At 66.8% G+C, this 54,970-nt stretch carries 60 protein-coding genes (2 of these 60 running past the window's edge); 36 read left to right on the top strand and 24 right to left on the bottom strand.

Features of this window, described 5'->3' with window-relative positions; genetic code table 11:
- From HBE64_RS19670 to rplO, 12 genes are all read left to right on the top strand, one after another.
- Positions 1 to 623, top strand: partial view of a hypothetical protein gene (locus HBE64_RS19670; protein WP_167105953.1) — the 3' portion only. The gene continues 85 nt to the left of window position 1, outside the view; 623 of the gene's 708 nt are visible here — the last part of the coding sequence; its start codon lies beyond the left edge, outside the window; its stop codon occupies positions 621 to 623.
- A 1-nt stretch (position 624) separates the two neighbouring features.
- On the top strand, positions 625 to 1,506 hold the full coding sequence (locus HBE64_RS19665; protein WP_371744016.1) for a formylglycine-generating enzyme family protein: 882 nt from the start codon (positions 625 to 627) through the stop codon (positions 1,504 to 1,506).
- A gap of 214 nt (positions 1,507 to 1,720) precedes the next feature.
- Positions 1,721 to 2,089: a 50S ribosomal protein L14 gene (gene rplN / locus HBE64_RS19660; RefSeq protein ID WP_029106885.1), complete on the top strand. Its 369-nt coding sequence runs from the start codon at positions 1,721 to 1,723 to the stop codon at positions 2,087 to 2,089.
- Positions 2,090 to 2,407: a 50S ribosomal protein L24 gene (gene rplX / locus HBE64_RS19655; protein WP_167105947.1), complete on the top strand. Its 318-nt coding sequence runs from the start codon at positions 2,090 to 2,092 to the stop codon at positions 2,405 to 2,407.
- A gap of 2 nt (positions 2,408 to 2,409) precedes the next feature.
- The gene (rplE, locus tag HBE64_RS19650; RefSeq protein WP_167105943.1) at positions 2,410 to 2,973 is read left to right on the top strand and encodes a 50S ribosomal protein L5; all 564 of its coding nucleotides are present in this window, start codon (positions 2,410 to 2,412) and stop codon (positions 2,971 to 2,973) included.
- Between the two features lie 4 nt (positions 2,974 to 2,977).
- A complete protein-coding gene (locus HBE64_RS19645) occupies positions 2,978 to 3,163 on the top strand; it encodes a type Z 30S ribosomal protein S14 (RefSeq protein ID WP_047329118.1) in 186 nt (61 codons plus the stop codon).
- 81 nt (positions 3,164 to 3,244) lie between these two features.
- A complete protein-coding gene (gene rpsH / locus HBE64_RS19640) occupies positions 3,245 to 3,643 on the top strand; it encodes a 30S ribosomal protein S8 (RefSeq protein ID WP_167105940.1) in 399 nt (132 codons plus the stop codon).
- Positions 3,644 to 3,664: 21 nt separating this feature from the next.
- Positions 3,665 to 4,204 (top strand): 50S ribosomal protein L6, encoded by a 540-nt coding sequence (gene rplF / locus HBE64_RS19635; protein WP_167105937.1) that lies wholly within the window; start codon positions 3,665 to 3,667, stop codon positions 4,202 to 4,204.
- A gap of 3 nt (positions 4,205 to 4,207) precedes the next feature.
- Complete coding sequence (rplR, locus tag HBE64_RS19630; RefSeq protein ID WP_167105934.1) at positions 4,208 to 4,615, top strand: 50S ribosomal protein L18; 408 nt, start codon at positions 4,208 to 4,210, stop codon at positions 4,613 to 4,615.
- 61 nt (positions 4,616 to 4,676) lie between these two features.
- Positions 4,677 to 5,390 carry a 30S ribosomal protein S5 gene (gene rpsE / locus HBE64_RS19625; protein WP_371744205.1) on the top strand — a complete coding sequence of 238 codons (714 nt, stop codon included), beginning with the start codon at positions 4,677 to 4,679 and terminating at the stop codon, positions 5,388 to 5,390.
- A 2-nt stretch (positions 5,391 to 5,392) separates the two neighbouring features.
- Positions 5,393 to 5,575, top strand: coding sequence for a 50S ribosomal protein L30 (rpmD, locus tag HBE64_RS19620; RefSeq protein ID WP_167105928.1), 183 nt, complete (start codon positions 5,393 to 5,395; stop codon positions 5,573 to 5,575).
- Complete coding sequence (rplO, locus tag HBE64_RS19615; RefSeq protein WP_167105925.1) at positions 5,572 to 6,015, top strand: 50S ribosomal protein L15; 444 nt, start codon at positions 5,572 to 5,574, stop codon at positions 6,013 to 6,015. Before rpmD ends, rplO begins: the two co-directional genes overlap by 4 nt.
- A 57-nt stretch (positions 6,016 to 6,072) precedes the next feature.
- Here the strand turns inward: rplO and HBE64_RS19610 are convergent, their stop codons facing one another.
- Entirely contained in the window at positions 6,073 to 7,728 is a 1,656-nt protein-coding gene (locus tag HBE64_RS19610) for a hypothetical protein (RefSeq protein ID WP_167105922.1), read from the bottom strand.
- Positions 7,729 to 8,341: 613 nt separating this feature from the next.
- Between HBE64_RS19610 and sppA the strand changes: the two genes are divergently transcribed.
- Both sppA and HBE64_RS19600 read left to right on the top strand, forming a co-directional pair.
- Positions 8,342 to 10,129 (top strand): signal peptide peptidase SppA, encoded by a 1,788-nt coding sequence (gene sppA / locus HBE64_RS19605; protein WP_167105919.1) that lies wholly within the window; start codon positions 8,342 to 8,344, stop codon positions 10,127 to 10,129.
- A 237-nt stretch (positions 10,130 to 10,366) separates the two neighbouring features.
- Positions 10,367 to 11,929 (top strand): LCP family protein, encoded by a 1,563-nt coding sequence (locus HBE64_RS19600; RefSeq protein ID WP_371744015.1) that lies wholly within the window; start codon positions 10,367 to 10,369, stop codon positions 11,927 to 11,929.
- Between the two features lie 26 nt (positions 11,930 to 11,955).
- Here the strand turns inward: HBE64_RS19600 and HBE64_RS19595 are convergent, their stop codons facing one another.
- From HBE64_RS19595 to HBE64_RS19585, 3 genes are read right to left on the bottom strand one after another with little or no spacing between them, the layout of a single operon-like run.
- Positions 11,956 to 12,867 (bottom strand): class I SAM-dependent methyltransferase, encoded by a 912-nt coding sequence (locus HBE64_RS19595; RefSeq protein ID WP_167105913.1) that lies wholly within the window; start codon positions 12,865 to 12,867, stop codon positions 11,956 to 11,958.
- Between the two features lie 6 nt (positions 12,868 to 12,873).
- Complete coding sequence (locus HBE64_RS19590) at positions 12,874 to 13,779, bottom strand: class I SAM-dependent methyltransferase (protein ID WP_167105910.1); 906 nt, start codon at positions 13,777 to 13,779, stop codon at positions 12,874 to 12,876.
- Positions 13,776 to 14,756 (bottom strand): class I SAM-dependent methyltransferase, encoded by a 981-nt coding sequence (locus HBE64_RS19585; RefSeq protein ID WP_167105907.1) that lies wholly within the window; start codon positions 14,754 to 14,756, stop codon positions 13,776 to 13,778. The genes HBE64_RS19590 and HBE64_RS19585 overlap by 4 nt, the downstream gene beginning before the upstream one ends.
- A gap of 294 nt (positions 14,757 to 15,050) precedes the next feature.
- Here HBE64_RS19585 and secY point away from each other — a divergent pair, with 294 nt between their 5' ends.
- The 6 genes from secY (at position 15,051) to HBE64_RS19555 (ending at position 19,543) form a co-directional block, all read left to right on the top strand.
- Positions 15,051 to 16,376, top strand: coding sequence for a preprotein translocase subunit SecY (secY, locus tag HBE64_RS19580; RefSeq protein WP_167105903.1), 1,326 nt, complete (start codon positions 15,051 to 15,053; stop codon positions 16,374 to 16,376).
- A complete protein-coding gene (locus tag HBE64_RS19575) occupies positions 16,373 to 16,918 on the top strand; it encodes an adenylate kinase (RefSeq protein WP_167105900.1) in 546 nt (181 codons plus the stop codon). Before secY ends, HBE64_RS19575 begins: the two co-directional genes overlap by 4 nt.
- Positions 16,919 to 16,924: 6 nt before the next feature.
- The gene (map, locus tag HBE64_RS19570; RefSeq protein WP_167105897.1) at positions 16,925 to 17,722 is read left to right on the top strand and encodes a type I methionyl aminopeptidase; all 798 of its coding nucleotides are present in this window, start codon (positions 16,925 to 16,927) and stop codon (positions 17,720 to 17,722) included.
- Positions 17,723 to 17,792: 70 nt separating this feature from the next.
- The gene (locus tag HBE64_RS19565; protein WP_167105894.1) at positions 17,793 to 18,308 is read left to right on the top strand and encodes a sigma-70 family RNA polymerase sigma factor; all 516 of its coding nucleotides are present in this window, start codon (positions 17,793 to 17,795) and stop codon (positions 18,306 to 18,308) included.
- Positions 18,305 to 19,018, top strand: coding sequence for an anti-sigma factor (locus HBE64_RS19560; protein ID WP_167105891.1), 714 nt, complete (start codon positions 18,305 to 18,307; stop codon positions 19,016 to 19,018). The genes HBE64_RS19565 and HBE64_RS19560 overlap by 4 nt, the downstream gene beginning before the upstream one ends.
- Positions 19,019 to 19,045: 27 nt before the next feature.
- Positions 19,046 to 19,543 carry a MarR family winged helix-turn-helix transcriptional regulator gene (locus tag HBE64_RS19555; protein WP_167105888.1) on the top strand — a complete coding sequence of 166 codons (498 nt, stop codon included), beginning with the start codon at positions 19,046 to 19,048 and terminating at the stop codon, positions 19,541 to 19,543.
- 9 nt (positions 19,544 to 19,552) lie between these two features.
- Here HBE64_RS19555 and mmsB read toward each other — a convergent pair whose 3' ends face one another.
- From mmsB to HBE64_RS19535, 4 genes are all read right to left on the bottom strand, one after another.
- Positions 19,553 to 20,443, bottom strand: coding sequence for a 3-hydroxyisobutyrate dehydrogenase (mmsB, locus tag HBE64_RS19550; protein ID WP_243841694.1), 891 nt, complete (start codon positions 20,441 to 20,443; stop codon positions 19,553 to 19,555).
- Entirely contained in the window at positions 20,440 to 21,606 is a 1,167-nt protein-coding gene (locus tag HBE64_RS19545; protein WP_167105882.1) for an acyl-CoA dehydrogenase family protein, read from the bottom strand. The genes mmsB and HBE64_RS19545 overlap by 4 nt, the downstream gene beginning before the upstream one ends.
- Positions 21,603 to 23,123, bottom strand: coding sequence for a CoA-acylating methylmalonate-semialdehyde dehydrogenase (locus HBE64_RS19540; RefSeq protein ID WP_167105879.1), 1,521 nt, complete (start codon positions 23,121 to 23,123; stop codon positions 21,603 to 21,605). The genes HBE64_RS19545 and HBE64_RS19540 overlap by 4 nt, the downstream gene beginning before the upstream one ends.
- An 80-nt stretch (positions 23,124 to 23,203) precedes the next feature.
- Positions 23,204 to 23,821, bottom strand: coding sequence for a TIGR03086 family metal-binding protein (locus HBE64_RS19535; protein ID WP_167105876.1), 618 nt, complete (start codon positions 23,819 to 23,821; stop codon positions 23,204 to 23,206).
- Between the two features lie 87 nt (positions 23,822 to 23,908).
- Between HBE64_RS19535 and HBE64_RS19530 the strand changes: the two genes are divergently transcribed.
- Entirely contained in the window at positions 23,909 to 24,298 is a 390-nt protein-coding gene (locus HBE64_RS19530; protein ID WP_167105873.1) for a MarR family winged helix-turn-helix transcriptional regulator, read from the top strand.
- Here HBE64_RS19530 and HBE64_RS19525 read toward each other — a convergent pair.
- Genes HBE64_RS19525 through HBE64_RS19510 form a run of 5 tightly spaced genes read right to left on the bottom strand, consistent with a single transcriptional unit; the run spans position 24,295 to position 29,372 of the window.
- Entirely contained in the window at positions 24,295 to 25,155 is an 861-nt protein-coding gene (locus HBE64_RS19525) for an LLM class F420-dependent oxidoreductase (protein ID WP_167105870.1), read from the bottom strand. The genes HBE64_RS19530 and HBE64_RS19525 overlap by 4 nt on opposite strands.
- 15 nt (positions 25,156 to 25,170) lie before the next feature.
- Positions 25,171 to 26,004, bottom strand: a complete 834-nt coding sequence (locus HBE64_RS19520) for an LLM class F420-dependent oxidoreductase (RefSeq protein ID WP_167105867.1) — start codon at positions 26,002 to 26,004, stop codon at positions 25,171 to 25,173.
- Complete coding sequence (locus HBE64_RS24870; RefSeq protein WP_256367289.1) at positions 26,001 to 26,129, bottom strand: hypothetical protein; 129 nt, start codon at positions 26,127 to 26,129, stop codon at positions 26,001 to 26,003. Before HBE64_RS24870 ends, HBE64_RS19520 begins: the two co-directional genes overlap by 4 nt.
- 29 nt (positions 26,130 to 26,158) lie before the next feature.
- The gene (locus HBE64_RS19515; protein ID WP_167105864.1) at positions 26,159 to 27,634 is read right to left on the bottom strand and encodes an ATP-binding protein; all 1,476 of its coding nucleotides are present in this window, start codon (positions 27,632 to 27,634) and stop codon (positions 26,159 to 26,161) included.
- A 37-nt stretch (positions 27,635 to 27,671) separates the two neighbouring features.
- Positions 27,672 to 29,372: an FAD-dependent oxidoreductase gene (locus HBE64_RS19510; RefSeq protein ID WP_167105861.1), complete on the bottom strand. Its 1,701-nt coding sequence runs from the start codon at positions 29,370 to 29,372 to the stop codon at positions 27,672 to 27,674.
- Positions 29,373 to 29,683: 311 nt separating this feature from the next.
- Here HBE64_RS19510 and infA point away from each other — a divergent pair, with 311 nt between their 5' ends.
- The 8 genes from infA to truA all read left to right on the top strand — a co-directional run bounded on the left by infA (position 29,684) and on the right by truA (position 34,498).
- On the top strand, positions 29,684 to 29,905 hold the full coding sequence (gene infA, locus HBE64_RS19505; protein ID WP_005140011.1) for a translation initiation factor IF-1: 222 nt from the start codon (positions 29,684 to 29,686) through the stop codon (positions 29,903 to 29,905).
- 95 nt (positions 29,906 to 30,000) lie between these two features.
- On the top strand, positions 30,001 to 30,114 hold the full coding sequence (gene rpmJ, locus HBE64_RS19500) for a 50S ribosomal protein L36 (protein ID WP_025737541.1): 114 nt from the start codon (positions 30,001 to 30,003) through the stop codon (positions 30,112 to 30,114).
- A gap of 201 nt (positions 30,115 to 30,315) precedes the next feature.
- Complete coding sequence (gene rpsM, locus HBE64_RS19495) at positions 30,316 to 30,693, top strand: 30S ribosomal protein S13 (RefSeq protein ID WP_167105858.1); 378 nt, start codon at positions 30,316 to 30,318, stop codon at positions 30,691 to 30,693.
- A gap of 6 nt (positions 30,694 to 30,699) precedes the next feature.
- Positions 30,700 to 31,116, top strand: coding sequence for a 30S ribosomal protein S11 (gene rpsK, locus HBE64_RS19490; protein ID WP_005140014.1), 417 nt, complete (start codon positions 30,700 to 30,702; stop codon positions 31,114 to 31,116).
- 14 nt (positions 31,117 to 31,130) lie between these two features.
- The gene (gene rpsD / locus HBE64_RS19485) at positions 31,131 to 31,736 is read left to right on the top strand and encodes a 30S ribosomal protein S4 (protein ID WP_167105855.1); all 606 of its coding nucleotides are present in this window, start codon (positions 31,131 to 31,133) and stop codon (positions 31,734 to 31,736) included.
- 77 nt (positions 31,737 to 31,813) lie between these two features.
- Positions 31,814 to 32,866: a DNA-directed RNA polymerase subunit alpha gene (locus HBE64_RS19480; protein ID WP_167105852.1), complete on the top strand. Its 1,053-nt coding sequence runs from the start codon at positions 31,814 to 31,816 to the stop codon at positions 32,864 to 32,866.
- Positions 32,867 to 32,955: 89 nt separating this feature from the next.
- Positions 32,956 to 33,561, top strand: a complete 606-nt coding sequence (gene rplQ, locus HBE64_RS19475; protein ID WP_167105849.1) for a 50S ribosomal protein L17 — start codon at positions 32,956 to 32,958, stop codon at positions 33,559 to 33,561.
- Between the two features lie 7 nt (positions 33,562 to 33,568).
- Positions 33,569 to 34,498 (top strand): tRNA pseudouridine(38-40) synthase TruA, encoded by a 930-nt coding sequence (truA, locus tag HBE64_RS19470; RefSeq protein WP_167105846.1) that lies wholly within the window; start codon positions 33,569 to 33,571, stop codon positions 34,496 to 34,498.
- On the opposite strand, the gene HBE64_RS19465 is transcribed toward truA, so the two are convergent.
- The 4 genes from HBE64_RS19465 to HBE64_RS19450 all read right to left on the bottom strand — a co-directional run bounded on the left by HBE64_RS19465 (position 34,499) and on the right by HBE64_RS19450 (position 37,653).
- Positions 34,499 to 35,188, bottom strand: a complete 690-nt coding sequence (locus HBE64_RS19465) for a cutinase family protein (protein WP_243841387.1) — start codon at positions 35,186 to 35,188, stop codon at positions 34,499 to 34,501. It abuts the gene before it with no gap.
- 52 nt (positions 35,189 to 35,240) lie between these two features.
- Positions 35,241 to 35,915: a cutinase family protein gene (locus HBE64_RS19460; RefSeq protein WP_167105843.1), complete on the bottom strand. Its 675-nt coding sequence runs from the start codon at positions 35,913 to 35,915 to the stop codon at positions 35,241 to 35,243.
- An 80-nt stretch (positions 35,916 to 35,995) separates the two neighbouring features.
- Positions 35,996 to 36,643 (bottom strand): cutinase family protein, encoded by a 648-nt coding sequence (locus HBE64_RS19455; RefSeq protein WP_167105840.1) that lies wholly within the window; start codon positions 36,641 to 36,643, stop codon positions 35,996 to 35,998.
- A 53-nt stretch (positions 36,644 to 36,696) separates the two neighbouring features.
- On the bottom strand, positions 36,697 to 37,653 hold the full coding sequence (locus tag HBE64_RS19450; RefSeq protein ID WP_371744014.1) for a DMT family transporter: 957 nt from the start codon (positions 37,651 to 37,653) through the stop codon (positions 36,697 to 36,699).
- 120 nt (positions 37,654 to 37,773) lie between these two features.
- Here HBE64_RS19450 and HBE64_RS19445 point away from each other — a divergent pair, with 120 nt between their 5' ends.
- On the top strand, positions 37,774 to 38,328 hold the full coding sequence (locus tag HBE64_RS19445) for a CGNR zinc finger domain-containing protein (protein ID WP_167105834.1): 555 nt from the start codon (positions 37,774 to 37,776) through the stop codon (positions 38,326 to 38,328).
- Here the strand turns inward: HBE64_RS19445 and HBE64_RS19440 are convergent.
- Genes HBE64_RS19440 through HBE64_RS19420 form a run of 5 tightly spaced genes read right to left on the bottom strand, consistent with a single transcriptional unit; the run spans position 38,325 to position 45,861 of the window.
- Positions 38,325 to 40,391 carry an FAD-dependent oxidoreductase gene (locus HBE64_RS19440; RefSeq protein ID WP_243841386.1) on the bottom strand — a complete coding sequence of 689 codons (2,067 nt, stop codon included), beginning with the start codon at positions 40,389 to 40,391 and terminating at the stop codon, positions 38,325 to 38,327. The genes HBE64_RS19445 and HBE64_RS19440 overlap by 4 nt on opposite strands.
- Positions 40,388 to 43,594: an adenylate/guanylate cyclase domain-containing protein gene (locus tag HBE64_RS19435; RefSeq protein WP_167105831.1), complete on the bottom strand. Its 3,207-nt coding sequence runs from the start codon at positions 43,592 to 43,594 to the stop codon at positions 40,388 to 40,390. Before HBE64_RS19435 ends, HBE64_RS19440 begins: the two co-directional genes overlap by 4 nt.
- Positions 43,591 to 44,361, bottom strand: a complete 771-nt coding sequence (locus HBE64_RS19430; RefSeq protein WP_167105828.1) for a hypothetical protein — start codon at positions 44,359 to 44,361, stop codon at positions 43,591 to 43,593. The genes HBE64_RS19435 and HBE64_RS19430 overlap by 4 nt, the downstream gene beginning before the upstream one ends.
- On the bottom strand, positions 44,358 to 44,591 hold the full coding sequence (locus HBE64_RS19425) for a hypothetical protein (RefSeq protein ID WP_167105825.1): 234 nt from the start codon (positions 44,589 to 44,591) through the stop codon (positions 44,358 to 44,360). Before HBE64_RS19425 ends, HBE64_RS19430 begins: the two co-directional genes overlap by 4 nt.
- A gap of 10 nt (positions 44,592 to 44,601) precedes the next feature.
- Positions 44,602 to 45,861, bottom strand: a complete 1,260-nt coding sequence (locus tag HBE64_RS19420) for a hypothetical protein (protein ID WP_167105823.1) — start codon at positions 45,859 to 45,861, stop codon at positions 44,602 to 44,604.
- Positions 45,862 to 45,939: 78 nt separating this feature from the next.
- On the opposite strand from HBE64_RS19420, the gene HBE64_RS19415 reads away from it, so the two are divergent.
- Genes HBE64_RS19415 through eccB form a run of 3 tightly spaced genes read left to right on the top strand, consistent with a single transcriptional unit; the run spans position 45,940 to position 49,086 of the window.
- Positions 45,940 to 46,629 (top strand): hypothetical protein, encoded by a 690-nt coding sequence (locus tag HBE64_RS19415; protein ID WP_167105821.1) that lies wholly within the window; start codon positions 45,940 to 45,942, stop codon positions 46,627 to 46,629.
- Positions 46,626 to 47,678, top strand: coding sequence for a polyprenyl synthetase family protein (locus tag HBE64_RS19410; RefSeq protein WP_167105819.1), 1,053 nt, complete (start codon positions 46,626 to 46,628; stop codon positions 47,676 to 47,678). The genes HBE64_RS19415 and HBE64_RS19410 overlap by 4 nt, the downstream gene beginning before the upstream one ends.
- Before the next feature lie 58 nt (positions 47,679 to 47,736).
- Positions 47,737 to 49,086: a type VII secretion protein EccB gene (eccB, locus tag HBE64_RS19405; RefSeq protein ID WP_167105817.1), complete on the top strand. Its 1,350-nt coding sequence runs from the start codon at positions 47,737 to 47,739 to the stop codon at positions 49,084 to 49,086.
- Here the strand turns inward: eccB and mycP are convergent.
- Positions 49,048 to 50,319: a type VII secretion-associated serine protease mycosin gene (gene mycP, locus HBE64_RS19400; protein WP_243841693.1), complete on the bottom strand. Its 1,272-nt coding sequence runs from the start codon at positions 50,317 to 50,319 to the stop codon at positions 49,048 to 49,050. The two genes, eccB and mycP, sit on opposite strands and share 39 nt — an antisense overlap.
- A 44-nt stretch (positions 50,320 to 50,363) precedes the next feature.
- Entirely contained in the window at positions 50,364 to 51,647 is a 1,284-nt protein-coding gene (gene eccD, locus HBE64_RS19395) for a type VII secretion integral membrane protein EccD (RefSeq protein ID WP_167105813.1), read from the bottom strand.
- Between the two features lie 90 nt (positions 51,648 to 51,737).
- Between eccD and HBE64_RS24800 the strand changes: the two genes are divergently transcribed.
- The 3 genes in view from HBE64_RS24800 to HBE64_RS19385 are tightly spaced (each overlapping or abutting the next) and all read left to right on the top strand, a layout consistent with a single transcriptional unit that may run on beyond the window.
- A complete protein-coding gene (locus HBE64_RS24800) occupies positions 51,738 to 53,501 on the top strand; it encodes an FtsK/SpoIIIE domain-containing protein (protein ID WP_243841385.1) in 1,764 nt (587 codons plus the stop codon).
- On the top strand, positions 53,474 to 54,937 hold the full coding sequence (eccCb, locus tag HBE64_RS24795) for a type VII secretion protein EccCb (RefSeq protein ID WP_371744204.1): 1,464 nt from the start codon (positions 53,474 to 53,476) through the stop codon (positions 54,935 to 54,937). The genes HBE64_RS24800 and eccCb overlap by 28 nt, the downstream gene beginning before the upstream one ends.
- Positions 54,934 to 54,970 carry the 5' end (the start) of a type VII secretion-associated protein gene (locus HBE64_RS19385; protein WP_167105811.1) on the top strand. The gene runs 1,121 nt beyond the window's last position, so only the first 37 of its 1,158 coding nucleotides appear in the window; the start codon lies at positions 54,934 to 54,936; the stop codon falls past the right edge of the window. The genes eccCb and HBE64_RS19385 overlap by 4 nt, the downstream gene beginning before the upstream one ends.

Genomic DNA, 54,970 nt, shown 5'->3' with positions numbered 1-54,970 from the left:
GCCCCATGCGCGGCGAGTCGTCCGTCTCCACCTCGGCCACGAGCACAACCACGACGACGTCGGCCTCGTCGACGCAAACCGATACCCCCGAGTCCTCTGAACCCGGGGTGCTGGAGACCAGCCGTACACAGGTCGCGCCCAATGTGACGGTCTGCCCGCAGTCACTTGCCGGGCCGACCGCGACGGCGGCGGTAGCCGATCCGGCTGCCCCCAAGATCACCGTCGCCGTTCCCGACGGGTGGACCACCAGTCCCGGCGCCGGCGACGTCGCGGCCCGGCTGGCCGGCCCGGACGAGATGCAGGCCGAGATCAGGATCAGCGCCACCCCGTTGGACCCCGCCGCCGCGTTCAGCCGGTACTCCGACGATCTGATGGCCAAGTACCCGATCAGCACGCTGAGCCTGCTGCCGGCCGACCTGTGCGGCTTCAGCGGTCAGAAGCTGATGGGTACCTGGGCTGACGATCCCGACGAGCAGATCCAGTACGAGGACCGGATCGTGCACGTCTGGACCAACTCGAAGAACTACCTGGTGGCCATCCATATCGAAGCCCCCTCGGGCGCAACAGGTTTCGATGCCGCAGCTGACAAACTGACCGGCGACTTCGGCATCGTCATACCCTGACATGGTGCGCACCGAGCTTGTCGAGTTGCCCGGCGGATCGTTCCGCATGGGTTCGGTCAGCTTCTATCCTGAAGAGGCGCCGATCCACACTGCGACCGTCGCGCCGTTCGCGATCGAACGACACCCGGTGACCAACGCCGCCTTCGCCGAGTTCGTCGCCGACACCGGTTACATCACCGTCGCCGAGCGGCCACTGGACCCGGCGCTCTACCCCGGTGTCGCCCAAGCCGACCTGCTGCCCGGTGCGCTGGTGTTCCGGCCCACAGCGGGCCCGGTCAACCTGCGGGACTGGCGGCAGTGGTGGGACTGGGCGCCGGGCGCGCACTGGCGCCGGCCGTTCGGAGCGGGCAGTGACATCACAGGTAAGGAGAGCCACCCGGTGGTGCAGGTGGCCTATCCCGACGCGGCGGCGTACGCGGCGTGGGCAGGCCGGCGGCTGCCGACCGAAGCCGAGTGGGAGTACGCGGCGCGCGCCGGAAGCGACACCACCTATGCCTGGGGTGAGGAGCCGACCGTCGACGGCGCCCTGATGGCCAACACCTGGCAGGGCCGCTTCCCGTACCGCAACGACGGCGCGCTGGGCTGGACGGGAACCTCCCCGGTGGGCAGCTTCGCGGCCAACGGGTTCGGCCTGCTCGACATGATCGGCAACGTCTGGGAGTGGACCACCACCAGATTCACCCCGCATCACCAGGGGCAACAGAATTCGTGCTGCCCGCCGCCGGTGGACCCGGATCCGAGCGTCAACCAGACATTGAAGGGCGGCTCGCACCTGTGCGCGCCCGAGTACTGCCACCGCTACCGGCCCGCCGCGCGCTCGCCGCAGTCCCAGGACAGTTCCACCACGCACATCGGTTTCCGCTGCGTGGTCGACCTCGCCTGACGTCGTGAACTGCGCTGATTTGGAGCTTCGCGGCCCGTCACCTAGTATTTAGGGGTTGCCTAGGGCAGACCTCGGCTGGCCGGATTCGATTTTCGCTCGATTCAGGTCGGCCCTGCGTGCCCCTTCGGTGACAAAGACCGCGCACGTCAAGTTCCTTGTGGCCTGTCCAGATGGGTTTTGCCGTGCACACAGTTACCAGATCCAAGGAGATCTAGTGATTCAGCAGGAATCGCGACTCAAGGTCGCCGACAACACGGGCGCCAAGGAGATCTTGTGCATCCGCGTGCTGGGTGGCTCGTCGCGGCGCTACGCCGGCATCGGCGACATCATCGTGGCGACCGTCAAGGACGCCATCCCCGGTGGCAACGTCAAGCGCGGTGACGTCGTCAAGGCCGTCGTGGTGCGCACCGTCAAGGAGCGTCGTCGCGCCGACGGCAGCTACATCAAGTTCGACGAGAACGCCGCGGTCATCATCAAGGCCGACAACGACCCGCGTGGCACCCGCATCTTCGGCCCGGTCGGGCGCGAGCTGCGTGAGAAGAAGTTCATGAAGATCGTGTCGCTGGCCCCGGAGGTGTTGTAAATGAAGGTCAAGAAGGGCGACACCGTCCTGGTCATCTCCGGCAAGGACAAGGGCGCCAAAGGCAAAGTGCTGCAGGCTTTCCCAACGCGTAACCGGGTGCTGGTCGAGGGCGTCAACCGGATCAAGAAGCACACCGCGCAGTCGGCCAACGAGCGTGGCGCGTCCTCGGGCGGCATCGTCACCCAGGAGGCGTCCATCCACGTTTCCAACGTGATGGTCGTCGACTCCGACGGCAAGCCGGCCCGCGTCGGCTACCGCCTCAACGAGGAAACCGGCAAGCGCGTTCGAGTTTCCAAGCGCAACGGCAAGGACATCTGACGATGACAACTGTGGAAAAAGTTCAGCCCCGGCTGAAGGCGCGCTACCGCGAGGAAATCAAGGACGCGCTCAACAAAGAGTTCAACTACGCCAACGTCATGCAGATCCCCGGCGTGGTCAAGGTCGTCGTCAACATGGGTGTCGGTGACGCCGCCCGCGACGCGAAGCTGATCAACGGCGCGGTCAACGACCTGGCGCTGATCACCGGCCAGAAGCCGGAGATCCGCAAGGCCCGCAAGTCCATCGCCCAGTTCAAGCTGCGCGAAGGTATGCCGATCGGTGCTCGGGTGACCCTGCGCGGCGACCGGATGTGGGAGTTCCTCGACCGCCTGGTGTCCATCGCCCTGCCGCGTATCCGCGACTTCCGCGGCCTGTCGCCCAAGCAGTTCGACGGCCACGGCAACTACACCTTCGGGCTCGCCGAGCAGTCGGTGTTCCACGAGATCGACGTGGACTCCATCGACCGCCCCCGGGGCATGGACATCACCGTCGTCACGTCGGCGACGAACGACGACGAAGGTCGGGCGCTGCTGCGGGCGCTGGGCTTCCCGTTCAAGGAGAACTGAGCAGATGGCAAAGAAGGCGCTGGTCAATAAGGCCAACAAGAAGCCGAAGTTCGCCGTGCGGGCCTACACCCGCTGCAACCGGTGCGGCCGTCCGCACGCCGTGTATCGCAAGTTCGGCCTGTGCCGGATCTGCCTGCGCGAGATGGCGCACGCCGGCGAACTGCCCGGTGTGCAGAAGTCCAGCTGGTAAAGACCCCCAGACCCATTTGAAGAACAGGTGCGCAGCAGGCCCGACCGGGAACCGCTGCGAGGAAGGTAGACAGGCCCAGTCATGACTATGACGGACCCGATCGCAGACTTCTTGACACGTCTGCGCAACGCCAATTCGGCGTATCACGACGAGGTGACCCTGCCGCACTCGAAGATCAAGGCGAACATCGCCGAGATCCTCAAGCGCGAGGGTTACATCAGCGACTTCCGCACCGAGGATGCCCGGGTCGGTAAGGCGCTGGTAGTCCAGCTCAAGTACGGCCCCAACCGGGAGCGAAGCCTCGCCGGTCTGCGCCGGGTGTCCAAGCCCGGCCTGCGGGTCTATGCGAAATCCACCAGTCTGCCGCGCGTGCTCGGCGGCCTGGGCGTGGCGATCATCTCCACGTCCTCGGGCCTGCTCACCGACCGCCAGGCAGCCCGTCAGGGCGTGGGCGGCGAAGTCCTCGCGTACGTCTGGTAGCGGGATAGGAGAAGTAGGACTATGTCGCGTATTGGAAAGCAGCCGGTGCCGGTTCCCTCCGGTGTCGATGTGACGATCGACGGGCAGAACCTGTCGGTCAAGGGCCCCAAGGGCACGCTCGCACTGGAGGTCGCCGAGCCGATCACGGTGTCGCGCAATGACGACGGTGCGATCGTGGTGGCCCGGCCCGACGACGAACGTCGTAGCCGCTCGCTCCACGGTCTGTCCCGCACGCTGGTCGCCAACCTGGTGACCGGAGTGACCGAGGGATACGTCACCAAGATGGAGATCTTCGGCGTCGGCTACCGCGTGCAGCTCAAGGGCAGCAACCTGGAGTTCGCGCTCGGATACAGCCACCCCGTGGTCATCGAGGCCCCGGAGGGCATCACCTTCGCGGTGGAGACCCCCACCAAGTTCTCGGTCTCGGGTATCGACAAGCAGAAGGTCGGCCAGATCTCGGCCAACATCCGTCGGCTGCGCCGCCCGGACCCGTATAAGGGCAAGGGCGTTCGCTACGAGGGTGAGCAGATCCGCCGCAAGGTCGGAAAGACAGGTAAGTAAGCCATGGCTCAAGCACAGAAAGCAGCCACCGATCGCACCCCGGTCGGCACGAGTGTCTCGGCCGCGCGCCGGGTTTCGCGCCTCCGGCGGCACAACCGGCTGCGTAAGAAGGTCGTCGGCACCGCCGCACGGCCGCGCCTCGTGGTCAACCGCTCCTCGCGGCATATCCACGTGCAGCTGGTCGACGACGGCACCGGCACCACGCTGGCCGCTGCGTCGTCCATCGAGGCCGACGTCCGCGCCGTCGAGGGCGACAAGAAGGCCCACAGCGTGCGCGTCGGACAGCTGATCGCCGAGCGTGCCAAGGCCGCCGGCATCGAAGCTGTCGTGTTCGACCGCGGTGGCAACACCTACGGCGGCCGCATCGCGGCGCTCGCCGATGCCGCCCGCGAGAGCGGACTCAAGTTCTAGCCGGCGGGCAGGAGCGAAGCGACATGGGAATTTATGTGACGACGTACAACGGAAGGACCGCATAATGGCGGACCAGACTTCTGAGGCCCCGGTCTCCAACACCGGCGGTCCCAGCGCGGGAACCCGCACCGACGAGCAGCGCGGTGGGCGTGACGACCGCGGTGGCCGCGGCCGCCGTGACGATCGTGGTGACCGCGGCGGACGCGGTGGACGCGACGGCGGTGAGAAGAGCAACTACATCGAGCGTGTGGTCACCATCAACCGCGTGTCCAAGGTGGTCAAGGGTGGTCGCCGGTTCAGCTTCACCGCGCTGGTCATCGTCGGCGACGGCCATGGCCTCGTCGGTGTCGGCTACGGCAAGGCCAAAGAGGTGCCCGCCGCGATCGCCAAGGGTGTCGAGGAAGCTCGTAAGAACTTCTTCCGCGTCCCGCTGATCGGCGGCACCGTCACACACCCGGTCCAGGGCGAAGCCGCTGCCGGTGTCGTGATGCTGCGTCCGGCCAGCCCGGGTACCGGCGTCATCGCCGGCGGTGCCTGCCGCGCGGTGCTGGAATGCGCCGGCGTGCATGACGTGCTGGCCAAGTCGCTGGGCAGCGATAACGCGATCAACGTGGTTCACGCCACCGTTGCCGCGCTGAAGCTGCTGCAGCGTCCCGAAGAGGTGGCCGCCCGGCGCGGTCTGCCCATCGAAGACGTCGCGCCGGCCGGCATGCTGCGCGCGCGTCGGGAAAGCGAAGCGCTGGCCGCTGCGGCAGCGCGTGAGGGAAGCGCATAACCATGGCAGAACTGAAGATCACCCAGGTGCGCGGCACCGTCGGCACACGCTGGAACCAGCGTGAGAGCCTGCGGTCGCTGGGCCTGAAGAAGATCCGGCAGTCGGTGGTCCGTGAGGACACCCCGCAGACACGCGGCCTGATCAAGGTTGTCCACCACCTCGTCGAGGTTGAGGAAGTCAAATGAGTGTCATCAAGCTGCACGACCTGAAGCCGGCCCCGGGGTCCAAGACCAAGAAGACCCGGGTCGGCCGCGGTGAGGCCTCCAAGGGCAAGACCGCCGGTCGCGGTACCAAGGGAACCAAGGCACGCAAGAACGTGCCGGTAACCTTCGAGGGCGGCCAGATGCCGATCCACATGCGGCTGCCGAAGCTCAAGGGCTTCCGCAACCGGTTCCGCACCGAGTACGCCGTGGTGAACCTCGGTGACCTCAGCCGGGTGTTCCCCGAGGGCGGCACAGTCGGCGTCGACGATCTGGTGGCCAAGGGCCTGGTTCGCAAGAACGTCCTGGTCAAGGTCCTCGGCGACGGCAAGCTCACCGCGAAGGTCGACGTGACCGCGCACAAGTTCAGCGGCAGTGCCCGCGAGGCCATCACCGCAGCGGGCGGCTCGGCCACCGAGCTCTGACCTAGGTTTCACGGAAAGGCCCCCGCCGCAAGGGCGGGGGCCTTTCCGTTGTCGGGCCTAGGTGCTGGCCTTCTCGGCGGTGATCAGCGAGTAGTTGCTGTACTGCCAGGCCTTCATGAATTCGTCGAGTGGCACGGGGAATCCTTGCCCGTTTCGCAGCGCGCTGTCGTTGATGTAGACCGCCTTCTTGGTCATGTCGACGCTGATCACCACGACGGCATGGTCGCTCTGCACGCCGTTGTCACCCGGCTGCACCCTGGTCTCGTTGAAGTACTTCCGTGTGTAGGCGTTCCAGATGACGTTGCTCGCGAGGGCGACGATCACACCCTGGTTCTGGTTGAGCGCGTTGGTCATAGTGTCCATCGCCACGTCGCCCTGGCTTTTGAGGTAGGTGGTCCAGTCGGCGTTGACACCGTTCATGTTCAGGAGCTTGACGGCGTCGGCGCTATTGGTGCCCCAGTGCAACCCGTTCTCCCCAGTGCCGGTGGGTTCGAAAATCATCTGGTTCGGATATACGCCGCTGGGGGTGGATGTCGCCTGGTCGAGGACCTGTTGACCCAGGTCGGCTGGCATTGGGCCGCCCCGGATCTGACCGATAATCGCTGCCGTCGCCATGAGAAGGCAGGTCGGGTAATTGCCTTGGTAGACGTAGTACGGATAGTTCTTGGTGTAGTTGCCGTACTCGACGCTGTTGGGAGACGGCGGAGCAATGTCGGGATTGTTGATCCCGAAGGTGTAGCCGAGGTCATCGGCGAGCTGGCCGAGATTGGCTTGGGCGCCCTCGATTTGATGCACGACGAGCAGCGCGACATTCTTCAGGCCGGCCTCCAGGGCGTTGCCGATCTCGTTGGGCGCGGGTAGCGACCACACCAGTTTCGTCGCCGGTTCGGGAAGGGGATTGGAGGACGAGGCGGCCTGCTGTGCCGTGACGAGTTGGAACTTCTGGCTACTCCACTGACTCGTGAAGTCGTCGAGCGTCATCTCCAGGCCCTGGCCGTTGGCCTGCGTCGGGTCATTGATCGTCACGACGTTCCGCGTGGTGTCGAGGCCGGTGACGACCACCGTTTTCGTGCCGGGATCGGTGCGTCCGTCGACGGGACCACTGATCGCCGCGATCATCACTTTGGTCGGATCCTGCAATCCGGCCGCCAGATCATTGATCGCCTTGGTCTGCTGATCGTCGTAGTAGGAGCGCGAGATGATGCGAACGCCCTTGTCCTGCAACAGTTCGTAGCTGTCCGTCCATTTGACGAACCAATTCGTCCCGACTCCGCGGTAGATCTTGAAGCCGGGATAGACCAGGCTTTCGGTGTCCAGGGCCGCGGTGGTGAAGCCCGGTAGATCAGGCGCCGTGCCGGTGAGTTGCCCATAGGCCATCGCGACGGTGGCAAGGGCGGCCGACACGTAATCAGACATGGGCACGTAGTACTGCTTGTTCTGGGTCGGATTGCCGTAGATCCCCGGGTTCGTGATGGTCACGCGGGAAATGCCGAAGACATTGGCCAGGTCGTCGCCGAGCACCGCCAAATTGGTTTGTACGCCGGAGATCTGGTTCGCGACGGTCAGGTAGACGTTGTGCCCGAACTCCTCCAGGCCCTGCAGAGGGTTGTTCGGTGTCGGTGTCTCAAGCGCAGAAGGCGGCGCCGCCGCCGTGACGGTGGTCGAAGCCGCGGAGAGGGAACTCGCGCTTGGCGTAAGACGTGCTGTCGCCACGCGTGCTGGTGTCGACGACCTCACAGCCGTGTCGCTGTGGACGGAGCCGGTGGGCTTGTTCGCGACTTTGCGCCCACTCTTGGCCGTCGCGGTCGCTGCTGCGTTCGACTTCGGAGTCGATGCGGCTGAACTCGAATCGGTGGATGAGTGGGGGTCCGACGAGGATCCGGTGTCGGCGGATGCGACGGCGGCGCCGGCCACCATGGCAGCGCCAACACCCAGTGTCACCGCTCCTGCGTGCAGCCACATCCTTGAGTTGGGAGTCGGCCGTTGCGCGCCGCCCTCGAGTTGATCCTTCTCGCGCGCAGCAGCAGCAACCATCAAAAGACCCCCTAACTCAAATTGACCCACGTGTCGGTTTCTTGATGCTAATGGCGGGAACGCGACAGGTGGACCGCTATCGGTAAATTCTCTGCGGGACCTGCCGATGGGGGCCGTCGCGCGAGGAGCGTTGGTGTCGAACCAGATTGGCGGGTGCTCCTCAGCCTGCGTCTAATGGCTTCGCCGCCCTCGCCGTCCATGTCGAGCTGTGGTGCCGAGATCGAGCACTTCACCGCTTCGCCAAACGAGCGCCCCAAACCGGCTCGCGCCCGACGCCGGTAACCTTGACACTATGCTCGCCTTCCTGCCCGCGCTCCCGGGCGCCGACGACCTCCGTGCACTGGTCCGCAAGGTCGACACCGCACGCCATCACGGCGTGGCCAGCGGTGTGATCCTCGAGTTGGACCTGCAGTCGATCCCGCCTGAGACTGGTGGCTTCGACCCCTTGGCCTTCGTCACCGGTGGCGGCAGGCCGCTGCTGCTCGCTGATGCAATCGCCGCGATCCACCGCGCCGCCGAAGACGACCGGGTTGCGGGTTTGATTGCGCGGGTGCAGCTTTCGGCGGCACCCGCAGGGCCTGTCCAGGAACTGCGGGATGCCATCGCCGCGTTCACCGCGCGTAAACCGTCACTGGCGTGGGCCGAGACCTACCCGGGCACGCTGGCCTATTACCTCGCCTCGGCGTTCACCGAGGTGTGGCTTCAGCCGTCCGGGACAGTCGGGCTGATCGGCTTCGCCACCAACGCGCTGTTCCTGCGGGACGCCCTCGACAAGGCTGGTATCGAGGCCCAGTTCGTCACCCGCGGAAAGTACAAGTCGGCGGTGAACGTCTTCACTGAAGACCACTACACCGACGCGCACAAAGAAGCCGACTCGCGGCTGATCGAAAGCCTGCACGCCCAGGTGTGGCAGGCCATCGCCGACTCGCGCGGCATCGACGTCGCCGCCGTCGACGAGCTGGCCAACCGGGCACCGCTACTGCGCGACGACGCCGTCACCGGCCACCTCATCGACCGCATCGGCTTCCGCGACGAGGCGTACAGTCGCATCGCCGAACTGGCTGGTGTGGAAGGGATCTCACCGGAAACCGGTGACGCCGACTCCGAAGACGGGCCGCCCCGGCTCTTCCTGTCCCGCTATGCCCAGACCCGCAAGAACACCCCGCCGATCCCGTCGCTCCCCGGCCGCAAGAAGCCGACGATCGCCGTGGTCACCGTCGCCGGTGCGATCGTCAGCGGCCGCGGCGGCCCGAACCTGGCACCGCTGGGCCGGCCCAGCGCGGGTGCGGACACCATCGCCGCAGCACTGCGGCAGGCCGGCGCCGACGACAACGTCGCCGCGGTGGTGTTGCGGGTCGACAGCCCGGGCGGATCGGTGACCGGGTCGGAGACGATCTGGCGGGAAGTGGCCCGGGTGCGGGACAAGGGTAAACCGGTGGTCGCGTCGATGGGCGCGGTGGCTGCATCCGGCGGCTACTACATCTCGATGGATGCCGACGCCATCGTCGCCAACCCGGGGACCATCACCGGCTCGATCGGGGTGCTGACCGGCAAGCTGATCGCACGCGGTCTCAAGGAGCGCCTCGGCGTCAACTCGGATTCGGTGCGCACCAATGACAATGCCGACGCGTGGTCGCCCAATGCGCCGTTCACCGAGGAGCAGCACGCACTGGTGGAGGCCGAGGCCGATCTGTTCTACGCCGACTTCGTGCAGCGCGTGGCCGACGCTCGCGGCATGTCTCCCGAGGCGGTCGAAGCGGTGGCCCGCGGGCGGGTGTGGACTGGCGCGGACGCCGCCGAGCACGGTCTGGTCGACGAACTCGGTGGCCTGCGCGACGCGGTTCGCCGTGCGAAGGTACTCGCAGGCCTCAACCCTGACGCCGAAATCGAGCTCGCGCGGCTGCCCGGCTCGTCGCTGCGAGACTTCCTGCGCCCCAAGGCTTCTTCTCAGCCGGTGGCGGCGTCGCTACCGGAGGCCACCGCGGCACTGCTCAGCCAGACGATCAGGGGAGTGGTCGAACACGGTGAACGGGTGCTGGCCGGAAGCAGTGTGCTGTGGATCGGGAACAGCCGGTTCTGACCCGACCGGAGCGGCGAGGCCAGGGTTGACACCGTGCCCCACCGCCCCGGACGCCTTGCCAGATGCTGTGGGTCGGCGACAGCCGATTCACGCTGGTCGTCCCGTCCCTGCCGGACGTTGGCCTAGCTTGAGACATGCTGTGCGTCCCGGCGTGGCGCTGTCGTTTGCCGCCACCGGCCAATCATGCTGCTCAGCTATGCGGCGAGCTCCGGTACTGATCAGGGTGTACCAGTGTCGGTGACGACACCCGATGTGCAGTCCCCACGGAGGGGTCGGCGCGCGGCGGTACGGTCGTTGGGTGCCCTGGCGGCCGCGGCTTCCGTCGCGGTGACTGGCATCGGGTGGTTGGGTGTGCACCGGGCGCTGGGCGGGATCATCACGTCGGAGGCGCTGCTCGGGGGTACCTCGTCGGGCCAAGGCGCGCAGAACATTCTCGTCATGGGGCTGGACAGCAGACTCGACGAGCACGGGCAGCCGCTACCTCAGGACGTCTACGACGCGCTGCACGCCGGCGACGAGACGGTCGGTGGATACAACGCCAATGTCCTGATCCTGGTTCACCTCCCCGCCGACGGTGCTCCCGTAGCGATCTCGATCCCCCGCGACGACTATGTCGATCTCGCAGACTGCCCGACGGGGGTCTGCCAGGGCAAGATCAAACAGGCCTACGGCCTGGCTTACCAGCACGCGCTGGAGGTCATCGGCGCCGACGATGCGCTGAACAACTCGCTTGATCCGCAGGCCAAGGAGCAGCGTGGGCGCGAAGCGGGACGTAAGGCCGAAATCGCGACGGTCCAGCAGCTGTTGAATGTCCCCATCGATCACTTCGTGGAGGTGACGTTGGGAGCCTTCTTCGAGATCGCCAAGGCGGTCGCGCCGATCACGGTGTGCCTTAATGAGGACACCGCCGACGATTTCTCCGGAGCCGACTTTCATCAAGGGGTGCAGCAGATCGATGCGGCGCAGGCGATGGCGTTCGTGCGTCAGCGGCGCGATGTCAGCAACGCCGACTTCACCGACATGGACCGTACCCGCCGCCAGCAGGCATTCCTGGTCTCGCTGGTCAGCGCCCTGCGCCACAACGGAGATCTCGACAACCCGCTGGCCTTGAACAAGCTGCTCGACGTCACCAAACAGAACGTTGCGGTCGACGCCGGTCTGGACCTGGGCGCATTCGCGCAGCGGGCATCGACGATGGCGTCCCACGCACCCGCGCTGTACACATTGCCGATCACCGGGTTCGGTCAGGACCCGGCCGGAGAGGACGTCAATCTGATCGACGTGCCGGCGGTGCGCTCGATCGTGCGGGACCTGTTCTCTGGCGATCCGGCACCCTCGACCGCGGCGGCGACGCCGGTGCCGGCGGCCGATCCGATGTATGGCACCGGTGCCGTCTTGGACGTGGTGAATGCCACCGCTCGCGACGGCCTCGCGTCTCAACTCGAAAAGACGTTCAGCGCCAACGGTTTCCAGCAGGGCAGAACCAGCACTGCGGCGGGCACCTCGGCCACCAGCGATGTGGAGTACGGGCCCGGGGCCGACATCGCCGGTAAGGCGCTTGCCGCGCAGCTCAATCTGTCCGCCAATGGCAATGACGCACTTCCGGCGAGCCAGGTGAAACTCACCGTGGGGGGCGACTTCCCGGCTGGGGAGTACCTCGGCGACAGTGCCGGCGGTGATTCGGCGGCACCGACCACCAGCACGGTTGCCACGGTGTCTGCCACGGCTACCGGTGCCGCGTCGCCGGCGCCCACCGACCTCAGTCACATGACCGGGGAGTCGGTGCCTTGCGTCAAGTAGTGCTGTAAGGCCTCGGTATCTCGGTATCAGCTCAATGTGGCGCTGACGTAGACGATCTCGCCGAGCGGGTCGTACCCGTCGCGGTCGGGCGGCTGTAATCCGTTGCGCCGGAACAGTTCATCACCCGGCACCCCGGTCACATCCCAGCCCTTGCCGCGCAGATGGTCCATGACGTGGCTGCGTGGGCCGGGATAGACCAGCGACGGCATGTCGAGGTCGAACCCTTGCTGGCGCATGTTGGCAGCCATCTCGCGGGCCTTGTCGACGTCGAAATCCATGATTCCGGGCACGTATTCGGTGGCGACCGCGCTGCCCGGGGCGCTGAGTGCGGTGATGGTGGCAAACAGTCTGTCCTGGGCGTCGGGCGGTAGATAGATCAGCAATCCCTCGGCCAGCCAGGCTGTGGGAGCCGAGGCGTCGAAACCGGCGGCGGCAAGTTCGGTGGGCCAGTCCTCCCGCAGGTCGATGCCGACGCTGCGCAGCTCCGCGATCGGCTGTGCGCCGAGGTCGTCGAGCACTCCGGCCTTGAACTCGATCACCTCGGGTTGGTCGATCTCATAGATCACTGACTCCGCGGGCCACGGCAGCCGGTAGGCGCGCGAATCCAATCCGGCGGCCAGGATCACCGCTTGGCGGATGCCGGTGCCCACCGCCGAGACGAAGTACTCGTCGAAGAACCTGGTGCGCATCGCCATTCCGGCGATCATCGCCTGAACCCGCTCGGGCGTGACATCACCGAACGGCGAGGTGTCGAGCTCGCCGTCGATCATCTTGACGAAGAAGTCCAGACCCACGGCGCGCACCAGCGGTTCGGCGAACGGGTCGTCGATCAGGTGGCGCGGATCCTTGGTGGCCATCGCCCGGCCTGCGGCCACCATCGTCGCGGTGGCCCCGACGCTGGATCGCAGGTCCCACGAGTCGTCATCGGTGCGGATCATCGCGGGCTACTTTCGGATTGCTGTGACGGACAACGAATTGCGAAGCGTTGAGCTCAGGTCGCCGGCGGGGAACTCACGCCCGTGGAGTGCGAACATCTCCGGACGGGTGCGGGCAGTGACCTCCCAGCCCCGCTCATCGAGATAGTCGACGACGGAGTTGCGTTCGCCGGTGTAGAACAGGTCGGCCATGTTCAGGTCCAGCCCGAGGTCGCGCCAGCGGCTGCTGATCGCCGTCGACCGGTCGGCCAGGCTGGCACCGCCGTCGCGGTGGTACTCGGTGGCCAGGCGGCTGCCCGGCGCCGACAACGCGGTGATGTTGTCGAACAACCGATCCTGGGCGTCCGGCGGCAGGTACGCCAGCAGTCCCTCGGCGCTCCATGCCGTCGGTTTCGTGTCGTCGAAACCGTGGGCCCGCAGGGCTGCCGGCCAATCCTCGCGCAGGTCGACACTCACCGTGCGGAGCTCGGCGGTGGGGGAGGCGCCGAGGGCAGCCAGCGTCTGGGTCTTGAACTCGATGACTTTCGCCTGGTCGATCTCGTAGACCACCGTGCCCGCCGGCCAATCCAGTCGGTAGGACCGGGAGTCCAGGCCGGAGGCCAGGATGACGATCTGTCGCACTCCGGCCGAGGCTGCTTCGAGGAAGAAGTCGTCGAAGAAGCGGGTCCGCACCGCCATCACGTCGGTCATCACCCGTGCGGTGCCCTCGGTGTCGACGGCGGCCAGGTCGATATCGCCGTCGACCATCTTGGTGAACAGGTCGATGCCAACCGCGCGGACCAGTGGGGCCGCGAACGGGTCGTCGATGAGGGCGTTGTCTTCGCGGCTGGCCACCGCGCGGGCCGCCGCGACCATCGTGGCAGTGGTGCCGACGCTGGTGGCCAGATCCCAGGAGTCGCCGTCGCTGCGGGTCATCGGACACCGCCCAGGGTGGCGTCGAGGTAGGTCAACTTGCCCATCGGCTCGTCGTCGTCGAAGGTCTCGCGTCCGGACGCGGAGAGCAGGTCGTTGATCGACGTGCTCCGCACCAGCCAGCCATGCCCGCTCAGATACGCGCCCGCCTCGTTGCGCTCGCCGAGGTACACCAGCTCGCTGAAGTCCAGGTCGAATCCCTGCTCGCGCCAGTGCTCCGAGACGGTCTTCATCCGTTCCCGCGACTCCTGCTCGGTGCCCGGGTCCGACGGCGGCGCGCAATCGATCGCCACCCGGCTGCCGGGGGCCGACAGTGCCGTGACGGTGTCGAGGAGCCGGTCCTGGGCGTCGGGGGGCAGGTAGCCAAGCAGGCCTTCCGCACTCCACGCGGTGGGTGCTGTCGGGTCGAAGCCCGCGTCCTGCAGGGCAGCAGCCCAGTCGTCACGCAGGTCGATCGCCACGGGCCTGCGCTCGCAGGTCGGTATCGCGCCCAGATCAGCCAGGGTGGTCGTCTTGAACGCGATGACGTCGGGTTGGTCGATCTCGAAGACGGTCATTCCAGTCGGCCAGTTCAGCCGGTAGGCCCGGGAGTCCAGGCCGGAGGCCAGGATCACCGCCTGGCGCACACCCTCTGCTGAGCCTGATGTCGCCGGCCCAGCGGCTCCGGTGCCCGATGTCGCCGGCCCAGCGGCTCCGGTGGCCCGGAGGAAGAACTCGTCGAAGAACTTGGTCCGGACCGCCATGTTGTCGGTCATCCGGGTGACGCCCATGGCGGCCTGCGAATCGAGTGTGGGCAGGTCGCCGCCGGCCATCCGGGTGAAGAAGTCCACGCCTACCGCCCGAACCAGGGGTTCGGCGTAGGGGTCGGCGATCAGTGGCTGCGCTTCGCTGGATGCGGCGGCCCGGGCCGCCGCCACCAGGGTGGCGGTGGCTCCCACGCTGGTGGCCAGGTCCCACGTGTCGTTGTCGGTGCGCGTCATCGTCTAAACCTCACTGGTACGACTTGTAGTTAGCCGATATAACCACTAGCGACTGTACGCCCCGCCGACTGACTGTCGGCTGTGAGCAGGGCCGGGGCGGGGCCTGGCCGCGGCGCGGTTGCATGGATTGCCGTCCTGCCTGCGCCAACTGTTACTCTCGTAGACTGTTTGAGCGCGCGGTGTTGCAGGCTTAAAAGCTGGCGGCGATCGCCGCAAGGCAGGATTACCCAACCGCTGGCCAGCCCAGCCCCATTGGCACGCTGTGACATTCCGTCCGGCTGCCCAGGAGGAAGAGTGCTCTCGGCTTTCATCTCATCGCTGCGGACAGTCGACCTGAGGCGAAAGATCCTGTTCACCCTGGGCATTGTCATCCTGTACCGGGTTGGCGCATCGCTGCCCTCACCAGGGGTCAACTACAAGAACGTCCACCAGTGCATCGAGCAGGTCAGCGGCGGAAGTGGCGCGCAGATCTACTCGCTGATCAACCTGTTCTCCGGCGGCGCGCTGCTGCAGTTGACGGTGTTCGCGGTGGGCGTCATGCCGTACATCACCGCGAGCATCATCGTGCAGCTGCTGACGGTGGTTATTCCGCGCTTCGAACAGTTGCGCAAGGAAGGTCAGGCCGGTCAGGCCAAGATGACGCAGTACACGCGTTATCTGGCGATCGCCCTGGCGATCCTGCAGGCCACCAGCATCGTGGCGCTGGCCGCCAACGGCGGGCTGCTGCAGGGCTGCACGCTGGACATCCTCCAGAGCACGAGCATCTTCTCCTTGGTGATCATCGTGATGGTCATGACCGCCGGCGCGGCGCTGGTCATGTGGATGGGCGAGCTGGTCACCGAGCGCGGCGTCGGCAACGGCATGTCGCTGCTCATCTTCGCCGGCATCGCCGCGCGCATCCCGGCCGAGGGCAAGTCCATCCTGGACAGCCGCGGCGGCCTGGTCTTCACCGCCGTGTGTGCGGCCGCGCTGCTGATCATCATCGGCGTGGTGTTCGTCGAGCAGGGTCAGCGACGTATCCCGGTGCAGTACGCCAAGCGGATGGTCGGCCGCCGGATGTACGGCGGCACGTCGACCTACCTCCCGCTGAAGGTCAACCAGGCCGGCGTTATCCCGGTCATTTTCGCCTCGTCGCTGATCTACATCCCGCACCTGATCACCCAGCTGATCCAGAGCGGCCGCAAGACGCCGGGCAACAACTGGTGGGACCGCTTCGTCGCGAACTACCTGACCAACCCGGCCGACCCGGTCTACATCGGGATCTACTTCGGCTTGATCATCTTCTTCACCTACTTCTACGTCTCGATCACGTTCAACCCCGACGAACGTGCCGACGAAATGAAGAAGTTCGGCGGCTTCATCCCCGGCATCCGGCCGGGTAAGCCCACCGCCGACTACCTGCGCTACGTGTTGAACCGGATCACCCTTCCCGGCTCGATCTACCTCGGCGTGATCGCGGTTCTGCCCAACGTGTTCCTGCAGATGGGCAACGGCGGCGGCGTCCAGAACTTGCCGTTCGGCGGCACAGCGGTTCTGATCATGATTGGCGTCGGTTTGGATACCGTCAAACAGATCGAGAGCCAGCTCATGCAGCGCAACTACGAAGGGTTCCTGAAGTGAGAATCGTTTTGCTTGGACCGCCCGGCGCGGGCAAAGGAACGCAGGCGGTCAAGCTGGCGGACAAGCTCGGAATCCCGCAGATCTCCACCGGTGATCTATTCCGGCATAACATCAGTACCGGCACTGAGCTGGGTATCGAGGCCAAGAAGTACCTCGACGCCGGCGACCTCGTTCCGGCGACGCTGACCAATTCGCTCGTCGACGATCGGCTCAACGACGCCGATGTGGCCGGCGGCTTCATCCTCGACGGCTTCCCGCGCTCGGTGGAGCAGGCCGAGGCGCTGCACGACATGCTCGAGCGACGCAACCTCAAGCTCGATGCCGTGGTGGAGTTCCGGGTTCCCGAGGACGAACTGGTCGAGCGGCTCAAGGGCCGCGGCCGCGCCGATGACACCGAAGACGTCATCCGCAACCGGTTCAAGGTCTACCGCGACGAGACGGCCCCCCTGCTGGACTACTACCAGGGCGAGCTCAAGACCGTCGACGCCGTCGGCTCCCTCGACGAGGTCTTCGCGCGGGCGCTGCACGCACTCGGTCGCTGAACCTCGATGGTCTCCCTGCCCGGACTGCGCCACCGCAGGACTGTGCCCGCCCGTACGCCCGGCGAGCTGGACGCCATGGCAGCTGCGGGCGCCATTGTGGCGGCTGCGCTGCGTGCGGTCCGGGAGGCCGCCGCGGCGGGAGTCTCCACCAAGGAACTCGACGACGCCGCCGAGACGGTGATCCGCCAAGCCGGCGCCATCCCGTCGTTCCTGGGCTACCACGGCTATCCCGCGAGCATCTGTTCGTCGGTCAACGACCGCGTTGTGCACGGCATCCCCACCGCTGAGGAGACACTGGCCTCCGGGGACCTGGTGTCCATCGACTGCGGCGCGATCCTCGACGGCTGGCACGGCGACGCGGCGATCACCTTCGGTGTCGGCCCGCTGATCGCGATCGACGAGGCACTCTCGGCGGCCACCAAGCAGTCGATGGAGGCCGGTATCGCGGCGATGATCCCCGGAAACCGCCTCACCGACGTCTCGCACGCCATCGAGACCGGCACCAGAGCCGCCGAGAAGGCGTTCGGCCGCCGGTTCGGCATCGTCGAGGGCTACGGCGGGCACGGAATCGGCAGGCAGATGCACATGGATCCGTTCCTGCCCAACGAGGGCCAACCCGGCCGCGGTCCGCACCTTGTCGTGGGTTCGGTGCTGGCGATCGAACCGATGCTCACCCTGGGCACCACCAAGACCCGGGTGCTGGCCGACGAATGGACCGTCGTCACCGCCGACGGCACGCGTGCGGCCCACTGGGAGCACACCGTCGCCGTGACCGACGACGGTCCCCGCATCCTCACGGCCTAGTTCGCCGAGACCGACATCCACGGGTGAACCAGACACTGCCGGGTCTCGTGTCTCATCTGGGAGGTCGGCGATGGATGATTCGGAAGCTGCGCTGATGCGGGTGCTCTACCGTGACCACGCGGCAGCGCTGTGGCGGTATGCGGTGCGCCTCACCGGGGATCCGGTGCGCGCCGAGGACGTGGTCCAGGAGACGCTGCTGCGTGCCTGGCAGCACCCGGAGGTCGTCGACGAGGCCGACCGCTCCGCGCGGGCGTGGCTGTTCACCGTCGCGCGCAACATGATCATCGACGAACGCCGCAGTGCGCGTTTCCGCAAGGAGACCGACTCGCTGGACACTCCCGGCGCCCCGGACCGCGCGGGCCCCGACGAGGTCAACGCCGCGCTGGACCGGCTGCTGCTCGGCGACGCGCTGGCCCAGCTGTCCGCCGATCACCGCGCCGTGATCCGCCGGTCTTACTACCTGGGCTGGACCACCGCGCAGATCGCAGCGGACCTGCAGATCGCCGAGGGGACGGTCAAATCGCGGCTGCACTATGCGGTACGCACGCTGAGGCTGACGTTGCAGGAGATGGGGGTGACCAGATGATCGATCGCGACCCGTATGAGATGTGGGATGCCGCCTACGTGCTGGGCTCGCTGTCGAGTAGCGAACGCCGGGAGTACGAGGCGCATCTGAGCGGATGCGCCCCGTGCCGCTCGGGGGTGTCCGAGCTCAGCGGAATGCCCGCACTGCTGGCGATGCTCGGCCCGGACGAGGTCGCCTCGATCGACGAGGGTGGTCTGGAGCCGCCGCCGATCCGCGCTGAACTCCTCGACGAGGTGCTGTTCAAGGTCCGCAGTCGTCGCCGCCGGGCCCGTTGGGTCACCTGGACGGTAGGGGTGGCCGCTGCCGCCGTCCTGGTCGTGGGGATGATTCTGGCGATCAGTCCCGTCCAGCTTGGGGTGACCCCGAACGACGCGGGCAGCAGTGCGGTCGCGCTCAACATGACGCCGACAGCGACCCCGTCGGATTTCGACGCCACGGTGGTGCTCCGCAGCGAGGGGTGGGGCACCCACGTGGAGATGACGTGTACCTACCGCGACGAACCGGGGGCTCGCGTGGCAGACGGGGGCGACAAGCTGGCGATGTACGCGGTCGGGCGCGACGGCACCCGGGTGCAACTGGCGACCTGGATGGCCGTGCAGGGCGCGACCGCCTCCCCGTCGGGGAGCACTTCGATGCCGCTCGGTGAGATCGCCGCGGTGCAGGTGGTGTCGGCCGACACCGGGGATGTGCTGTTACAGCGCAGCCTGTAGGCCGCGGGCGTAAGGCACTATTGGCGGATGCCAGCCGAAAAGCGGGATCCGATTGCCGCGGCGCGTGCCAACTGGGAGCGGGCCGGTTGGGGTGAGGTGGCCGAAGGCATGGTCGCGGTCACCTCGGTGATGCGGGCACACCAGATTCTGCTGGCTCGTGTAGAGACCGCGCTGCGACCCTACGACCTGAGCTTCTCGCGCTTCGAGTTGCTGCGGCTGCTGGCCTTCAGCCGCACCGGCGCGCTGCCGATCACCAAGGCCTCCGACCGCCTGCAGGTCCACGTCACCAGCGTCACCCACGCCATCCGCCGGTTGGAGGCCGACGGGCTGGTCAAGCGGGTGCCCCATCCGACCGACGGGCGCACCACGCTGGTCGAGATCACCGACCTCGGGCGCTCGACGGTGGAGGACGCCACTGCGACGCTCAATGAGCAGGTGTTCGCCGAGATCGGGATGTCGCCGCAGCAGGCACAGGCGCTGGTGTCCTCGATCGAGACACTGCGCCACCACGCCGGCGACTTCTAGGCTGTCGCCCTAGCGCAGGGACTCGATGACCGCGCTGAAATCCAGGTCGGCGTGCTCTTGGGCGAATTGCGCGTAGATTTCCGCGGCGTGGGCGCCCAGCGGGGCCGAGGCGCCGGTCGACGACACCGCCGCCATCGCCAGGCCCAGGTCCTTGTTCATCAGCGCGGTGGCGAAGCCGGGCTTGAACTCGTTGTTGGCCGGTGATGTCGGAACCGGCCCTGGGACAGGGCAATTGGTGTGTACCGCCCAGCAGTTGCCGGTTGCGCCGGTGATCACATCGAACAGCGACTGGGCAGGCAGGCCAAGCTTCTCGGCGAGCACGAACGCCTCGCCGATCGCGATCTGCTGGACCGCCAGCACCATGTTGTTGCACAGCTTGGCGGCCTGGCCGGCGCCTGAGTCTCCGCAGTGGATCACCTTGCTGGCCATCGGATCCAGCACCGGGCGGGCCTTGTCGAGTGCGGCAGCCTCGCCGCCGACCATGAAGGCCAGAGTGCCGGCCGTGGCGCCCTTGATGCCGCCGGAGACCGGGGCGTCGAGTTGCGCCATCCCGGCCGCGACGGCCTGGGCGTTGATCTCGCGGGCGTCGTCCACCGATATCGTCGAGGTGTCGATGAATAGTGTGCCGGCCTTGGCGGCCGGAAGTGCTTCGGCATAGCAGGTTTTCACGATCGCACCGTTGGGCAGCGAGGTGACGACGAAGTCGGAGCCGGTGACCGCGGCGGTGCCGGAGTCGAAGACAGCGGCACCCTTCTCCTGCGCGGCGGCGCGCAGTTCCGGCACCGGGTCGAAGCCGCGCACGGTGTATCCGGCGTTGACCAGGTTGGCTGCCATCGGACCGCCCATGTGGCCAAGCCCGAGGAACGCGATCGTCGTCATGTGCAGGCTCCTTTGCCTTATGCCGTTGCGCGTGACCGGGCGGCTTCTGCACGCCCGATGACCACTCGCATGATTTCGTTGGTGCCCTCCAGGATCCGGTGCACCCGCAGATCCCGCAGGATCTTCTCCAGCCCGTACTCCCGCAGATAGCCGTAGCCGCCGTGCAACTGCAGTGCCTGGTCGGCGACCTCGTAGCAGGTGTCGGTGACATAGCGTTTGGCCATCGCGCACAGCTCGACCTTGTCGGCTTCACCGGCGTCGAGGGCGATCGCCGCGCGCCACAGCATCAGTCGTGAGGTCTCCAGCGCGGTGGCCATGTCGGCCAGGGTGAACCGGATGGTGGGCTCGTCGAGCAGCGCACCACCGAAGGCCTGCCGGTCGGCCAGATAGGCCAGGGTCTTGTCGTAGGCGACCTGGGCGCCGCCCAGTGAGCACGCCGCGATGTTCAGCCGGCCGCCGTTGAGTCCGTTCATGGCGATGCCGAAGCCAGTGCCCTCACCCTCGGATCCACCGAGCATCGCGTCGGCGGGCACCCGGACACCCTCCATGATGACCTGCGCGGTGGGCTGGGCATTCCACCCCATCTTCTCCTCGTTGGCACCGAAACTCAGTCCGGGGGTGCCGTTTTCGACGATGAATGCCGAGATCCCCCGTGGTCCCTCACCACCGGTGCGGGCCATCACCACGTAGACATCGGACCGTCCGGCCCCGGAGATGAACTGTTTGACGCCGTCGAGTACGTAATGATCACCGTCCCGAACAGCCTTGGTGCGCAACGCTGCCGCATCCGAACCGGCGCCCGGCTCGGTGAGGCAGTAGCTGGCGATGGCGTCCATCGATGCCAGCTTGGGCACCCACGTCTTGCGCTGGTCGGCGGTGCCGTAGCTGTCGATCATCCACGCGCACATGTTGTGGATTGAGATGAACGCCGCGATTGCCGGGTCGGCGGTGGCGAGTTGCTCGAAGATCCGGACGGCATCCAGCCGCCGCAGCCCGCTGCCGCCGACGTCTTCGCCGCAGTAGATCGCCGCCATGCCGAGTTCGGCGGCCTCCCGCATCACCTCGACCGGAAAGTGTTTGGTGTGATCCCATTCCAGTGCTTGGGGCGCAAGGCGTTTGGCGGCGAATGCGCCCGCCGTCTCGGTGATGACGCGTTCGTCGTCGTCCAAACTCAGGAAGCTCATTGCATTGTCGGGATGACGAACTCGGCGCCGTCCTTGATGCCCGAGGGCCACCGCTCGGTCACGGTCTTGGTCTTGGTGTAGAACAGGATCGAGTGCGGGCCGTGCTGGTTGAGGTCACCGAAACCGGAGCGCTTCCAGCCGCCGAAGGTGTGGTAGGACACCGGAACCGGGATCGGCACGTTGACGCCGACCATGCCGACCTGGACTCGGGAGACGAAGTCGCGGGCGGCGTCGCCGTCGCGGGTGAAGATCGCCACGCCGTTGCCGTACTCGTGCTGAGATGGGAGCCTCAACGCTTCCTCATAATCATGAGCCCTTACGATGCACAGCACCGGCCCGAAGATCTCGTCGGTGTAGATCGACATGTCGGTGGTGACGTGGTCGAACAGGGTGGGGCCGATGAAGAATCCGCCCTCGAGGTTGGCGTCCCCGAATGTCAGCTCGTCGCTGGCCTTTTCGCGGCCGTCGACGACGATCTCGGCCCCGGCGGCGACGCCGGCGTCGATGTAATCGCGGACCCGCTTGAGTGCGGCGCCGGTGACCAGCGGGCCGTAGTCGGCCTTGGGATCGAGGGAGTGGCCGACGCGCAGGTTGTTGATCCGCTCGACGAGCCTGGCGCGCAACCGGTTCGCGGTCTCTTCGCCGACCGGCACGGCGACGCTGATGGCCATGCACCGCTCGCCGGCGCTGCCGTAGCCGGCGCCGATGAGGGCGTCGACGGCTTGGTCGAGGTCGGCGTCGGGCATGACGATCATGTGGTTCTTGGCCCCGCCGAAGCACTGTGAACGCTTACCGTTGGCGGCCGCGGTGGAGTAGATGTACTGCGCGATGTCGGAGCTGCCGACGAAGCCGACGGCCTTGATGTCGGGGTGGTGAAGGATGGCGTCGACCGCCTCCTTGTCGCCCTGCACCACCTGGAACACCCCGGCCGGCAGGCCGGCCTCCAGGAACAGCTCGGCCAGGCGCACCGGCACCGAGGGATCGCGCTCAGAAGGCTTGAGGATGAAGGCGTTTCCGCATGCCAGCGCGGGGCCGGCCTTCCACAACGGGATCATCGCGGGGAAGTTGAACGGGGTGATGCCGGCGACCACACCGAGCGGCTGGCGGATGGAGTACACGTCGATACCGCCGCCGGCGCCTTCGGTGAACTCACCCTTGAGCAGGTGCGGGATGCCGATCGCGAACTCGATGACCTCGATGCCGCGCTGGATGTCGCCGCGGGAGTCGGCGACGGTCTTGCCGTGCTCGATGGAGAGCAGCTCGGCGAGCTCGTCGGTGTTGGCGTTGACCAGCTCGATGAACTTCATCATCACCCGCGCCCGTCGCTGCGGGTTCCAGGCGGCCCATTCCTTCTGGGCTTCGACGGCCGAGGCGACCGCGGTGTCGACGTCGGCGGCGCTGGCGAGCAGTACCTGCGCCTGCACTTCACCGGTGCTGGGATTGAGGACGTCGGCGGTGCGGCTGCTGCTGAGGTTGCTGCGCTTGCCGTCGATGAAGTGTTGGATGGTTGTGCTCATGAACTGCCCCTTGGCTGACCTGGCCGCTGAATACTAGGACATCCTAGTAACGGGGAATCGTCGACCGCAAGAGTGCATTGTCAGCGCGGAGTCCATCCCGGTGATCGCCCGAGATACGCCAGGACCTGATCCATGCCGTTGGCGCCGTCGTCGGTGGTGATCGCGGGTTGGAACGAGCTACCGTTCGCGGTGCGGAAGCTGCCGCCCGGGACGGCCAGCGCCAGCGGAAGAACCGCGGTCAGGACGTCGTCGGGCAGTTCGAATGTTTGGCCGCTGGCGCGGGAGACGTCCCAGCCGTGTACGACGGAGTCCACGAAGTGGAATCCGATCGCCATGGACGCCGGGAACGTGGCGTCAGGTCCCAATTCCGGCAGCGCAAACGGGATATCGAGTACGCCGTCGCCGGCAAACGCGTCGAGGACCTCGTTGGCAGACTCGGCATACGCGGTCAGGGGATGCCGGATGACGTCGCTGATGACGGTGGTGGGATCCCACACGGTCAGATCGGCACCCTGGCCTCGAGCGGCCGCGGCGAAACCGCGGTTCTGCACGATCATGTGTGCGATCAACTCAGCCAGATTCCACTCAGCGCACGGCGTCGGGTCACCTAGCTGCTCCAGGTTCACCTGTGCGACAGCGTCGACCGAGGCGGCGACCGCTATCCGGTGGAGCGGGAGAATATCCAAATTAGTATGCATGAGTAGATAGTAAGCGTATGCGTATAAATACTCAATGTTTACGATCGAGCCGTGCCTGGATCACCGAGACGCCCGGACCTGGCAGCCATGCTCGCGCCGCTGCTGCGGGAATTGGTGGCAGCCGAGCTGCCCGTCCTCGACGAGCACGGGCTGACCATGTGGGGCTATACCGTGTTGCTCGCGCTCGAGGAGTCGCCGGTTCGCACCCAGGCGGCGCTCGCCGAGGCGATCGGGGCCGACAAGACGCGCATCATCGCGGTTCTCGACGAACTGCAGCATCGGGGATTCATCGAGCGCCACGCCGATCCGGACGATCGCCGGGTGCGGCTGCTCTCGATCACCAACGCGGGACGGGCGGTCAAAGACGCCGCGCAGGCGGCGATTCAGCGCAACGAAGACCGATGGTTGCAGAAACTGTCGGCGGATGACCGACGGGCATTCGTGCGCGCACTTAGACGTCTGAGCCGGCGTACCTAAGCCTGGTCGGCGGTCAGACCCAGCGGCCCGGCAAGCTCGCGCAGCGTGGGGATCAGCTTGTCCCAGCCGCCCAGCACCTGGATCGTCACGTGGTCGGCGCCGGAGTCGAGGTGTTCGTGAAGACGCGCGGCGATCGAATCCGGTGTGCCGTGCGCGACGACGGCGTCGATCAGCTTGTCGCTGCCCGGCTTGGCGACGTCGGCGTCGGTGAACCCGAGCCGCTTCCAGTTGTTGACGTAGTTGCTCAGGTCCAGATAGAAACCGACGCTGTCGCGCCCGAGAGCCCGGGCGGCCTCGGCGTCGGTGGACAGCACCACCTTGTGCTCGGGTGCCAGGAACACCGAGCCGCCCACCAGGTCACGCGCCCTGGCGGTGTGCTCCGGGGTGGTCAGGTACGGGTGCGCGCCTGCACTGCGCTCCGCCGAGAGCGCCAGCACCTTGGGCCCCAGTGCGGCAATGACGCGGCGGGTGGTCGGCACGCGATGGGCATCCAATTCGTCGAGGTAGGCGACCAGCGCTTCGTAGGGCTTGCGGTACTCCTGGGTGTGCTCGGGGTGGCCCACACCGATGCCGAGCAGAAAGCGTCCCGGATAGGCCTCTTCGATGCGGTGATAGGACTCGGCGACCTCGGCGGCCGGTGCCGTCCAGATGTTGACGATTCCGGTTGCCACCGAAAGGTTCTCGGTGCGTTCGAGGATCGGTTCGACGAACCCCAGTTCCGCGGCCGGCGAGCCGCCGACCCACACCGCGCGAAAGCCCAGCCGTTCGATTTCCTCGGCTTGCTCGGGCTTGGGTGCACCGCCGGTCCACACCCCGAATCGGCCGAGGTCGGGCTTGAGCAGCGTGGGGTCGGTCACGTGATCTCCTTCGGGTCAGAGGCCGAGCGGCCCGGCCAGTTCGGCCAGTGCGGGGACGAGTTTGTCCGGCGAGGTCAGCACCTGTACCGGAACGTGGTCGGCCCCGGCGTCGAGATGCTGGGTCAGGCGCGCGGCGATGGCCTCGGGAGTGCCGTGGGCGACGACGGCGTCGACGAGCCGGTCACTGCCTGGCTTGGCGACGTCGGCGTCGGTGAATCCCAGCCGCTTCCAGCTGTTGAGGTAGTTTTGCAGGTTCAGGTACACGTCGAGCGCCTTGCGGCCCACAGCGTGTGCCTTCTCGGCGTCGGTGGTCAGGACGGCTTTGTGCTCGGGCGCCAGGAAGGCACCCGGGCCGATCAGCGCCCGCGCCTGGGCGGTGTGCTCCGGCGTGGTCAGGTAGGGGTGCGCGCCGGCGCTGCGCTGTGCCGAGAGCTTGAGTACCTGCGGGCCCAGGGCCGCGACCACCCTGCTCTGCTTGGGCACTCCGTACTCGTCGAGTTTGTCCAGATAGGTCTTCAGCGCTTCAACCGGCTTCTGGTACTGCTGATGAGCCTCCGGGTGGCCGACGCCGATGCCCAGGATGAACCGGCCCGGGTATTGGGACTCGATGCGGTGGAACGAGTCGGCAACCGGCCCGGCGGCCGCCGTCCAGACGTTGACGATCCCGGTTGCCACCTTCAGTGTGGTGGTGTTTTCCAAAATCGGCTCCACCCAATCCAATTCGGCCGGGGGTGAGCCGCCCACCCAGACTGCTCCGTACCCGAGTGCCTCGATCTCGGCGGCCTGCTGCGGGGTTACCCCCAGGCCGAACGTTCCGAAACGCCCCAGATCGGGTTTGGTGTCCGTCATCGACAATCCCTTTCGGATCCGCCCAGCCCGAGCGGGCCGGCGAGTTCGGTCAGCGCCGGTGCCACTTTGTCGGGTGAGGTCAGCAGTTGTACCGGCACATGGTCGGCCCCGGCGTCGTAGCTCATGAACCCTCCAACTTCGGCCGAGCGGCGAACTATTCCGCAGCCACGATTTCCGTGGGTGTCGGCGCCTCGGGCGCCGGGGCGACCATCGGCAGCAGCACGATGAAACGGGTGTCACCCGGTTGGGATTCCACCCGCAGATTGCCGCGGTGCTTCTCGACGACGATCCGCCAGGCTAGATCCAGGCCTAGCCCGGTGCCCTCCCCGAACGGCTTGGTGGTGAAGAAGGGGGTGAAGATGCGGTCGATGATCTCCTCGGGGATGCCCGGCCCGTCGTCGCAGATCTCCACCCGCACGAACTCGCCTTCCCGCAGCGTCCGCACGGTCAAGGTGCCGGCGCCGTTCATCGCCTGGATGGCGTTGTCGATGATGTTGGTCCAGACCTGGTTGAGATCGCCTGGGTAACAAAGTAATTCGGGCAGTGTCTTGTCGAGCTCCTTGACCACGTGCACGGGCCCGTCCTTGCCGACCTTCTCGCCGAACATCATCAGCGTGCTGAAGAGCAACTCGTGGATGTCGGCGGACTGGTACGGCGCGCGATCCATCTGCGAGTACTGCTTGGTTCCGGCGAGCAGTGCCGAGATGCGCTTGCTGGCCTCCGAGATCCGGTTCACCGACAGCTCGGTGTCGATCGTGTACTTCAGCCAGCCGATCGCGCTCTGCATGGTCGCCGAGCAGTCCACGTCGTCGATCGAGGCCTCGACGCGCTCCAGCCACTGGGTGTCCAGGCCCGCTTCGACGAATGTCGGCGCGTAGTCCCAGCCGCCGGCGATGCCGTGATCTTCGAGCCAGTCCCCGACCTGATCCTCGCGGTCGGAGGTCTCCAGCGCGGTCAGCTGCTGGGCCTTGGACTTCGCGACCTGTTCAGCCACCTCGTCCTGGATGCTGACCAGCACCCGCAGTGCCTCGGTGGAGAACTCGCCGTCGGCCAGCATGGCCAGCTTGTGGCGCATCTTGCCGACGTTCTCGCGCAGGTTCGCCACGTCGCGGGAGATCGCGGCGGCGGGATTGTTGAGCTGATGTGTCAGCCCGGCGGTGATGGTGCCCAGCGCCAGCAGCTTCTCGCGCTGCCCGATGATCTGGCTCTGCCGCAGGCCGCCGACCATGTGGCCCTCCAACAGGTGGACGGCCATCGGGAACTGCGACTGCATGAACCGCGCGAACGCCTCGGCGTCCAGCACGAAGAACCGCGACGGCGTGGTGACCCGTACCGAGGCTTGGTAGACGTGGTCCTCGCCGGGGATGTAGGCCGACCAGGCGCCGCAGTAGACGCCGCGCTGTGAGGTCCGGTTGGTTTCGATGTCGACGCCACCGGAACGCTTCGACATCACCAACTCACCGTCGAGCAGCACGTAGAAGCACGTCGCGGGGTCACCTTCGGTGCAGACCGGGCCGGGCTCGAACACCTGGATGTGGCCGTTCTCGCACAGCGTGCGTAGCTGCTCGTCGGTCAGCGCCTCGAAGAGGAACAGTGTCCGTAGTTCGTCGGGCATACATTTCTCGCCCATCGGTGTCTCCCTCTCGGCGTTCTCGATTAGAGCCTGGTCAGGCCTCGGCCAGGTAGCGGTGCACGAGCATCACTGCCATCGATCCTTCGCCCACCGCGGCGGCCACCCGCTTGGCCGACTCGGCGCGCACGTCACCTGCAACAAACACACCGGGCACACTTGTTTCCAGATGGTGCGGCGGACGGTCCAGCGTCCAGCCGGCGACGTCGCGCAGATCGGGTCCGGCCAGGATGAAACCGTGGTCGTCGACGGCGACGACCTCCTTGAGCCAGTCGGTCCTGGGCTCGGCACCGATGAAGCAGCACATCCGGGTCGACGGCACGGTGTCGCGCTCGCCGGTCTGCCGGTTCTCCAGCACCAGGCCGGTGAGATGGTCGTCATCGCCGAGGGTGTCGACCACCTCGGTGCAGGTGCGCACCCTGATGTTCGGGTGCTTCTCGATCCGTTCGACCAGGTAGTGCGACATCGACGCTTCCAGTGACGGCCCGCGCACCAGCATGGTGACCGACTTCGCCCGCTCGGCCATGAACAGCGCGGCCTGTCCCGCCGAGTTCGCACCGCCGACGAGGTAGACGTCCTCGCCCTCGCATTCCGAGGCGTCGGACACCGATGCACCGTAGTAGACGCCGCGCCCGACGTAGTTGCACGCCGAGTCGTCGGGGTTGTCCCAGCAGCCGGTGACCCGCAGCTGTCGGTAGTCGACGCCGGTGGCCAAAATGATTGAGCGGGCGGCGATTTCGCCACCGTCTTCGAATGTGATGGTGCGCGCGGTCCCGGCGTCCCCGGCGATCAGCTTGACCGCCTTGCGGGTGGTGATCACCTCAGCGCCGAATCGCTCCGCCTGCCTGCGCGCTGACGTCGTCAGCTCGGCGCCGGAGATGCCGGTCGGGAACCCTAGGTAGTTCTCGATGCGGGAGCTGCGTCCGGCTTGTCCGCCGGTGGTGGTCTCCTCGATGAGCACCGTCTTGAGGCCCTCCGACGCGCCGTACACGGCGGCGGCCAGCCCGGCCGGCCCACCGCCGATGACGGCGAGGTCGTACATCTCCAGCGACGGCTCGGTCGACAGGCCGAGCATGCCGGCCAGTTCGGCGTCGCTGGGGTCGACGAGGGTCTCGCCCTGCTCGGTAATCACCACTGGCAGCTGGAACCCGTCCAGCCCGGCCGCGTCGAGCAGCTGGCGGCCCTTGGGCTCATCAGCCATGAAGGAGCGGAATGAATGCTGGTTGCGGGCCAGGAACTGGCGGACCTCCCAGGACCGTTCGCTCCACCGGTGCCCGATCACCTTGGTGTGCGGAATCGCCCGGTCGCCGGTGGCATGCCAAGCCTCCAGCAGGGCATCGAGCACCGGGTAGAGCTTCTCCTCGGGCGGGTCCCACGGCTTGAGCAGGTAGTGGTCGAGGTCGACGACGTTGATGGCGTCGATCGCGGCGTGCGTGTCGGCGTAGGCCGTCAGCAGCACCCGGCGGGCCATCGGGTAGATGTCCATCGCCTCTTCGAGGAATTGGATGCCACTCATCTGCGGCATCCGGTAGTCGGCGACGAACACCGCCACGGTCTCGCCGCGCAGCTTCAGTTCGTTGAGGGTTTCCAGCGCGTCCTGCCCGGATTCGGCGCGCACGATCCGGTATCTCTCGCCGTAGTGGCGGCGAAGATCCCGGGCGACGGCGCGCGAGACCGCCGGGTCGTCGTCGACGGTGAGAATGGCGGGCTTTCGGGGCTGGGGGAGAGGTCCAGTCATCACCATCCAGTATGCGCTCCGCGTCCAGTCCTATTTAGGATGGGCTTGGCTTCGTCCGGTTCCTGTCGCGCTGCGTTCACCTGCGCATTAGGCTGTGGTGATCGGCGCAGCACGCGTTTTGGAGTAGCGCCCGGAAACGGGTATCGTAGACCAACGGTGCGGTGATCGCGCCGACTCTTGCGTGCCCAGTCCTGGAATTTCCTGTCACCGGCTCACGTTTTGCAGTCGGGGCGAAGGCTGCCCGAACTGTGCGGGTCAGTCGCGCGAGCGGCGGATGCGGACAGAACCGACAAAGCAGGATCTGAGAGGTTATGGCCAAGAAAGACGGTGCCATCGAGGTCGAGGGCCGCGTGGTCGAGCCCCTGCCCAATGCGATGTTTCGCATTGAGCTGGAGAACGGACACAAGGTGCTCGCTCACATCAGCGGCAAGATGCGGCAGCACTACATCCGCATCCTTCCCGAGGACCGGGTAGTGGTGGAGTTGTCTCCCTACGACCTGACCCGGGGTCGCATTGTGTACCGGTACAAGTAGCGACGAGCACAACGGTCACTACCAACCAGGCCCGTGCGCCTCGACGGCGACCAGCACTAACTGACAACACCGAGAACTAGAAGGATCAACGAGCCGTGAAGGTGAACCCGAGCGTCAAGCCGATCTGCGACAAGTGCAGGGTGATCCGCCGGCATGGGCGGGTCATGGTGATCTGCACTGATCCGCGCCACAAGCAGCGTCAGGGCTAACACCCTGTCGCCGCTTGAGCGGCAACGAGCAGTACCCACAACTGAATGCAGACCTCCCAGTACCACCAGGCAGAGTGGCGCGTCAGCGCCGAAAAAGACGAATCAGTGCTGTCTGGCCACGCCCGGACGGAGGCCGGGCCCCGACGCCGTCGGGAACGGACTGGGAACAGACCTCCGCATAGAAGAAGGAATCACTGCCTGATGGCACGTCTCATGGGCGTTGATCTCCCGCGCGACAAGCGCATGGAGATCGCGCTGACCTATATCTACGGCATTGGCCGTACCCGCTCGCAGGAAATCCTTGCGGCGACCGGTATCGACCGGGATCTGCGCAGCAAGGACCTCACCGACGATCAGGTGACCCAGCTTCGCGAGTACATCGAGGGCAACGATCTCAAGGTGGAGGGTGACCTGCGCCGCGAGGTTCAGGCCGACATCCGCCGCAAGATCGAAATCGGCTGCTACCAGGGTCTGCGGCACCGCCGTGGCCTGCCGGTGCGTGGCCAGCGGACCAAGACCAATGCGCGTACCCGCAAGGGCCCCAAGCGCACCATCGCCGGCAAGAAGAAGGCCAGGTAATCCCGGATGGCACAAGCAAAGAAGGGTGGCGCTGCTCCCAAGAAGGGGCAGAAGACCCGCCGCAGGGAAAAGAAGAACGTCCCGCACGGCGCCGCTCACATCAAGAGCACGTTCAACAACACGATCGTCTCGATCACCGATCCGCAGGGCAACGTCATCGCATGGGCGTCGTCCGGCCACGTCGGCTTCAAGGGCTCGCGCAAGTCGACTCCGTTCGCCGCGCAGCTGGCTGCCGAGAATGCGGCCCGCAAGGCCCAGGAGCACGGTGTGAAGAAGGTCGACGTGTTCGTCAAGGGCCCGGGTTCGGGCCGCGAGACGGCGATCCGTTCGCTGCAGGCTGCCGGCCTCGAGGTTGGCGCTATTTCCGACGTCACTCCGCAGCCGCACAACGGCTGCCGTCCGCCCAAGCGGCGCCGGGTCTAGGGAGGATCTGACAAATGGCTCGTTATACCGGACCTGTCACCCGCAAGTCGCGCCGTCTCGGCGTCGACCTCGTCGGTGGCGATCAGTCGTTCGAGAAGCGCCCCTACCCGCCCGGCCAGCACGGCCGCGCGCGGATCAAGGAGAGCGAATACCGCCAGCAGCTGCAGGAGAAGCAGAAGGCCCGCTTCACCTACGGCGTCATGGAGAAGCAGTTCCGCAAGTACTACGAAGAGGCCTCGCGGCACTCGGGTAAGACGGGCGAGAACCTGCTGCAGATCCTGGAGAGCCGGCTGGACAACGTCGTGTACCGCGCCGGTCTGGCGCGTACCCGCCGGATGGCCCGCCAGCTGGTCAGCCACGGTCACTTCACCGTCAACGGTGTCAAGGTGAACATCCCGAGTTATCGGGTGTCGCAGTACGACATCATCGACGTCAAGGACAAGTCGCTGAACACCCTGCCGTTCGAGGTGGCCCGGCAGACCGCCGGCGAGCGCCCGATCCCCGGGTGGCTCCAGGTTGTCGGGGAGCGTCAGCGAATCCTCGTGCACCAGTTGCCCACTCGCGAGCAGATCCAGGTCCCGCTCGCCGAGCAGCTCATCGTCGAGTACTACTCGAAGTAAAGACGTCTGCCGGACATCCGTCCGGCAGATCACCTAACGGCATCAAATAGCGGGTGCCGAGAAGGAGATAGAAAACAATGCTGATTTCTCAGCGACCCACTCTGAGCGAAGAGGTCATCGCCGAAAACCGCTCCCAGTTCGTCATCGAACCGCTGGAGCCGGGTTTCGGTTACACCCTTGGCAATTCGCTGCGGCGCACCCTGTTGTCGTCGATTCCCGGCGCGGCCGTCACCAGCATCCGCATCGACGGTGTGCTGCACGAGTTCACCACCGTGCCCGGGGTCAAGGAAGACGTCACCGACATCATCCTGAACCTCAAGGGTCTGGTTGTGTCCTCCGAAGAGGACGAGCCGGTCACGATGTACCTGCGCAAGCAGGGCCCGGGCGAGGTCACTGCCGGTGACATCGTCCCGCCGGCCGGGGTCACCGTGCACAACCCCGACATGCGTATCGCGACCCTGAACGACAAGGGCAAGCTCGAGGTCGAGCTCGTCGTCGAGCGTGGCCGCGGCTACGTCCCGGCCGTTCAGAACAAGGCCTCCGGCGCCGAAATCGGCCGCATCCCGGTCGATTCCATCTACTCGCCGGTCCTCAAGGTCACCTACAAGGTGGAGGCCACCCGCGTCGAGCAGCGCACCGACTTCGACAAGCTGATCCTCGATGTCGAGACCAAGAACTCCATCAGCCCGCGTGACGCCCTGGCCTCGGCCGGCAAGACGCTGGTCGAATTGTTCGGTCTGGCACGGGAACTCAACGTCGAGGCCGAGGGCATCGAGATCGGTCCCTCGCCCGCCGAGGCCGACCACATCGCGGCGTTCGCGCTGCCGATCGACGATCTGGACCTGACCGTCCGGTCGTACAACTGCCTCAAGCGCGAGGGTGTGCACACCGTCGGCGAGCTGGTCGCCCGCACGGAGTCCGATCTGCTGGACATCCGTAACTTCGGCCAGAAGTCGATCGACGAGGTGAAGATCAAGCTGCACCAGCTCGGCCTGTCGCTCAAGGACAGCCCGGCCAGCTTCGATCCGTCCGAGGTTGCCGGCTACGACGTGGCCACCGGCACCTGGAACAGTGACGCCGGCTACGACCTGGACGCCGACCAGGACTACGCCGAAACCGAGCAGCTCTAACAAGGTCGTTGCCCACCCGGCTACGCCCGCCCGAAGTCCGTCCCGGTCCTACCTGATACGGGGGCCGGCCCCATTTAGGAGAAGTCGCAATGCCCAAGCCCACTAAGGGACCTCGCCTCGGCGGGTCGTCCTCGCACCAGAAGGCGCTCCTGGCCAACCTGGCCACGTCGCTGTTCGAGCACGGCCGCATCAAGACGACCGAGCCCAAGGCGCGGGCGTTGCGTCCCTACGCCGAGAAGCTCATCACCCACGCCAAGAAGGGCACGCTGCACAACCGGCGTGAAGTGATGAAGAAGATCCGCGACAAGGACGTCGTGCACGCGCTGTTCGCCGAGATCGGCCCGTTCTTCGCCGATCGCGAGGGCGGCTACACCCGGATCATCAAGGTGGAGGCACGCAAGGGCGACAACGCCCCGATGGCCGTCATCGAACTGGTCCGGGAGAAGACGGTGACGTCTGAGGCAACCCGGGCTGCCAAGTCCGCCGCCAAGAAGGCGGCGCCGGTCGCTGCCGCGGCCGCGCCGCAGGCCGCGGTCGAGCCCGAGGAAGCGGTCGGCCCCGATGTCGAAAGCATCGAAGCCGTCGAGGCAGAAGACGCCGGCATCGCCGACGCTCAGACCGCCGAGGCCGCTGACGAGGTCGCCGAGGAGCAGGCCGCCGAGTCCGCCGAGGATTCGGACACTGACAAGTCCTGATGATGTGATGACGAACGTGCCCGCCACCGATACCGGTGGCGGGCACGTCGTTTTATCCCCTCGCTCCGCTCGCCCAGTCCGTCTGCGGCTCGATATCGCTTACGACGGAACCGCTTTCACCGGCTGGGCGACGCAGGACGGGCACCGTACCGTCGCCGGAGTCCTTGAGGAGTCGCTGTCGACGGTGTTCCGGGAGCCGGTGCGGTTGGTCGCCGCGGGCCGCACCGACAGTGGGGTACACGCCACCGGGCAGGTCGCCCACGTCGACGTCCCGGCCGACGCTCTCGAGCATGCCTATCCGCGTCATTGGCGGAATGGCGATGCTCGAGCCGGTGTCGCCGCCGGGGCGGCTCCGGAGTTCCTGCCGCTGGTCCGCAGATTGGCCCGGTTCCTGCCCGAGGACGTCCGGGTACGCGAGATCACCCGCGCACCAGCCGGTTTCGACGCCAGGTTCTCGGCCCTGCGCCGCCACTACGTCTACCGGATCTCGTTGGCCCCCTACGGCGTCGACCCGCAGCTGGCGCGGTATGTGACACCGTGGCCGCGCCGCCTGGATATCGCGGCGATGGCCAGTGCGTCTCGCGACCTGGTGGGGCTGCATGATTTCGCGGCATTCTGTCGCCACCGTCCCGGTGCCACCACGATCCGTGACCTTCAGCGGCTGGACTGGGAGAGCGAGGGCGACATGGTGACGGCCTTCGTCACCGCCGACGCGTTCTGCTGGTCGATGGTGCGCTCACTGGTGGGAGCGCTGCTGGCGGTGGGGGAGGGACGACGCGAACCCGGCTGGTGCGCAACACTGTTGGAGGCGTCGGCGCGCTCCAGTGACTTCGCGGCCGCACCGGCCCGCGGACTCACCCTGGTCAAGGTGGACTATCCGCCCGATGACGAGCTGGCGGCGCGGATCGCGATCACCCGCGATCTGCGAACGATCTGATCAGAGCTTGCCGGCCACGAAACTTGCGGCCTGGTCGACCAATCCGGAGTCGATGTAGGCGGCCTGCAGATGAGAATTCCAGTTATCGACCCAGGTTTCCGGGTTCATGTTGTCGCTGCAGATCGGATCGTCCGGCGTGCACATGTCGATCGTCTTGTCGCCCCACAGCGGGCTGACATCTGAGACCGGCCCGAACACCTTGCGGGTGCCGTTGCCGAACAACGCCACCGCGGCGACGTGGCCGTCCATCCCCAGCGGCAGCGGATTGTTGTATCCGAACACTGGCGACGGCGAAGCCAGAACCAGGTCGGTGACCGCCGCGCCCAGGGAGTATCCGCCGAGCACCAGCCGGGTATTGGGGCAGTTGTTGGCCATGTACTGGATGTGCTTGCTCATGTCGTTGGCGCCGAGGTCAACCTGGTAGTCGGCGGGGTAGTTCACCGCATAGAAGCCCACGTTCCTGGACGTCTTGGAACGCAGGGCGTCGACGAACGCCTGCCCGATCCGGCCGGTGCCCGGCGGCTCGAAACGTCCGCGGGCGAAGACCACCTCGACGTCCGGACAGGGGGCGGCGCTGGCAGTGGGTAGTGGGGCCGCCGAATCCCACGGTGACACCACAGGCGCGAGCAACATCACAGCCGCAGCGGAAAACACCGCCATCACGCCGTTGAAGAGCCGCTTACTGTGCATAGCGCCATGGTACGTGAGGCCCGAGGTGGCTCATCAGCAAATAAATGCGGCGCTACAGCAGGCCGGCGATGAAGCCCGCTGCCTCGCCGGGCATTGGGCCGCTCTCGTAGTCGGTGTGGGCGAACGGATTGCGGCCCTGCGAGCAGATGGGATCGCCGTCGTTGCACAGGTCGATTCCCTTGCCGGCGAACGGTGCACCCGCCGCCGACACCGGGTTGCCGAACTTGGCCGCCGGGTTGCCGAAGACCGCGACGGCGGCGACCTTGCCAGCCACGCTGGACGGCAGCGGCGGCGCCGAACCGATGTCGCCGATCTTGTTGCCCAGCGGCGGTATGCCCAGCAGCATGTCCACCACGGCGGCGCCCTGGGAGTATCCGCCCAGGACGAACCGGGTCGACGGGCAGGCTGCTGCGGTGGCGAGGATGTGATTGGTCGCATCGGTGGCACCGTCGGCGGCAGCCAGGAAGTCGTAGGTGGCTGGGTAGTTCACCGCGTAGGTGCCGATGGTGCGGCCACCGAGCTGGGCCTGCAGCGTGTCGGTGAGAGCTTGGCCGACGCGGCCGATACCGGCGGGCTCGCTGGTGCCGCGGGCGAACACGACCTGCACGTCGGGGCAGGGGTCGGCCGCAGCGGTCGGGGCGGTACCGGCGAGGGTGGCGGTGGCGGCCGTAACCACCGCCGCAGCAACGCTGAACCGGCGGGCAATCGTTATGAGCGGCTGGGACATGCGCCAACAACCCCCTCGTTCGTGAACAGTCGGCTAATCCTCACACACCTGAACACCCGACCCAAAACCCTTTCCCGCGCTCAGAGCAGGCCTGCGACGAAGGACGCCGCCTGGCTCGTCATTCCGGTCGAGCTGTAATCGCGATGCGCTGGAACGTCGTTGCCGTCCGAGCACACCGGGTCACCGACGTTGCACAGGTCGATGGCTTTGGGGCCGTAGACCGCGCTCGAGGTGAGTGGGAGGCCCACCTTGGCGGTCGGGTTGCCGAAGACCGCCAGGGCGGCGACGTGGTCGGGCACCTCGGGCGGCAGCGGGTTGGTGAATCCCACGGCGGGGAAGGGTACCGAGGTGATGACGTCGATGATGGCCGCGCCCTGGGAGTAACCGCCGAGGACGAGCTTGGTGTTCGGGCAGGTGTTGACGACGTTCTGGATGAAGGCGCTGGCGTCGTTGGCGCCGTCGGCGGCGGCCAGGAAGTCGTAGCTGGCCGGGTAGTTGACGGCATAGACCCCTACCGAGCGGTTGCCCACTTTGCGGCGCAGCGAGTCGACGAAAGCCTGCCCGACCCGGCCGATCCCCGGTGGTTCGCTGGTGCCGCGGGCGAACACCACCTGGATGTCGCTGCAGCCGTCGGCGAGCGCAGAGGGCAGGGCAGCCGGGCTGGCCAGCGTGGCGCCGGCGAGCAGGGCGGTAACGGCGGCACTGCGCAGGGTAAGGGAGATCGTCACGCCGTAATGTTACGCAGGCTAAGCGAATTTCATTCCCGACGCGTGTGCGCGGGTCACGTGCGGGCGGCGGCGATCTCTTCGATCGGCCCGCCGTCGGGCCACGTGGTGGCGGTGACCTCGGCGCTTCGGTCGCCCTGGCGGGCCAGGGCGAGGCCGAGGAGCACCACGATCCCGCCGATGCCCTGCATCGCGGTGACCGACTCGCCGAGCAGTACCCAGGCGGACAGCACGGCGAAGAGCACCTCGCCGAGGCCGACCAACGAGGCGAAGCTCGGCCGCAGCCGGGCCACGCCGCTGATGCCCAGGGTGTAGGCGATCGCGGTCGCAACGACGGCGAGCATGATGACCGGCAGATACCACGGCACCGTCATGCCTGCCACGACCGCGTCATTGGCGGTGAAGGTCAGGGGCATGATGCCGGACAGCCCCAGCGCGGCGACGGCGACGGCGCCGACCACCAGGCCGCCGGCCGACAGGGTGATCGAGTTCAGTCCGCTTCCGTCGGCGCTGACCTCGTCGGACATCATGAAGTAGCAGGCCGCGCAGATCGCCGCGGCCAGACCCCACGCCACCCCAGCGGCATTGATGTGAGCGGCTCCGGAGAACACGTTGAGCACCAGCATGATGCCGGCGATCGCGAGTCCGACGCCGGCCAGGGTCAGGCCCCGGGGGCGCCGCCGGGTGGTGCCCCAGATCCAGCCGACGACCAGGATCGGGGCGGTGTACTCGAGCAGCAGTGCCACGCCGACCGACAGGTGCGAGACGGCGTTGTAGTAGCAGAGCTGCGCGCCGGCGATCGGGACCAGGCCGTAGGCGATGACGATGCGGGCGTGGTCGCGGGCTTCCCGGATCCAGTCCGGTTTGACGATCGTGGCGAAGATCGCCATGACGAGGGCCCCGCCGGCCAGTCGCGCGGTCACGGCGGCGGTGGGTGACCACCCGGCGCCCATCAGTGCCTTGGCGAAGGGGCCCGACATGCCGAACGTGAACGCCGAACCGACTGCGAACATCAGACCGAGCCGAAAATGGTTTTGAGCGCGCACGATTGTCGACATGAGGCACCTCCCCGCGTGTAATGAGTAAAGTATCGATTGGTCATGACATTACGTCCGGAAGGAGTCATGAGTCAAATGCTTTTCAGTCATGACACCGAGCTCACATTGCGGGCGGCCTGTGCGTTGATCAACAGCGACCGAGTCGAGGGTGAACAGTTGGTTGACCAGCCTGCGCTGGACGCCTACCTGGGCAGCTGGGGCTGGACCGGGCGGCGTGACCACGACGACGCCGAGCTCGCCTCGGTGCACACCCTGCGCGGGCGGCTGGGCCGGATCTGGGCTACCGCCGACGACGAGGTGCGTGCGGTCGGCCAGATCAACGCACTGCTGTCGGACACCAAGGCCTCGCCGTGGCTGACCCGCCACCCGGAGATGCCCGAGTGGCATCTGCACCTGGCCTCGATCCACGACCCACTGGCTCAGCGAATGGGCGCAGAAATGGCCATGTCACTGGCCGACCTGGTGCGCGCCGGCGAACTGCGGCGGCTGAAGATCTGCGCGGCCTCGGACTGTGACGCGGCGCTGCTCGATCTGTCCCGCAACCGATCGCGGATGTTCTGCGATACCGGCAACTGCGGTAACCGCCAGCATGTCGCCGCCTACCGGGAGCGGCGGTCCAAGGACGGCTAAGGAAGCCAGTATCCTCGGATGCGGTGAAACCGCCCGCGGCCAAGCAGGGTGTTGGCCGCCTCCAGGCCGGACATCACCGCAGCTTCGATGCAGCCTGCGTTCATTCCGCAATCTGTCCAGTCGCCGGCCAGAACCAGGTTGTCGTAACCGCTTTCGTCCGGTCTGAGCCGGTACTTGTCCGAGCCCGGCACGGACTGGACGTAGCGGTCCGACGGATCGATGTTGACGCTGAAGTACTGGGTGGCCAGCGCCTGCTGGCCGACTCGACCGTCGTTGCCCGCCAACAGTTCCCAGTCGAACCCCGCTGCGGTCACCGCGCCGGGCAGGAAGAGGCCGAGGTTGCGGTCGAGGTGGTCGGTCGAGTCGGTGAGCACCTGCTTGGTGTATCGCCGGACGTAGTCGGCACGATCCTCGTCGCTCGGCCACTCGGCGTCGAGACTGCCGCAGAAGTATGCGACTGTGCCGGGCGCGGCGTCGGCCGGCCAGTCCTCGGTCCATAGCGTCTGTGGCATCGAAGCCCACGTCTCGAAAGGCCGCCGGTACGCGCTGATAGTCGACCCGGGATGGTCCCAGCCCAATTCGGGTTCCGTTGGGCGCAGCCAGATCTGGAAAGACTGGGTGGCGACGGTACGGACGTGGGCGACCATCTCACGCCACGCAGCATTGTCGGCGAGTAGTTCGGCGGCGACTACGGGCACCATTCCCACTGATACCGCAAGGACGACGTGGTCGAAATCGGTACCTCGTCGCAGGATCCGGGTGCCGACGTCGTCGTGATCGCCGAAGTGTGACTCGAGGTCCGGACCGGCCTGCGTCGCCAGCTGTTCCGTGCGCGGGGTGGCGGGAAACACGGGCAGGCCTTGGACTGTGACCAGTGGGTCGTACTGTTCGATCCCCTCGGCGAGCCGCACCTGGGTGCCCAAACGAATCGTGTCGACGGCGGTGCGCTGCTGGTCGAGCGTCAGCTCGTCAAGGCGATGGAAGAACTCGAATCTCACTCCGCGACTGCGTAACACCTGGAAGACCGGCGCCATCACAACATCGCCCATGCCGGCGGTCATCTTCCAGAACAGCGCACCCTTGTAGGCGAATAGCACCTGGCCGAGCATGAACACCATCAGTCCTGCCGCGACCGAGGGGTGTTCCGGGTCGCCGTCGACATAACCGAAGACCAGGTCGTACAAGCCGCGCAACATCGCCGACGCCAGCACGTCGGGGTGAGCGCCGTGGCGTACCAGCCACTCACCGAACTCCTCGTCATTGATTGCCCGGAAGCCGTTCGGACGCGTTACTAGATTGTCGGCGACGATCCCGCGGACGCTGGCGACTACCAGGGACAGCAGGGTCCACATTCGTAGTCGCCCCGGCCGTTCGTCGTGGTCGATCCCGCTGCTGATCGCGTTCAGCACGTCATCGAGCAGTGTTCGGGTGGCATCTGCGGGACTACCGGTGTCAGCAATTTCGGTCAGGGTGGCCAGAATCGCTTGTCGCACAGTATCGATGGGTTCGGCATACGTGGGGTTCGGCGGGTCCGGTGAGGTCGACAGGTGCAGTCCCTCGGCGGTGGCGTCGCGAACCGAATCGGCGAACGCCAGCAGCAAGCGCAACGCCCGGTCGACGAACGAGACCACAGTCATGGTCCGACCAGTGCCCGAGGGCTCGCCAGGAAGTTCCTCGTCGCGGGGATGGGTGCCCAGCCAGGTCAGCCACTCGTCGCCGAAGCGGTCCGCCAGTCCGGGATTGTCCGCGGGAACCATGGCCTGCCACCAGTTCTGAATCGGCGCGCCGGGATCTGTTGTCGGGCGGTCTAACTCGGCGTAGCACTCGCGCAGCAAGCTGAAGGCATTCTCGTAGGAGCCGAGCCAGATGTGCAGGCCGTGTTCCTCGATCCTGCCGTGTTCGCCGCGGCTCGATGCCCCTTTGCCGCCGAGTCGCCAGCCGCGCTGGTACACGGTGATGGAGTCGAAGCGGTCCCGCCAGCCCGGTTCGCTGAGCCGCCAGGCGGTGCTCAGGCCGGCCATGCCGCCGCCCAGTATCACGACTTTGCCCGACGGCTGCCTCACTCGACGAGCGTCCGGGCTCGCTCCACCTCGGGCCAGCCGCAATCGGCGGGCAACTGCGCCAGGGCTTCAGCCAGCGCGGTAGCGCCGGCTGTTGCATCGAGGTCGAAAAGGTCTACCGCACAGCGGAGTCCGAACAGTCGCGCGTCCTGGCTGTGGGCCAGGGAAAGGGCCGCGTCGAGATCGGTTCGCCGCGTGTCGACGTCGTCGGATGCCGCGGCGCGGATCCGCAACAGCTCCGCGTCGTAAAAGTGCATGCCGGTCTCGCGTGCCAATGCCAGCGCAACGTCGATCCGCTCTCTCGCGCGCTCACGGTCACCGCTCGCGGTCAGAAGCCGTGCCAGCAACGCGTCATAGAACGTGAGCAAGGCGATCACGCCCAACTGGCGCCACGCTTCGACGTAGGCGCTGATCGTCGCGACGTGGGGCGCCAGCGCCGCCGGATCGTCGCCATGCTCGGCGAGCGCCTGGAAGGCGGTCACGCTTGCATGCTGAGCCATCCCCACGAGCGCCCACGAGTCGAAACCGTGCCGCTCGCCCAGGGCTGCCAACTCGAGGGCGACCTCCCCTGCCCGATCAAGCTGGCCGGCTTCGATGCGGATCAGTACTTCGTTCTGGCGCGTATAGGCAAGGCTGAATGCGCCCTGCGGGAACGGCAGCGTGGCGCAGTGTGCCTCGGCTTTGGCCAAACCTGTTTCGGCGGCGGGGAGGTTGCCGTCGATATAGCCCATCATCGCCACCTGAGTGAACAAGCCGGCGGTCGCGTCGTTCGGCATGAAAAGCTTCGATTCGAGCTCGCGGATCGCCTCCTCGGTGAGGGTGGCTATCGCCACTTCGAGTTTGGCGCGCGTTTGACCGAAGTCACCGCGATACCAGGCCAGCATTCCCAGTGCGAATTCGTTGATCGGCAAGAACTTCCGCCGCGATCCGGTCAGACTTGCTCGGACTGAATTCACCAGCAGGTCAGCACGGTCGAGGTCGGCGCGCATCGTGTAGTACGGGTAGAGCGACATGACGGTTGAGAACACGTCATCGTCCTGGAGATCATCGCTGCACAGTTGCAAACAGGACTCGAAGTCCGCCGCAGCGTTGGCGCTGGAGGCGCCTTCGGCGGCCTGAGCAAGAAGCGCTCGGCGCAGTCGGATCGCGATTTCCATTTGGTCGCGGATGGCACCGGCCGGGTGGCTGGTGGCTTCGGCGAGAGCCGAAGTGAGGTGGATACGGGCTTCGTTGAGCGCGCCGCGCTGCCAGGCGTTCTCCGCCGCCCTGCCGTATGCACCCGCGGAGTCGGCATGCCGGTTCGCGCCCGCATAATGGTGGGCGATCAACGGCCAGTCCGGGTTGCCGGAAGCGGCGGTGGCCACGAGGCTGTCGGCGACCCGGCCATGCAGTTTGCGTCGCAGGGTGGGCGGCGGTAACTCGGTGGCGACCTCACGGAGCAATTCATGCCGGAACCGCCAGCTGTCAGCCGAAAGTGGTTCCAGAACCCGACTTTCGACGAGCTGACCGAGCACTTCGTCAAGTTCCTCTTCGGAGAGGTCGACGGCAGACAGCAGTAGGCTGCGTTCGACGCGGTTGCCGATCAGTGCGGCCGTCTCCACCACCCGTCCAGAGCCCGCGCCTGTCTGGAGTCTGGCGAACAACGCCTCGTAGAGAGTGTCTGGAACGGACGCGGCCGGGGACGGACTGTTCGGCACGTTCCTGAGTTTCGTCACCAATTCTTCGATGAACAGGGGAATCCCGTCGCTGCGCAATCGCACGGCCGCCCTGTCCGCTTCCGAGACCTCGGGGTGAAGTGTTGTGATCAGCAGATCGGATTGCTCGCCGGACAGCGGCTTGAGTGGGAACAAGGTTGCCAATTCGGGCGCGGGTATCGCAACGGGGGTGCGGCTCGTCATGACGACCAGTACATGTCCGCCGAGATTCGACGCCAGCAGCGCCTGTGCCACTTCGGCGGTGTCCTCGTCGAACCAGTGCATATCCTCAGCCAGCACGAGCGCCGGTGCGTCGCGTACGCAGGCTGCGAGGTAGGCAACGACGGCGTCCACAATCATCTGGAACAGTTTGCGGCCCTCGGCCTGCACGGTCTGGTAGCCACCTTCTGGCGCTATGCCCAGAACAGGAGCCAGAAGGGGGACAAACGTCTCGGGGTCCAACCCGACCTTGTCGACCTCCGTTCGCAGGTTCTCGAGACGTTGCGCCGCACTGGATGCCCGGGTGATGCGGCAACGGCGTTCGAGCAGTCGGCGGATCGGGCGCAGGCCGACGTCTTGGTGCAGCGGTGAACCTATCAACTCGATCACGGCGCCGTGCGACCTCTCGGCCAAGCCGACCGCCGACCATGCCAGCCGGCTTTTGCCGATGCCCGCCTCACCTAAGAAGACGACACCGGGAGTCTGCAGCTCGTTGCGCCGAGCCTGCGACCATGCCTCGCGCAGATACGTGACCTCTTCTTCACGGCCGACCAGCGGCCCCAGGGGTGCGGGGCGGACGTCGCGTTCGGCCAGCACGCGGAAGTAGGTGACGGGATCCGAAACACCTTTCACACTGCGGGGGAGCCGTGCCTGGAGCTCGAAGTGATCTCTGATAAGGGGTTCCACCGCTTCCGACACTGCGACGCTGTTCGGTTCGGCGATACTGCAGATTCTGGCGGCCAGATTCGCGGCAAGACCGTAAACGTCGTCCTGCTCGGTGTCCAGATAAACTATGCCGCGGTGGATTCCGACGCGTACGGCGATCGGGAATCCGAACTGGCGCCGCACCCGGTTGCTGAGAGCAACCACACCACTCGTGATCTCCAGGCCGGCCTGCACGGCACGAACGATGTCGTCCTCGTGGGCATAGGGATGACCGAAGAATGCCAGCAGTCCGTCACCTTTGGTCGACCCGACGTGCCCCCCGTACTGGCCGACCATCCGCAGCACCTCTTCGCGGTACCGTCCCACGACGGTGCGGTACACTTCCGGCTCAATTCGGGTGGAGAGTTCGGTCGAGTCCACCAGATCGGCGAACATGATTGTCAGACGCCGTATTTCGCCGGCCTCAGCCGGGGCGGCGAGTAGATCTTCGGCTTCGGCGTTACCGCGCTCGAATTCCAGTATCTGCTCTGCGATCACGTTCGCTTTCGCGCGATCGCCTGCATTGATCGCTTGGCATGCCTGATCGAGCAGCTCGTCGATGCGAGCGGTAGGCGAGCCGTCTGTCATAACTCCGGTGGATCCGAGGTCTCTGGGGCCAGGATCGTTATCGACAACTCACGTATTTTGTGCGGTGGCGCGTCCTGAGTCGCGGTGATGACGCCTTCGTAGGTCGCACTGGGTAGCCCAGCGGTGTTCATGACGATGGTGAACTCGTTGGCGTTGGCGGCCAGCTTCGCCGTTGGCGGATCGAACGCGACGAGCGTGGCATGGTCCTCGCCATCCCACTGGCGGACGAATTCCTTTACCGCCAAGGTGGATTCGTATGGCTTGACATCAGTGGACTTGAGCTTGAACGTTCTCCTGATCACCGGATCCAGGTACGGACCGGGTCCCGCCACCGCGGTCTCGAGGATCTCCGCACCACGGAGCGCACCGATGCTGGTCAGCACAACTGCCGCATCCACCAGCGCCTGCTGCTTGTCTGTGGTGTTCTTGTCGTTCAACTTCTTGGCGGTGTCTTCGGCCACGGTGATGACGTCGCTGATGCCCGTGCCCATGATCGAGGCGATGTTGTCGGCAACCAACAGCACCCGCCGATCCCACTGAACTTGAAGGCCTACCCGGGCGATCGACATTCCTCCCCGGAACATCGCGCGGGCCAGTTGCATTGTCGAACCGATGGCATCGCTGGGGGTGTAGCTCGGGCTCGGCCCGTTGACCTTGTCGAAAGCATCGAAGGCTACCTGGGTGGTTTCGTCGACGGCTTTCTTGGCAGCCTCCGCGAGTCGCTTCGCGATGGCCTCCGGCGTATCCGGCGGTTTTGGAGTGGTCACGGTTTGACGTCCTTTTCCGCGATGACCCACGCCTCGGTGACCTGGTCCTTGAACTTTTCGCCGATGTCGACGGCTACCGCTTGCGCCTCGGACTTGTCGAATCCGTCGATCCACTTCTGGCCGGCGCCCCCGACAACCTGCACCCATCGGTCCAACAGACTCTTGACCAGCGTGTTGGTGTCCTTCACAGAGTCCCGGAAGTTCGGCGGGAAAACAGGCTTCGGACTCATCGTGGGATCCTTACTTCTTCTTGGATGGCTTGAAGGGCGTGAGTTTTCGCGCCAGCTTGGCGCCTTGCGCGACCCGTCGCGCCGTTCCGGCCAGCATCTCGCGGCCGGTGTCCCCCCAGCCCATCAGGCAGGCGAGTGCTGCCGTGGCACATGGGCTGAGGCCGTCGACATGCTCTTTCTTGCTGGTGCGGATGCGGACGCCAGGCAGCTTGCGATTGTTGGTGTCATTCGCCGGCGCAACATGGATGTAGCCGTTGTCGACCTTCACCCAGCTGTCGGTGTCGGCCGGCGGATCCGGGTCGAGGTCGTAGTTGAGAAAGAGGGTGCCATCGGGTCGGCGGCCTTTGAAGAAAATGAGGTCGGTCTGCAGGAAGTACTCCGGGTACTCGGCGCCGATCTTCTCCCGGACCCTGCTCCAGCCCTGAGCGTTGGGGTTCGGAGCATTGATCGTCATGGCGTGAAAGAACTTGCAGCACAAATCCCAATTGAGCGGGTCGAGGATTTTCTCGACATCCGACACGCTCACGTCGGCGTCATAGGAGTCGGTGACGACGGTGCTGCAGTAGATGTCGTCGACCAATTCCAGTGACCCGAAACATGGCTTGGAATCGTTGGCGAAGCGCGGGTTGACGCCGAACCTGGCAGTGAGTTCGCCGGTCACCGTCCCTGTCCAATCCTGGCGGGAGTTGATGCCTGCCATATTGGCGAGCAGGTAGTCAGCCGCTCCGGTTCGCCTGTCCAATCCCGCGCCGGGAGTGAACACGTCGATACCCACGGCCAGCACTTCGCGTAGTTCCCCGAGGACCTCCGGGGGCCCGATGTCGCGGCCGGCGATCTCGTACAGCTTCGCCAACACGAATGCGCCGTAACTTGCGCGGGCCAGCACCGGATCGTAGGACGAGTCGTACGTGTCGTCTGACGGCGAGTCGTCTGGTGGCTCCGCACGGGAGAACGTCTGGACAGCCACGGCCGAAGAGTCGGTGGTGCGGATCAGTCGAGGCGGCGGTGCGGCATTGATCTCCGCGGCGGCCTCAGCCAGCTCAGGGAAGATGTTTCCCTGGTCGGTCCGGTCTGGCGGCCGATGGGATTCGAGGAACTTCTCGAGCTCGCCCGACCACCCGGCTTGGCCAAACCCCGTGCTATTGGGGAGTAGGTGGGCGGCGGTGGCCAAGAGTTGCCTGTCGGCCGCACCGTGGGTGCCTAAGCGCGCGCTGACGACTAACTCGTCGATTGCTCGATAGATCGAGAGTTGGCTGTGCAGTATCGACATGGCCCCCGCCTTCGCCGTGCGGCCTTAGCATACCGGGGAGGTGGCGAACTGGCCGGGGAAACGAATGGGGAGGGTGACGTGAGCGGAACCCGCGATCCCGACGACGCAGCAATGTCGGACGTGCCATGGGCGTTGGTGTTCGATCCGGCAGTCAACGCACGCGCGCTCGGCGAGATCCAAGCACGCGGGTTCCGTGCGGCCGCAGGGTTGGTGGATCGTTTCGTGACCCGGCCTGACCGCGGGGAAGCGCCCGGCCCCCACACGCAACAGCAAACGTCGAAGCCGCCCGACAGTGCCGCCGCGGAAAAGAACCCAGACGTCCAGGCGTTGCTTCAGTCCTGGCGGGCGATTCTTGGCCAACTTGCCGGCTCGGTCGGGAATGCGTCGGCTGCCCAACCGGCCCGGGGTGCGGCGTTCGACTTCGTCAACTCTGCGGCCACCGGGCACCTCGTGCTGACGGTGCGCCCTGCGGCCGTGGTGTCCGGGGAGGTGTGGCTGCATAACAGCGGGCCGGTGGATCGCGGCGAGATCGTGTTGCGGTGCGGCGATCTGCTCTCGCACGCCGGACACGTCATCGGTTCGGACCGGGTGGTCTTCGAACCCGCTCAAATTGCGATGCCCGCCCGGTGCAGTCGGGGCGTACTGGTGCACGTCGAGGTCGGCGCCGACGTCCCCGCCGGCCGCTATCACGCGATGCTCCTCGTGGACGGCCACCCCGATATCTGGCTGCCGATCATGCTCGAGGTGGAGCCGGCGGCGGCGCAATGACGAGCACCGCCGATCGGGAGGATCTTGTGGGGCGCGTCGAAGACCGCCTGCGCGTGATCGCACGGCTCGTGCGCAATTCAATGCTCGACGCTCTTCCCGACGGCGAGCCGCACCAGTGGCTGTACGGGCCGATGCGCGAATACCCCGCACGCCCGGGAAAGGCACTGCGCCCAGCGCTGTGCCTGTCGGCAGGCCGCGCCTTCGGCGCCGACTCTGACGCGCTGCTCGGTGCCTCGGTGGCGATCGAGCTGCTGCACAACACGTTCCTGATCCATGACGACATCGTCGACGGCAGTGAGATTCGTAGAGGACGGCCGACTCTGGCGGCCAGTTACGGTCTCGGTACCGCGCTCAATGCGGGGGACGGCCTGGCCATGGTGGCGGGTCAGGTGTTGCGCAAGGCAACCCGCAGAATCGACCCGCAGATCGCCGACCTGGTGTGGGCCGAATTCGACACGATGGCGATGCGGACGCTGGAGGGGCAGGCGACCGAGATCGGCTGGCAGGCAGACGATGTCGAAGATCTCGGCCCCGAGGACTATCTCGAGCTGATTATGCACAAGACGTGTTGGTACACCACGATCCACCCACTGCGGGTTGGCGCGATCCTCGGATCGGCCGGCGCGGTTGATCTGGCGCCGCTGGTGCGTTTCGGATTTCACTTCGGTGCGGCGTTTCAGATCCGCGACGACCTGCTGAATCTGATCGGTGACGAGCGCACCTACGGCAAGGAGATCCTCGGAGATTTGTACGAGGGGAAGCGGACTTTGACGCTGGTGCATCTGCTGGCCACCGCCGAAGGGGATGACCGGCGAGTGGTCCGCGACTACCTGCGCCTCAGCCGGGGGCAACGCTCAGCGGAGTTGGTGGGCACCGTCCGGGCCCTGATGGACGATTACGGAAGTATCACCTTCACCCGCCAGTACGCCGAGGGCATCCTGCTGGTCGCCGAGGAGTACTTCGCGCAAGCCTTCGCAGGTGCCCGACCCGGGCCCGACCTGGATTTCTTGCAGTCTCTGGTGCCTTACGTCTGGGCGCGCTGGCGCTAGTGCCGGGGGCTGTTGACAGCCGAAATCTGCCGCGCGACAACTGATCTAGGGTGATTCCGTGCGGCGCCCCGGGTCCCTTCGGTTACAGGCCAGCGCCAGCCGGTTTCAGTGGCGCCGACTCGAATACGCGGTCCTGGGCCGGCCAGTGGCGCCCGGGGAGGATCCGGTCCGCGCGCATCGCCGCGCCATGGTGGCCGGATGTGGCCTGGCGCTGGGTGTCGGGGCGGTCATGGCGGCGACGACGATGGTGCGTCCGGTGCCCGGCGACAGCCCCCTGGTGATGTCACGCCAGTCCGGTGCACTGTTCGTCCGGGTGGGTGAACGCCTGCGGCCAGTGACCGACCTCGTCTCCGCCGAGCTGATCCTGGGCGGTCCGGCAGCGCCGAGGGTTGTCGACGACACCGCCCTGCGCGGGATCGTGCGCGGTCCCGTCCTCGGCATCCCCGGAGCACCGCGGGCGGTGGGTGAACTGATCCCGCCGGTCGATCAGCGTTGGGCTGTGTGCGACGGTGCTGAGCGGTCGACGTCGGTCGGTGTCACCGGCTGGGAATCCCTGGCCGACCTCGGGCCCGGCGCCGGTGTCCTGGTGTCCGCGGCACACGGCGATGCGATGACGTATCTGCTCTACGACGGTCGCCGGGCCCGCGTCGATCCCGCCGATCCGGTGACGGCCCGTACGCTGCATCTGGACGGGCACAGGCCACGGCCGGTGTCCTCGACATTGCTCAGCGTCATCCCCGAGGTTCCTGCGATCGGGCCGCCGCGAATCACCGGGGTCGGGCAGCCGTCCGGTGTTGCCGGGTTCGCCGTCGGCAGCGTGGTGCGCACGGTCAGGGCGGGATCAGAGGAGTTCTACGTCGCCCTGCGTGAGGGATTCCAACGGGTCGGCCGCCTGACTGCCGACCTGATCCGCTTCGCTGACCCGGCCGCCACCACCGACATCACCTCCGTATCGCCCGATGTCGTCGCCGGCGCTGCTCTCGTCGACACCTTGCCGGTGGCCACTTACCCCGACGTAGTGCCGACACTGCTCGGCGACGACTCCGTCGGGGTGTGTGCGACGTGGCGCTCCGGCACTGCCGGGATCGCCGTCGGACCCGTCGGCACGGACGGCAGCAGCACCGTCGCGCTGGCCGCCGCAGACGGCGACGGACCGAACGTCGACGCGGTCGCCATCCCGCCGGGACACAGCATCGACGTCACCGCCGGGACATCCGGACGGTATCTTCTCTCCGATACGGGAGTTCTTTTCCCCGTGCGTGATTCGGCGGCGGCAGATGCCCTGGGGCTCGGCCGGGATCCCGCCGCGGTGCCGTGGGCGTTCCTCGCCGCGCTCCCCGCCGGGGCCGAACTCAGCCGAGAATCCGCACTAGCCGGCCGGGACGTCCTCGACGGGGCGGCGCCGTAGCCGTGTCGAGGCGACCGCAAGGCCGATCAGACACAGCGCAGCGCCCGCCACGATGACCCCGCGCGAGGGCGCCGCCTCGGGACTGGTCTGCGCCGGAGCGGGTATCGGGGCGGGCCGGGGGGTCGACGATGCGACGGGCTGGTCGCTCAGCGCAGCCATACCGTCGACGATGCCGTTGCCCACCATGGGATTCCAGTCGCGGGATGGCTTGTGTGCGGTGGATTCGATCCTCGTCATCACCTGCCGCGCCGACAGTCTCGGGAAGCGGGCCCGCACGAGCGCCACCAGACCGCTGACGACCGGGGTGGCGTAGCTGGTTCCCGAGATCGGCGTCGGGCCGGACGGCCCTGCCAGGGTGTCGACGATCCCCGCACCGTCCCGGTCGAGGGATACGACGGCTTCCCCGCGGGCGGCGACGTCGACCCACGGGCCGTTGAGGCTGAACGCCGAGGGGTCGCGTTCGCCGTTGACCGAGGCGACCGTCAGGACGTAGTCGTCGTACCACGCGGGGCTGGCGATCACCGTCGGCTGTTCGCCGGTGTTCTGTGCCGCGCACTGGCCCGGGCCCCCGACGTTGCCGGCGGCGGCAACCACCACCGCGTCCTTGACGTCGACCGCATAGGCCAGCGCCGCACCGAGCACCCTGTCGTCGAACATCCCTTCGGCGCAGGCGACCGAGGAGATGTTGATCACGGACGCTCCCATGTCCGCGGCCGTACGCACGGCCATCGCCAGCGTCGTGACATCGCCGAAGCCGTCGCTCGCCGGATCTGACACCGGCCCGAACATGTTGCTGGACTGCCGGATTGCGATCACGGCCGCTTCCGGCGCCACACCGCTGAACCCGCTGGGGTCGGCGTCATCCGGGCCGGCGGCGATGATTCCGGCGACGATGGTTCCGTGCCCGTCGCAGTCCTGTCTGCCGTCGCCGCTGGACACATAGTCGCCACCGGCGATCACCCTGGGCAGCCTGGGGTGCGGCTGTACTCCGGTGTCGATCACGGCCACCCGCTGACCCGAACCCCGGGTCAGACGCCACATCGATTCCAGGTCGAGATCGTCGAACTGGGTGGCGTGCGGCCGGTGTGCGGTCGCCTCCAGTGGTACCGCGCACGGCTTTCGTTGCACTGTGGGTTCAGGTGGTGCCGGCGGGGCCGGCGGCGGAAGCAGCGAGTCATCGATGGCCGGTGGCGTCACGGCGAATGCCGCCGGGGCGCAGTGCACTGCCACCATCAGCACCGACGCCAGCACGCCGAGAGGTGCGGCTGCGATCCTGTTCACAAGAGTCCACCGATCGCGCTGAAGGCCCCGGCCGCCGCGCATGCGGAGGGCGCCACGGCAGCGCTCACCACGGCGTCGACGACCGTGAGCAGGCGGATTTCCGAGGGGGAGAGGCGGATTGTTGCCGACCGAAGCGCAACTGCGACGATCGCCGCCACAACAGTCAGCCCGCACGGCAGGCCGACCGCCCACGGTGCGCTGACGGCCAGTCGCGCGGCGAATACGGTCGCGGTAACACCGCCGGCAATAAGCAGCACTGAGCGCTGGCGCCGATCGCCATGAATCCGGCTGCGCAACAGCATATTCACCGCTGTCACTCCGATGAAGGCGGCAGCCTCTGCCGGTCGTGCCGCGAACACCGCGCTGAGGATCGCTCCGAGTGTCATCGTCGCCGCGCCGACTGTCACCAACCCGGTGAGGGTCTGGTGCACCTGCGTTGCGCGCACCTCGATATCGTCGCCGCCCGACGAGGGCGACAGGCCGCCGATCACGGTCGCAAGTCTCGGTGACCAGGCCAGCACGCCCGCACCGGTGGTGGCCAGCAGCGGGCCGACCGCAGGCACGGATACCCAGCCGACCACCGCCGTCGCCGAAATCACGGCCGACGACATGCCCACCGCCGCCAACGGTACGAACGCTTCTGCTCCACGATCGAGCACCCGCCAGGCCACCAGGGCGGTGGCGCCCACCGCCGACATCGCCAGCAGGAAACCTGCCAGCCCGGGTGCCGTGAGCAGCGCCGTGAGTGCGGCCAAGGCCACCGCCGCGGCACCCGAGGTCAACGAAAGCCACCGCTGTGGGCGCGCCTTTACGGCCGCGCCGAGTGTGAAAGTGGCTGCAGCACAACCACAGACGATGTGGTCATGACCACCCGCGCGGGCCGCCAGGCAGATCAGTATCGCCACGGTGGTCGCCGACCACACCACGGTGAGGACTGCCCATGTCGAGCCGGGGGCAGGTGGCCGATGGTCGGTACGTTCGGCCACGCGGGCTAGTACGCTGCTCACGTCGATCCCCGGGTAGGGCGCGGGACCGTCAGCCGGGGCCAGGAACAACACGTCGCCGTCCCGGACTCCGCACTGTGCCAGGGGTCTGGTCGAGTCCACGACGGCGCCGTCCGGCCGGATCAGGTGCAGCTCAGCAGCGCTCGGATGCTCGCCCATGGCCTCGGCCAGTGCCGGCAGTAACTCGCTGAGCGCTCTGTCGGCAGGTAGCGCCAGCTCCGCCTCGGTACGCGCGGTCCTGATCGACACGAGGCACACACCGGTGTTCACAGTCATTCCGCGGACGCTAGCCATGCTGCGGCGGCGGTGAACTCCGCTGTCCACAGGTGAATTGCCGCGGTGGCGCCGGCTGCCTACCGTCCGTGCATGCGCACGACGACCATCGAGTTCGGCGGGCATGCACGACTGCGGCCACCGGAGATCCCCGGCGACGACATCGTGATCCCAGCACCGCCGGTCCCCGCCCCGACGGGAGGGCCGGCACGGTTCGCGCCGGCCCTCGTGGTGGGCGTCGTCGCCGGCGCCGGCATGCTCGTCTGGGCTGCGAGGTCGGGCAGGCCGGTCAGTCCGATGATGCTGATGCTGCCCGGTATGGCGCTGATGTCGATGCTGGCGATGCTGTGGCAGAGCGGGCGCGCCCATGGTGGCCTTCGCCTCGACGAGCAGCGGCGCCGCTATCTCGACCACCTCGACGGTCTCGCTGCCCAGCTGCGAGATGCCGCTCAGCGACAACATGTGCGGCTCACCTGGATGCACCCGGCGCCGGCGGCGCTATGGACGCTGATCGGGGGCAGGCGGATGTGGGAGCGCCGCGCCGGGGAGCGCGACTTCGGCCACGTGCGGCTGGGCCTGGGCGCACAACGGTTGTGCCGTCGCATCGCGTTGCCCCCAGTCGCGGCACCTGAGGACCTCGACCCCGTCACTGCGGAGGCCTTCCGGCAGTGTGTCCGCACCCATGCCGTGGTCGACGACGCACCGATCGCCCTTGCGCTGACCGGTGTTTCCGCGCTGGCGCTCGACGGTGACCGGGACGACGCGCGTGCGCTGGCGAGAGCGATGATCTGTCAGCTCGCGGTGTTGCAGCCGCCGAACGCCGTGCTGATCGCCGCGATGGTCGATCCAGGCCGCCGCGACGAGTGGGACTGGCTGAAGTGGTTGCCGCACAACCGCCATCCGGCCTCGGGCACCCCGATGGTCTACGACTGTCATGCCGATCTCGAAGCCCTTGCCGCCGACGCGGTGCGACCCCACCTGATCGTCCTCGTCGACCGGTCGGACGGCCGCTACGCCGCCGGCGGGGAGGCGGTGACGTCCATGGTCGTCGGCACGGCCGCCGACACCGATGCGCTCACGATGCGCCTCGACGCCGGGCGACTCTCGGTGTCCGGCGAGGAGTTCGCCCGAGCCGATGCGCTCAGCGTCGCTGCGGCACGTGACTGCGCCCGCCGTCTGGCGCGCTACCGGGTCAGCCGGGCTGTCGACGCCGCTAGTGATGGCGGTGCCTTGCGGGTGCCGCTGGGCCGCACTCCCGACGGCGCCGCCGTCGACCTCGACATCAAGGAGGCCGCTGAGGGTGGACACGGGCCACATGGGCTGTGCATCGGGGCCACCGGATCGGGCAAGTCCGAACTGTTGCGGACGGTCGTGGTCGGGATGGCCTGCCGGCATTCACCCGACGAGCTCAACCTGGTGCTCGTCGACTTCAAGGGCGGCGCGACCTTCCTCGGGCTCGGCGGCCTCGCCCATGTCGCGGCGATCATCACGAACCTGTCCGAGGACGACCAACTGGTGATGCGCGCCAAGGAAGCGCTCGCCGGCGAAATCCACCGCCGCCAACAGCTGCTGCATCGCGCCGGTAACGCCGTCAACCTCGCCGCCTACCGGCTGGCCCGACACCACGACCCGCAGTTGCCTCTGCTGCCCTCGCTGCTCGTCGTGGTCGACGAGTTCGCCGAACTCCTGCACCGGCAACCGGAATTCGCGGACCTGTTCGCGATGATCGGCCGGGTGGGTCGCTCGCTCGGGGTGCACCTGCTGCTGGCCAGCCAGCGTCTGGACGAGGGCCGGCTGCGCGGTTTGGAGTCGCACCTGTCCTATCGGATCTGCCAAACAGCGACTGTCCCGACCTGAGTGCACAGATCGGCCTCGTTGACCGCCCGTTCGAGCAGCGTCGCGTCCCACTCAGGGTCGACACCGCCGGTGCCGGCGGCCACGTCGCGGTGGTCGGCGCGCCGCAGAGCGGCAAGTCGCAGACCGTCTGCACCCTCGTCACTGCGCTCGCGGCGCACCACGATCCGCGTCGAATCCAGTTCTACTGCTTCGACTTCGGCGGCGGCGCTGTGACCGCGCTGAGCGTCCTGCCGCATGTCGGGTCGGTGGCCGGACGCCACGACCCGGAACTGGTGCGTGCAACGCTCAACCACGTCGAGGCGATCGTTCGATCGCGCGAGGGTGGACACCGCGACGAGTTCGGCGACGTCTACCTCGTCGTCGACGGATGGCTCACCGTCCGCGACGATTTCGGCGAGCTGGAAACGCGCATCACCGCATTGGCCGGGCACAGTCTGTCCTTCGGGGTCCACGTCATCCTGACCGCGGGCCGCTGGGCCGACATCCGTCCAGGCCTCAAGGACCAGATTGGCACCCGGATCGAGCTACGACTCGGTGACCCCCTCGACTCCGAGATGAACCGCAAGCAGGCGGCGCTGGTTCAGCTGGGCAGGCCGGGCCGCGGAATCACCGCCGAGGGCCATCATCTCGTCATCGCCACGTCGACGCCGTCGGATGTGACGGTCCGGGGCGCGTGGACGGCGCCGCCGGTTCGGCTTCTACCCGCCCTCGTCGAATACTCCGCCCTACTCGACGAGACCAACTGCGGCGCCGGTGTCTTGTTGGGCATCGGCGAGCCGGAGCTGACCCCGACGGTACTCGACTTCTGCCGCGACCCCCATCTGCTGATCGTCGGTGACCGGGACTGCGGCAAGACCTCGGCCCTGCGCACCCTGTGCCTCGACATCGTCCGCGGCACAGACGAACAGCAGACCCAGCTGTTCGTCGTGGACTTTCGACGCAGCCTGCTCGGAGTTGTCGACCCAGGGCACCTGTACGGGTATGCCTTCTCCGCCGCTGTACTGGCCGAGACACTTCCGGACCTGCTGGCACTGTTGCGCGGCCGGCTGCCCGCAGCCGACGTGACCGCCGATCAACTGCGGTCTCGATCGTGGTGGAGCGGCCCGGAGATCGTCATCATGATCGACGACCACGAGCTGGTCGGTGCGCTCGCGGGTGACACCCTCGCAGGACTGGTCGACCTGCTGCCACACGCAACCGACATCGGCCTGCACCTCGTCGTCGCCCGGCGCTGCGCGGGCATCGCCCGGGCACTCTATGACCCGCTGCTGGCCCATCTCCGGGACGGGCGCTGCCCCATCCTGCTGATGAGCGGCTCACCGGACGAAGGACCTGTCGCCGGTGCGCACCGCCCGGGACCACAACCGCCAGGTCGCGGCTTGCTCGTGACAAGCGATGGCGCACAGCGTATTCAGGTCGGTTGGTCTCCGCCGTGACCGTGCTGGAGGTCGGCCCCGCGACTGTCCGTC

Origin of the sequence: Mycobacterium sp. DL592, assembly GCF_011694515.1 — a bacterium.
Classification (GTDB): Bacteria; Actinomycetota; Actinomycetes; order Mycobacteriales; family Mycobacteriaceae; genus Mycobacterium.
This window is presented reverse-complemented; position numbering and strand designations above follow the sequence as displayed.

Excerpts from the sequence above, each read along its gene's own strand:
- HBE64_RS19665 (WP_371744016.1), top strand. The coding sequence starts at position 625 with ATGGTGCGCACCGAGCTTGTCGAGTTGCCCGGCGGATCGTTCCGCATG.
- rplX (WP_167105947.1), top strand. The coding sequence starts at position 2,090 with ATGAAGGTCAAGAAGGGCGACACCGTCCTGGTCATCTCCGGCAAGGAC.
- rplE (WP_167105943.1), top strand. The coding sequence starts at position 2,410 with ATGACAACTGTGGAAAAAGTTCAGCCCCGGCTGAAGGCGCGCTACCGC.
- HBE64_RS19645 (WP_047329118.1), top strand. The coding sequence starts at position 2,978 with ATGGCAAAGAAGGCGCTGGTCAATAAGGCCAACAAGAAGCCGAAGTTC.
- rpsH (WP_167105940.1), top strand. The coding sequence starts at position 3,245 with ATGACTATGACGGACCCGATCGCAGACTTCTTGACACGTCTGCGCAAC.
- rplF (WP_167105937.1), top strand. The coding sequence starts at position 3,665 with ATGTCGCGTATTGGAAAGCAGCCGGTGCCGGTTCCCTCCGGTGTCGAT.
- rplR (WP_167105934.1), top strand. The coding sequence starts at position 4,208 with ATGGCTCAAGCACAGAAAGCAGCCACCGATCGCACCCCGGTCGGCACG.
- rpmD (WP_167105928.1), top strand. The coding sequence starts at position 5,393 with ATGGCAGAACTGAAGATCACCCAGGTGCGCGGCACCGTCGGCACACGC.
- rplO (WP_167105925.1), top strand. The coding sequence starts at position 5,572 with ATGAGTGTCATCAAGCTGCACGACCTGAAGCCGGCCCCGGGGTCCAAG.
- sppA (WP_167105919.1), top strand. The coding sequence starts at position 8,342 with ATGCTCGCCTTCCTGCCCGCGCTCCCGGGCGCCGACGACCTCCGTGCA.
- HBE64_RS19595 (WP_167105913.1), bottom strand. The coding sequence starts at position 12,867 with ATGATCCGCACCGATGACGACTCGTGGGACCTGCGATCCAGCGTCGGG.
- HBE64_RS19590 (WP_167105910.1), bottom strand. The coding sequence starts at position 13,779 with ATGACCCGCAGCGACGGCGACTCCTGGGATCTGGCCACCAGCGTCGGC.
- HBE64_RS19585 (WP_167105907.1), bottom strand. The coding sequence starts at position 14,756 with ATGACGCGCACCGACAACGACACGTGGGACCTGGCCACCAGCGTGGGA.
- map (WP_167105897.1), top strand. The coding sequence starts at position 16,925 with ATGGTCTCCCTGCCCGGACTGCGCCACCGCAGGACTGTGCCCGCCCGT.
- HBE64_RS19565 (WP_167105894.1), top strand. The coding sequence starts at position 17,793 with ATGGATGATTCGGAAGCTGCGCTGATGCGGGTGCTCTACCGTGACCAC.
- HBE64_RS19560 (WP_167105891.1), top strand. The coding sequence starts at position 18,305 with ATGATCGATCGCGACCCGTATGAGATGTGGGATGCCGCCTACGTGCTG.
- HBE64_RS19555 (WP_167105888.1), top strand. The coding sequence starts at position 19,046 with ATGCCAGCCGAAAAGCGGGATCCGATTGCCGCGGCGCGTGCCAACTGG.
- HBE64_RS19545 (WP_167105882.1), bottom strand. The coding sequence starts at position 21,606 with ATGAGCTTCCTGAGTTTGGACGACGACGAACGCGTCATCACCGAGACG.
- HBE64_RS19540 (WP_167105879.1), bottom strand. The coding sequence starts at position 23,123 with ATGAGCACAACCATCCAACACTTCATCGACGGCAAGCGCAGCAACCTC.
- HBE64_RS19535 (WP_167105876.1), bottom strand. The coding sequence starts at position 23,821 with ATGCATACTAATTTGGATATTCTCCCGCTCCACCGGATAGCGGTCGCC.
- HBE64_RS19530 (WP_167105873.1), top strand. The coding sequence starts at position 23,909 with ATGCTCGCGCCGCTGCTGCGGGAATTGGTGGCAGCCGAGCTGCCCGTC.
- HBE64_RS19520 (WP_167105867.1), bottom strand. The coding sequence starts at position 26,004 with ATGACGGACACCAAACCCGATCTGGGGCGTTTCGGAACGTTCGGCCTG.
- HBE64_RS24870 (WP_256367289.1), bottom strand. The coding sequence starts at position 26,129 with ATGAGCTACGACGCCGGGGCCGACCATGTGCCGGTACAACTGCTGACC.
- HBE64_RS19515 (WP_167105864.1), bottom strand. The coding sequence starts at position 27,634 with ATGGGCGAGAAATGTATGCCCGACGAACTACGGACACTGTTCCTCTTC.
- HBE64_RS19510 (WP_167105861.1), bottom strand. The coding sequence starts at position 29,372 with ATGACTGGACCTCTCCCCCAGCCCCGAAAGCCCGCCATTCTCACCGTC.
- infA (WP_005140011.1), top strand. The coding sequence starts at position 29,684 with ATGGCCAAGAAAGACGGTGCCATCGAGGTCGAGGGCCGCGTGGTCGAG.
- rpsM (WP_167105858.1), top strand. The coding sequence starts at position 30,316 with ATGGCACGTCTCATGGGCGTTGATCTCCCGCGCGACAAGCGCATGGAG.
- rpsK (WP_005140014.1), top strand. The coding sequence starts at position 30,700 with ATGGCACAAGCAAAGAAGGGTGGCGCTGCTCCCAAGAAGGGGCAGAAG.
- rpsD (WP_167105855.1), top strand. The coding sequence starts at position 31,131 with ATGGCTCGTTATACCGGACCTGTCACCCGCAAGTCGCGCCGTCTCGGC.
- HBE64_RS19480 (WP_167105852.1), top strand. The coding sequence starts at position 31,814 with ATGCTGATTTCTCAGCGACCCACTCTGAGCGAAGAGGTCATCGCCGAA.
- rplQ (WP_167105849.1), top strand. The coding sequence starts at position 32,956 with ATGCCCAAGCCCACTAAGGGACCTCGCCTCGGCGGGTCGTCCTCGCAC.
- truA (WP_167105846.1), top strand. The coding sequence starts at position 33,569 with ATGACGAACGTGCCCGCCACCGATACCGGTGGCGGGCACGTCGTTTTA.
- HBE64_RS19465 (WP_243841387.1), bottom strand. The coding sequence starts at position 35,188 with ATGCACAGTAAGCGGCTCTTCAACGGCGTGATGGCGGTGTTTTCCGCT.
- HBE64_RS19460 (WP_167105843.1), bottom strand. The coding sequence starts at position 35,915 with ATGTCCCAGCCGCTCATAACGATTGCCCGCCGGTTCAGCGTTGCTGCG.
- HBE64_RS19450 (WP_371744014.1), bottom strand. The coding sequence starts at position 37,653 with ATGTTCGCAGTCGGTTCGGCGTTCACGTTCGGCATGTCGGGCCCCTTC.
- HBE64_RS19445 (WP_167105834.1), top strand. The coding sequence starts at position 37,774 with ATGCTTTTCAGTCATGACACCGAGCTCACATTGCGGGCGGCCTGTGCG.
- HBE64_RS19435 (WP_167105831.1), bottom strand. The coding sequence starts at position 43,594 with ATGACAGACGGCTCGCCTACCGCTCGCATCGACGAGCTGCTCGATCAG.
- HBE64_RS19425 (WP_167105825.1), bottom strand. The coding sequence starts at position 44,591 with ATGAGTCCGAAGCCTGTTTTCCCGCCGAACTTCCGGGACTCTGTGAAG.
- HBE64_RS19420 (WP_167105823.1), bottom strand. The coding sequence starts at position 45,861 with ATGTCGATACTGCACAGCCAACTCTCGATCTATCGAGCAATCGACGAG.
- HBE64_RS19410 (WP_167105819.1), top strand. The coding sequence starts at position 46,626 with ATGACGAGCACCGCCGATCGGGAGGATCTTGTGGGGCGCGTCGAAGAC.
- mycP (WP_243841693.1), bottom strand. The coding sequence starts at position 50,319 with ATGGTGGCAGTGCACTGCGCCCCGGCGGCATTCGCCGTGACGCCACCG.
- eccD (WP_167105813.1), bottom strand. The coding sequence starts at position 51,647 with ATGACTGTGAACACCGGTGTGTGCCTCGTGTCGATCAGGACCGCGCGT.
- HBE64_RS24800 (WP_243841385.1), top strand. The coding sequence starts at position 51,738 with ATGCGCACGACGACCATCGAGTTCGGCGGGCATGCACGACTGCGGCCA.